Source organism: Amycolatopsis dendrobii (assembly GCF_014145675.1).
Taxonomy (GTDB): Bacteria; Actinomycetota; Actinomycetes; order Mycobacteriales; family Pseudonocardiaceae; genus Amycolatopsis; species Amycolatopsis dendrobii.
In genome coordinates this window covers 57,672-115,120 of the sequence record NZ_JACGZW010000006.1, presented here as the reverse complement: position 1 = coordinate 115,120, position 57,449 = coordinate 57,672, and the positions used below count along the sequence as shown (strand labels likewise).

General features: G+C 69.4%; 51 protein-coding genes, 2 tRNA genes and 1 riboswitch (2 of these 54 cut by a window edge). Of the genes, 31 read left to right on the top strand and 22 right to left on the bottom strand.

The annotated features are described in order from the left end of the window. A protein-coding gene (locus tag H4281_RS18660; protein ID WP_182892218.1) for a TIGR03620 family F420-dependent LLM class oxidoreductase crosses the window boundary here: on the bottom strand, positions 1-232 show its beginning. It extends 602 nt beyond the left edge of the window; only the first 232 of its 834 coding nucleotides appear in the window; it begins with the start codon at positions 230-232; its stop codon lies off the left edge, out of view. 207 nt (positions 233-439) lie between these two features. On the opposite strand from H4281_RS18660, the gene H4281_RS18655 reads away from it, so the two are divergent. The 9 genes from H4281_RS18655 (at position 440) to H4281_RS18615 (ending at position 14,205) form a co-directional block, all read left to right on the top strand. After that, positions 440-1,039 (top strand): TetR/AcrR family transcriptional regulator, encoded by a 600-nt coding sequence (locus tag H4281_RS18655; RefSeq protein WP_182892217.1) that lies wholly within the window; start codon positions 440-442, stop codon positions 1,037-1,039. A gap of 80 nt (positions 1,040-1,119) precedes the next feature. After that, complete coding sequence (serA, locus tag H4281_RS18650; RefSeq protein WP_182892216.1) at positions 1,120-2,718, top strand: phosphoglycerate dehydrogenase; 1,599 nt, start codon at positions 1,120-1,122, stop codon at positions 2,716-2,718. Between the two features lie 250 nt (positions 2,719-2,968). Beyond that, the gene (locus H4281_RS18645) at positions 2,969-6,301 is read left to right on the top strand and encodes a S8 family peptidase (protein ID WP_182892215.1); all 3,333 of its coding nucleotides are present in this window, start codon (positions 2,969-2,971) and stop codon (positions 6,299-6,301) included. A 263-nt stretch (positions 6,302-6,564) separates the two neighbouring features. After that, positions 6,565-7,605: a 3-isopropylmalate dehydrogenase gene (locus H4281_RS18640; protein ID WP_182892214.1), complete on the top strand. Its 1,041-nt coding sequence runs from the start codon at positions 6,565-6,567 to the stop codon at positions 7,603-7,605. Between the two features lie 7 nt (positions 7,606-7,612). Beyond that, a riboswitch (cobalamin riboswitch) is annotated at positions 7,613-7,740 on the top strand. A gap of 747 nt (positions 7,741-8,487) precedes the next feature. Then, a complete protein-coding gene (locus H4281_RS18635) occupies positions 8,488-9,501 on the top strand; it encodes a FecCD family ABC transporter permease (RefSeq protein ID WP_370648156.1) in 1,014 nt (337 codons plus the stop codon). Further along, complete coding sequence (locus H4281_RS18630; RefSeq protein ID WP_182892213.1) at positions 9,502-10,290, top strand: ABC transporter ATP-binding protein; 789 nt, start codon at positions 9,502-9,504, stop codon at positions 10,288-10,290. A 184-nt stretch (positions 10,291-10,474) separates the two neighbouring features. After that, positions 10,475-11,287 (top strand): ABC transporter substrate-binding protein, encoded by an 813-nt coding sequence (locus tag H4281_RS18625; RefSeq protein WP_246412055.1) that lies wholly within the window; start codon positions 10,475-10,477, stop codon positions 11,285-11,287. Positions 11,288-11,497: 210 nt separating this feature from the next. Continuing rightward, complete coding sequence (gene cimA / locus H4281_RS18620; RefSeq protein ID WP_182892211.1) at positions 11,498-13,162, top strand: citramalate synthase; 1,665 nt, start codon at positions 11,498-11,500, stop codon at positions 13,160-13,162. A 272-nt stretch (positions 13,163-13,434) separates the two neighbouring features. Beyond that, positions 13,435-14,205 carry a fumarylacetoacetate hydrolase family protein gene (locus H4281_RS18615; RefSeq protein ID WP_182892210.1) on the top strand — a complete coding sequence of 257 codons (771 nt, stop codon included), beginning with the start codon at positions 13,435-13,437 and terminating at the stop codon, positions 14,203-14,205. Positions 14,206-14,895: 690 nt separating this feature from the next. On the opposite strand, the gene H4281_RS18610 is transcribed toward H4281_RS18615, so the two are convergent. Then, positions 14,896-16,134: an FAD-dependent oxidoreductase gene (locus H4281_RS18610; protein WP_182892209.1), complete on the bottom strand. Its 1,239-nt coding sequence runs from the start codon at positions 16,132-16,134 to the stop codon at positions 14,896-14,898. 1,188 nt (positions 16,135-17,322) lie between these two features. On the opposite strand from H4281_RS18610, the gene H4281_RS18605 reads away from it, so the two are divergent. The 3 genes from H4281_RS18605 (at position 17,323) to H4281_RS18595 (ending at position 18,444) form a co-directional block, all read left to right on the top strand. Continuing rightward, positions 17,323-18,159 carry an HAD family hydrolase gene (locus H4281_RS18605; RefSeq protein WP_182892208.1) on the top strand — a complete coding sequence of 279 codons (837 nt, stop codon included), beginning with the start codon at positions 17,323-17,325 and terminating at the stop codon, positions 18,157-18,159. A 49-nt stretch (positions 18,160-18,208) separates the two neighbouring features. Further along, positions 18,209-18,280, top strand: a tRNA-Gln gene (locus tag H4281_RS18600). A 91-nt stretch (positions 18,281-18,371) separates the two neighbouring features. Beyond that, positions 18,372-18,444 (top strand) — tRNA-Glu (locus tag H4281_RS18595). A gap of 71 nt (positions 18,445-18,515) precedes the next feature. Here the strand turns inward: H4281_RS18595 and H4281_RS18590 are convergent. Next, positions 18,516-19,571, bottom strand: a complete 1,056-nt coding sequence (locus H4281_RS18590) for an FAD-dependent monooxygenase (protein ID WP_182892207.1) — start codon at positions 19,569-19,571, stop codon at positions 18,516-18,518. Positions 19,572-19,656: 85 nt separating this feature from the next. On the opposite strand from H4281_RS18590, the gene H4281_RS18585 reads away from it, so the two are divergent. After that, complete coding sequence (locus H4281_RS18585) at positions 19,657-20,145, top strand: TetR family transcriptional regulator (protein ID WP_182892206.1); 489 nt, start codon at positions 19,657-19,659, stop codon at positions 20,143-20,145. Here the strand turns inward: H4281_RS18585 and H4281_RS18580 are convergent. The 6 genes from H4281_RS18580 to H4281_RS18555 form a co-directional block, all read right to left on the bottom strand. Continuing rightward, complete coding sequence (locus H4281_RS18580) at positions 20,142-20,642, bottom strand: MarR family winged helix-turn-helix transcriptional regulator (protein ID WP_220507452.1); 501 nt, start codon at positions 20,640-20,642, stop codon at positions 20,142-20,144. The two genes, H4281_RS18585 and H4281_RS18580, sit on opposite strands and share 4 nt — an antisense overlap. 155 nt (positions 20,643-20,797) lie before the next feature. After that, a complete protein-coding gene (locus tag H4281_RS18575) occupies positions 20,798-21,706 on the bottom strand; it encodes a glycine betaine ABC transporter substrate-binding protein (RefSeq protein ID WP_182892204.1) in 909 nt (302 codons plus the stop codon). 33 nt (positions 21,707-21,739) lie between these two features. Then, positions 21,740-22,624: an ABC transporter permease gene (locus H4281_RS18570; protein ID WP_037811739.1), complete on the bottom strand. Its 885-nt coding sequence runs from the start codon at positions 22,622-22,624 to the stop codon at positions 21,740-21,742. Next, positions 22,617-23,843: a quaternary amine ABC transporter ATP-binding protein gene (locus H4281_RS18565; protein WP_182892203.1), complete on the bottom strand. Its 1,227-nt coding sequence runs from the start codon at positions 23,841-23,843 to the stop codon at positions 22,617-22,619. The genes H4281_RS18570 and H4281_RS18565 overlap by 8 nt, the downstream gene beginning before the upstream one ends. Before the next feature lie 740 nt (positions 23,844-24,583). Beyond that, the gene (locus H4281_RS18560) at positions 24,584-25,207 is read right to left on the bottom strand and encodes an HU family DNA-binding protein (RefSeq protein WP_116206583.1); all 624 of its coding nucleotides are present in this window, start codon (positions 25,205-25,207) and stop codon (positions 24,584-24,586) included. 956 nt (positions 25,208-26,163) lie between these two features. Further along, complete coding sequence (locus H4281_RS18555) at positions 26,164-26,865, bottom strand: IclR family transcriptional regulator (RefSeq protein WP_009074079.1); 702 nt, start codon at positions 26,863-26,865, stop codon at positions 26,164-26,166. A 145-nt stretch (positions 26,866-27,010) separates the two neighbouring features. On the opposite strand from H4281_RS18555, the gene leuC reads away from it, so the two are divergent. The 3 genes from leuC (at position 27,011) to H4281_RS18540 (ending at position 29,945) form a co-directional block, all read left to right on the top strand. Beyond that, a complete protein-coding gene (leuC, locus tag H4281_RS18550) occupies positions 27,011-28,435 on the top strand; it encodes a 3-isopropylmalate dehydratase large subunit (protein WP_182892202.1) in 1,425 nt (474 codons plus the stop codon). Positions 28,436-28,458: 23 nt separating this feature from the next. Beyond that, on the top strand, positions 28,459-29,061 hold the full coding sequence (gene leuD, locus H4281_RS18545; RefSeq protein ID WP_182892201.1) for a 3-isopropylmalate dehydratase small subunit: 603 nt from the start codon (positions 28,459-28,461) through the stop codon (positions 29,059-29,061). A 242-nt stretch (positions 29,062-29,303) separates the two neighbouring features. Next, positions 29,304-29,945 carry an HU family DNA-binding protein gene (locus H4281_RS18540; protein ID WP_182892200.1) on the top strand — a complete coding sequence of 214 codons (642 nt, stop codon included), beginning with the start codon at positions 29,304-29,306 and terminating at the stop codon, positions 29,943-29,945. 897 nt (positions 29,946-30,842) lie between these two features. Here H4281_RS18540 and H4281_RS18535 read toward each other — a convergent pair. From H4281_RS18535 to cofC, 3 genes are read right to left on the bottom strand one after another with little or no spacing between them, the layout of a single operon-like run. After that, complete coding sequence (locus H4281_RS18535) at positions 30,843-31,790, bottom strand: NUDIX hydrolase (RefSeq protein WP_182892199.1); 948 nt, start codon at positions 31,788-31,790, stop codon at positions 30,843-30,845. Then, on the bottom strand, positions 31,787-34,213 hold the full coding sequence (locus H4281_RS18530) for an RNA degradosome polyphosphate kinase (protein ID WP_182892198.1): 2,427 nt from the start codon (positions 34,211-34,213) through the stop codon (positions 31,787-31,789). The genes H4281_RS18535 and H4281_RS18530 overlap by 4 nt, the downstream gene beginning before the upstream one ends. Before the next feature lie 55 nt (positions 34,214-34,268). Continuing rightward, on the bottom strand, positions 34,269-34,901 hold the full coding sequence (gene cofC, locus H4281_RS18525; RefSeq protein WP_182892197.1) for a 2-phospho-L-lactate guanylyltransferase: 633 nt from the start codon (positions 34,899-34,901) through the stop codon (positions 34,269-34,271). A 116-nt stretch (positions 34,902-35,017) separates the two neighbouring features. Here cofC and H4281_RS18520 point away from each other — a divergent pair, with 116 nt between their 5' ends. The 3 genes from H4281_RS18520 to H4281_RS18510 all read left to right on the top strand — a co-directional run bounded on the left by H4281_RS18520 (position 35,018) and on the right by H4281_RS18510 (position 37,719). Further along, the gene (locus H4281_RS18520) at positions 35,018-35,788 is read left to right on the top strand and encodes a lysophospholipid acyltransferase family protein (protein ID WP_182892196.1); all 771 of its coding nucleotides are present in this window, start codon (positions 35,018-35,020) and stop codon (positions 35,786-35,788) included. Then, entirely contained in the window at positions 35,788-36,813 is a 1,026-nt protein-coding gene (locus H4281_RS18515; RefSeq protein ID WP_182892195.1) for an NAD(P)H-dependent glycerol-3-phosphate dehydrogenase, read from the top strand. The genes H4281_RS18520 and H4281_RS18515 overlap by 1 nt, the downstream gene beginning before the upstream one ends. Before the next feature lie 426 nt (positions 36,814-37,239). Then, positions 37,240-37,719 (top strand): cysteine dioxygenase, encoded by a 480-nt coding sequence (locus H4281_RS18510; protein ID WP_182892194.1) that lies wholly within the window; start codon positions 37,240-37,242, stop codon positions 37,717-37,719. Here H4281_RS18510 and H4281_RS18505 read toward each other — a convergent pair whose 3' ends face one another. Genes H4281_RS18505 through H4281_RS18495 form a run of 3 tightly spaced genes read right to left on the bottom strand, consistent with a single transcriptional unit; the run spans position 37,720 to position 39,908 of the window. Then, positions 37,720-38,706: an asparaginase gene (locus H4281_RS18505; RefSeq protein WP_182892193.1), complete on the bottom strand. Its 987-nt coding sequence runs from the start codon at positions 38,704-38,706 to the stop codon at positions 37,720-37,722. A 9-nt stretch (positions 38,707-38,715) separates the two neighbouring features. Beyond that, positions 38,716-39,537, bottom strand: coding sequence for a class I SAM-dependent methyltransferase (locus H4281_RS18500; RefSeq protein ID WP_182892192.1), 822 nt, complete (start codon positions 39,535-39,537; stop codon positions 38,716-38,718). After that, a complete protein-coding gene (locus H4281_RS18495; protein ID WP_182892191.1) occupies positions 39,534-39,908 on the bottom strand; it encodes a VOC family protein in 375 nt (124 codons plus the stop codon). The genes H4281_RS18500 and H4281_RS18495 overlap by 4 nt, the downstream gene beginning before the upstream one ends. A 138-nt stretch (positions 39,909-40,046) precedes the next feature. On the opposite strand from H4281_RS18495, the gene H4281_RS18490 reads away from it, so the two are divergent. Continuing rightward, a complete protein-coding gene (locus tag H4281_RS18490; RefSeq protein WP_182892190.1) occupies positions 40,047-40,748 on the top strand; it encodes a response regulator transcription factor in 702 nt (233 codons plus the stop codon). Next, complete coding sequence (locus H4281_RS18485; RefSeq protein WP_182892189.1) at positions 40,745-42,196, top strand: sensor histidine kinase; 1,452 nt, start codon at positions 40,745-40,747, stop codon at positions 42,194-42,196. The genes H4281_RS18490 and H4281_RS18485 overlap by 4 nt, the downstream gene beginning before the upstream one ends. Here H4281_RS18485 and H4281_RS18480 read toward each other — a convergent pair. Then, positions 42,168-42,842 carry a pyridoxamine 5'-phosphate oxidase family protein gene (locus tag H4281_RS18480; RefSeq protein WP_182892188.1) on the bottom strand — a complete coding sequence of 225 codons (675 nt, stop codon included), beginning with the start codon at positions 42,840-42,842 and terminating at the stop codon, positions 42,168-42,170. The two genes, H4281_RS18485 and H4281_RS18480, sit on opposite strands and share 29 nt — an antisense overlap. An 89-nt stretch (positions 42,843-42,931) precedes the next feature. On the opposite strand from H4281_RS18480, the gene pdxR reads away from it, so the two are divergent. Then, positions 42,932-44,302 carry a MocR-like pyridoxine biosynthesis transcription factor PdxR gene (gene pdxR, locus H4281_RS18475; protein ID WP_182892187.1) on the top strand — a complete coding sequence of 457 codons (1,371 nt, stop codon included), beginning with the start codon at positions 42,932-42,934 and terminating at the stop codon, positions 44,300-44,302. A 167-nt stretch (positions 44,303-44,469) separates the two neighbouring features. Beyond that, positions 44,470-45,567: a D-alanine--D-alanine ligase family protein gene (locus H4281_RS18470; protein ID WP_182892186.1), complete on the top strand. Its 1,098-nt coding sequence runs from the start codon at positions 44,470-44,472 to the stop codon at positions 45,565-45,567. An 8-nt stretch (positions 45,568-45,575) separates the two neighbouring features. On the opposite strand, the gene H4281_RS18465 is transcribed toward H4281_RS18470, so the two are convergent. The 3 genes from H4281_RS18465 to H4281_RS18455 form a co-directional block, all read right to left on the bottom strand. After that, the gene (locus H4281_RS18465; RefSeq protein ID WP_182892185.1) at positions 45,576-45,974 is read right to left on the bottom strand and encodes a hypothetical protein; all 399 of its coding nucleotides are present in this window, start codon (positions 45,972-45,974) and stop codon (positions 45,576-45,578) included. Beyond that, entirely contained in the window at positions 45,971-46,618 is a 648-nt protein-coding gene (locus tag H4281_RS18460; RefSeq protein ID WP_312872152.1) for an SDR family oxidoreductase, read from the bottom strand. The genes H4281_RS18465 and H4281_RS18460 overlap by 4 nt, the downstream gene beginning before the upstream one ends. Before the next feature lie 128 nt (positions 46,619-46,746). Further along, a complete protein-coding gene (locus tag H4281_RS18455) occupies positions 46,747-47,634 on the bottom strand; it encodes an RNA polymerase sigma-70 factor (protein WP_182892581.1) in 888 nt (295 codons plus the stop codon). 84 nt (positions 47,635-47,718) lie between these two features. On the opposite strand from H4281_RS18455, the gene H4281_RS18450 reads away from it, so the two are divergent. After that, a complete protein-coding gene (locus H4281_RS18450; protein ID WP_182892184.1) occupies positions 47,719-49,059 on the top strand; it encodes an MFS transporter in 1,341 nt (446 codons plus the stop codon). Here the strand turns inward: H4281_RS18450 and H4281_RS18445 are convergent. Both H4281_RS18445 and H4281_RS18440 read right to left on the bottom strand, forming a co-directional pair. Beyond that, on the bottom strand, positions 49,040-49,579 hold the full coding sequence (locus H4281_RS18445) for a DUF3515 domain-containing protein (protein WP_182892183.1): 540 nt from the start codon (positions 49,577-49,579) through the stop codon (positions 49,040-49,042). The genes H4281_RS18450 and H4281_RS18445 overlap by 20 nt on opposite strands. 19 nt (positions 49,580-49,598) lie before the next feature. After that, the gene (locus tag H4281_RS18440; protein WP_009074118.1) at positions 49,599-49,832 is read right to left on the bottom strand and encodes an Lrp/AsnC ligand binding domain-containing protein; all 234 of its coding nucleotides are present in this window, start codon (positions 49,830-49,832) and stop codon (positions 49,599-49,601) included. Positions 49,833-49,978: 146 nt separating this feature from the next. Between H4281_RS18440 and H4281_RS18435 the strand changes: the two genes are divergently transcribed. From H4281_RS18435 to H4281_RS18415, 5 genes are all read left to right on the top strand, one after another. Further along, a complete protein-coding gene (locus tag H4281_RS18435) occupies positions 49,979-50,938 on the top strand; it encodes a thiamine-phosphate kinase (RefSeq protein WP_182892182.1) in 960 nt (319 codons plus the stop codon). Positions 50,939-50,958: 20 nt separating this feature from the next. Beyond that, positions 50,959-51,441 carry a GNAT family N-acetyltransferase gene (locus H4281_RS18430; RefSeq protein ID WP_182892181.1) on the top strand — a complete coding sequence of 161 codons (483 nt, stop codon included), beginning with the start codon at positions 50,959-50,961 and terminating at the stop codon, positions 51,439-51,441. Positions 51,442-51,463: 22 nt separating this feature from the next. Then, positions 51,464-51,994 (top strand): gamma carbonic anhydrase family protein, encoded by a 531-nt coding sequence (locus H4281_RS18425; protein WP_182892180.1) that lies wholly within the window; start codon positions 51,464-51,466, stop codon positions 51,992-51,994. Positions 51,995-52,025: 31 nt separating this feature from the next. Beyond that, entirely contained in the window at positions 52,026-52,703 is a 678-nt protein-coding gene (locus tag H4281_RS18420; protein ID WP_182892179.1) for a uracil-DNA glycosylase, read from the top strand. A gap of 73 nt (positions 52,704-52,776) precedes the next feature. Beyond that, positions 52,777-53,565 carry an alpha/beta fold hydrolase gene (locus tag H4281_RS18415; protein WP_182892178.1) on the top strand — a complete coding sequence of 263 codons (789 nt, stop codon included), beginning with the start codon at positions 52,777-52,779 and terminating at the stop codon, positions 53,563-53,565. Positions 53,566-53,740: 175 nt separating this feature from the next. Here H4281_RS18415 and rpmB read toward each other — a convergent pair whose 3' ends face one another. Then, the gene (gene rpmB, locus H4281_RS18410; protein WP_009074135.1) at positions 53,741-53,932 is read right to left on the bottom strand and encodes a 50S ribosomal protein L28; all 192 of its coding nucleotides are present in this window, start codon (positions 53,930-53,932) and stop codon (positions 53,741-53,743) included. A gap of 134 nt (positions 53,933-54,066) precedes the next feature. Here rpmB and H4281_RS18405 point away from each other — a divergent pair, with 134 nt between their 5' ends. After that, positions 54,067-55,653: a fatty acid kinase ATP-binding subunit FakA gene (locus H4281_RS18405; RefSeq protein WP_182892177.1), complete on the top strand. Its 1,587-nt coding sequence runs from the start codon at positions 54,067-54,069 to the stop codon at positions 55,651-55,653. A gap of 2 nt (positions 55,654-55,655) precedes the next feature. After that, positions 55,656-57,449, top strand: the 5' portion of a protein-coding gene (gene recG, locus H4281_RS18400) for an ATP-dependent DNA helicase RecG (RefSeq protein ID WP_182892176.1). The gene runs 360 nt beyond the window's last position; 1,794 of the gene's 2,154 nt are visible here — the first part of the coding sequence; its start codon is at positions 55,656-55,658; the stop codon falls past the right edge of the window.

The window sequence follows — 57,449 nt, the reverse complement described above, 5'->3', positions numbered from 1 at the left end:
CAGCTGCTTCAGCGGCTGCCGCTGACCGTTCGGAAAATCGTGCGATCCCAGTCGCCACAGTCAACGTCGTGGTCGCCTCGAGCAGCAGTGCGGCCTGTGTGAGCGCCTCCCGGCCGCGATACTCGCCGAACCACAGCGCGGTGAAACCCAGCGACTCGACCTCTCGGGCGGCCGTGCGTACTTCGCCGATTTCCCTGCCGTCAAAGGCAAATGTCCAGATTCCGATCGTCATCGTGTCCCGCCTTCCGCGGAGGCGGCAAGGTTCGCGAACAGATTCACAACAGACTCCAAGAAGTTCCCCGGCCGCAGGAGCGCGGCAGTGATTCCGGCGCAGCCAAGGCCGATACGTCCTCCGCGGACGCACCCAGAACCAGAGGCTGCCTCCGGTTACTATACGGAGGGGCCCTCCGATTTGTCACGGGATAAACTCGGACCCGACATGACCGACGCCAAGCCGATGCGAGCGGACGCCCGCCGCAACTACGAGCGCCTGCTCGCCGAAGCGAGGCGCGCCTTCGCCGAACGCGGCGTCGACGCCTCGCTCGAAGACGTCGCCCGCAGTGCCGGTGTCGGGATCGGCACCCTCTATCGCCACTTTCCGACCAGGGAAGATCTGATCGAGACGCTCCTGCGGGACCGGTTCGACTCCCAGGCGGAAAAGGCGCGCGAGCTGCTGCTCGCCGACGACCCGCTCGACGGGCTGTACACCTGGCTGATCGGCTTCGGCGAGACCTCCGGCGTTTACCGCGGGCTTGCCGAAATGCTGGCCGACGCGTTCGACGATCCGGAATCGCGGCTGCACGCGTCCTGTGAGGCGATGCGGGAAGCCGCGTCCCATCTAGTGGACAGGGCGCAAGCGGCTGGCGTTTTCCGCGCCGACGTGACGGTCCGAGAGCTGCTTTTGTTGCTGCACGGCGCTTCCTGGGCCGGATCCCACCTTCCGGGAGAAGGCGGTACAGAGCGCCTGATGGGGCTTGTCTTCACCGGATTACGAACAAGTGAACAGCGGGGGCAGCGGGCTGTCAGTGCCCCGCGTTAAACTCCCGCGAGTCCGGGCACAACGACGTGCGCCGCGAGAGAGCGTCCTCGATTTCGTGACCAGATAGTGGGAGCCGCATCGTGACCAAGCCCAGCAAACCCGTAGTCCTCATCGCGGAGAAGCTCGCGCCCTCCGTGCTGAGTGTGTTCGGTGAAGAGGTAGAGGTCCGGCACGTGGACGGCACCGACCGTCCCGCTCTGCTCGAGGCGGTGAAGAGCGCCGACGCGCTCTTGGTCCGATCCGCCACCAAGGTCGACGCCGAGGTGCTCGGGGCGACTACGCAGCTGAAGGTCGTCGCCCGCGCGGGTGTCGGCCTGGACAACGTCGAGGTCCCGGCGGCCACCGAGCGCGGCGTGCTCGTGGTGAACGCGCCGACTTCGAACATCGTCTCCGCCGCCGAGCACGCGGTCGCGCTGCTGCTCGCGGTCGCCCGCCGCGTTCCCGCCGCCGACCAGAGCCTGCGCGGCGGCGAGTGGAAGCGCAGTTCGTTCTCCGGCGTCGAGATCAACGGCAAGACGGTCGGCGTCGTCGGGCTCGGCAAGATCGGCCAGCTGTTCGCCCAGCGGCTCGCCGCCTTCGGGGCCAAGCTCATCGCGTACGACCCCTACGTCTCGGCCGCGCGCGCCGGCCAGCTGGGCATCGAGCTGGTCACCCTCGACGAACTGCTGGAACGCGCCGACGCGATCTCCATCCACCTGCCGAAGACGCCGGAGACCAAGGGTCTCATCGACGCCGAGGCCCTCAAGAAGACCAAGCCCGGCGTGATCATCGTCAATGCCGCGCGCGGCGGCCTGATCGTCGAGGAAGCGCTGGCCGACGCGGTGCGCAGCGGGCACGTGGGCGGCGCGGGCATCGACGTGTTCGTCACCGAGCCGACCACCGAGAGCCCGCTGTTCAACCTGCCGAACGTCGTCGTCACGCCGCACCTCGGCGCGTCCACCGCCGAAGCGCAGGACCGCGCGGGCACGGACGTGGCGCGTTCGGTGCTGCTGGCGCTGCGCGGCGACTTCGTGCCGGACGCGGTGAACGTGTCCGGCGGCGGCGCGGTCGGCGAGCACGTGCGGCCGTACCTGTCGCTCACCCAGAAGCTCGGCCAGGTGCTGACCGCGCTGAACCCGAAGGCCCCGACGTCGCTGACCGTCGAGGTCAAGGGCGAGATCTCCAGCGAAGACACCGCGGTGCTGAAGCTGGCGGCGCTGCGCGGGCTGTTCTCGGGCGTGGTCGAGGACCAGGTCACCTTCGTCAACGCGCCGCGGCTGGCCGAGGAGCTCGGCGTGCAGGCGGAGCTGGTTTCCGAGTCGGAGAGCCCGAAGTTCCGCAGCCTGGTCACCCTCCGCGCAGTGCACGGAGACGGCGCGACGCTCACCGTGTCCGGTTCGGTCACCGGCAAGGACGAGGTCGAGAAGATCGTCGAGGTCAAGGGAAGGCACTTCGACCTCCGCGCCGAGGGCGACGTGCTCGTGATCGAGTACCCGGACCGCCCGGGCGTCATGGGCCGCGTCGGCACGTTGCTCGGCGAGGCGGGCATCAACATCGAGGCCGCGCAGATCAGCCAGAGCACGGACGGTTCCGACTCGATCATGCTGCTGCGCGTCGACCGGCACGTGGACGCCAACGTGCTCGAGCCGATCGGAGCCACCGTCGGCGCGCACACCATCCGCGCGGTCGACTTCAGCTAGTCCCGATTTCGCCGAACGGCCCCTTTCCCGGACTCCCGGGGAAGGGGCCGTTCTGTCGTTCACCCGCACCGGCAACATTCGGGTAACGGAGCTTTTTCCGCACGAAAGTAGGGGTTTCGGACAGCTAGGTTCTTGCCGCGAGGCTGAACCACGCGCCGTGAGAGCACGGTGCGGCGCCGGTGCTCACCGTCGGGGGTGCGAATGGGAGCGCGGGCAGGTTCGTGATCCGGGCCTCGAGAAGGGGTTACTCATGAGCAGAACCCGGTTGCCCGGGTGGGCTGCCCGCTCGGTGGTCGTGGGTTCCGCGGTGGTGCTGGCGGCGGCCGTCGCCGTGCCCGCGGCGTCCGCGCAGGGCGCGCCGCTGGCCGAGCCGGTCGCTCCGGCGAAGGTCGACGCGAGCAAGGTCCAGGGCAAGCTTTCGCCCCGGCTGAGCGCGGCGCAGGGGCAGATCACCGCGTTCGTCGAGCTGGCCAAGAAACCCGCGGTGGACGCGTTCAAGGAGGAGCAGGGCAAGGGCAAGGAGAAGGCCAAGCAGGCGGCGAAGGCGGCCAAGGCCGACGTCGCCGCGGCGGTCAGCTCCGTCGTGGGACAGCTGCGGTCCGCGGACGCGGGCACGCAGCTGGTCACTCAGACGGCCAACGCGGTTCCCGGCGCGGTCGTCACCGCGGACGCGGCCAAGATCCGCCAGCTCGCGGAACGGCCGGACGTCGTCTCGGTGCGCACGGTCGTGCCGAAGAACCGCACGAACGCCAGCGCCGAACAGCTCACCAACACGCTTGCCAGCTGGCAGAAAACCGGCAAGTTCGGCGACAACATCCGCGTCGGCGTGATCGACGACGGCATCGACTACACCCACGCCGACTTCGGCGGCCCGGGCACGCCCGAGGCGTACAAGGCGGTCGACCGCGCCAAGCCGTCGCCGCTGTTCCCGAGCGCCAAGGTGGTCGGCGGCACCGACCTCGTCGGCGACGACTACGACTCGGCGGGCAAGACCGGTTCGCCGACGCCGAAACCGGACCCCAACCCGATCGCGTGCGGCGAGCACGGCACGCACGTCGCGGGCACGATCGGCGGCTTCGGCGTCAACGCCGACGGCAGCACGTTCACCGGCGATTACAAGAAGCTGAACAAAAAGACGCTCGACGCCATGCGGATCGGGCCGGGCACCGCGCCGAAGGCGCTGCTCTACGCGATCAAGGTGTTCGGCTGCAAGGGGTCCACGAACGTCACCTCGCAGGCGCTGGACTGGGCGCTCGACCCGGACGGCGACGGCGACTTCACCGACCACCTCGACGTCGTGAACCTCTCGCTGGGCAGCGACTTCGGCGCGCCGGACGACCCGGACTCGCTGTTCGTGCGCAAGCTCGCGCAGAACAACGTGCTGCCGGTGATCTCGGCGGGCAACGGCGGCGACATCAACGACATCGCCGGTTCGCCGGGCAACACCCCGGAAGCGCTCACCGTGGCCAGCAGCCGCGACGCGGGCGAACTGCGGGACGCGATCGAGGTCAAGGCCCCGACCGCCGGGCAGCAGCCTGGTCAGTACAGCCAGGAGTACACCGGCTACGACACCCTCGACCTCACCGCTCCGGTGGTGCCGATTTCGGCGGGCAACAACGCCGGTTGCGCCGCCTATTCCGCTGAGGACAAGGCAAAGGTCGCGGGCAAGATCGCGTGGCTGGAGTGGGACGACAACGACGCCACCCGTCCATGCGGTTCGGCGGCGCGGGCCAACAACGCGCAGGCCGCGGGTGCCAAGGGCGTGCTGCTTTCGTCCACTGTGGAGCATTTCGGCGCGGGCATCGCGGGCAACGCGGCCGTTCCGATGTTCCAGCTCACCGGCAAGGCCACCCAGGCTGTGCGGGCGGGCCTGACCGCGGGCACGCTGACCGTGCGGCTCTACGGAGCGGGCCGGACCACGCTGCAGACGTATGACCAGTCCATCGTGGACACTCCCAGCTCGTTCACCTCGCGCGGCGGACGCGGTCCGTCGGTGAAACCGGACATCGCCGCTCCTGGCGACACGATCACGTCGGCGTTCCGCGGCAGCGGCAACGAACGGCTGGTCATCTCGGGCACGTCGATGGCCGCGCCGCACACGTCGGGCATCACGGCGCTGGTCCGCCAGGCACACCCGGACTGGAGCGTCGAAGAGGTCAAGGCCGACGTCGTGGGCACCGCGGTGCACGACATCACCGACGGGGCCGGCCACACCTACGGCCCGCAGCGGGTCGGGGCAGGCCGGATCGACGCGAAAGCCGCGCTGGACAACCAGGTTCTCGCGTATGTGCAGGACGACCCTGGCGCGGTGAGCGTCACGTTCGGCACCGTCGAGGCGGCTGGGCCGGTCACCTTGAGCAAGACGATCAAGGTGGTCAACAAGGGCGTCAAGGCGGCTGAGTACTCGGTGGGCTACGAGGCGGTCAACAGCCTGCCCGGCGTCGAGTACACAGTGGACAAGAGCTCGGTGAAGCTGAACCCGCGCGGGGTCGCGACGGTGAAGGTGACGCTGAAGATCGCCGACCCGAAGGCGCTGCGCAAGGTGCTTGACCCGACCATGGCGGCTTCGCAGGCCGGGCTCGCCCGGCAGTTCGTGGCCGACGCCTCGGGCCGCGTCGCGTTCACCCCGAAGAACGGTGCGACCGTTCCGCTGCGGGTGGCCGTGTACTCGGCGCCGAAGCCGGTTTCGGCGATCACCACCCCGGGCGGCGTGCGCTTCGGCGCGAACGCCGACCAGGCCGTGCTGAACCTCGGCGGCAAGGGCATCGACCAGGGCAGCGGTTCCCAGCGGTACCGCTCGCTGATCAGCGTCCTCGAACTGCAGGCCGAATCGCCGCAGCTGCCGGAATGCGACTCGCACGTCACGTCCGACTGCACCCTCAACCGCACCGCGAAGGGCGGCGACCTGCGCTACATCGGCGCGGCGTCGACAGCCCCGCTCGCCAAGGCGCAGGGAGAGCCGGAGAACGCGACGCTGGCGTTCGGCATCACGACCTGGAGCGATTTCGCGAACCTCGGCAGCAACACGGTGCCGTTCGTGGACATCGACACCAACGGTGACGGAAAGCCGGACTTCGAAACCTTCGTGACGAAGGCGACGGGGTCGGACGTGCTGCTCGTCAACACGGTGTCGCTGACCAAGCCGGGCAACCCGTCGGTCGACCTGCAAGCGATCAACGGGCAGCTCGGCGACGTCGACACCAACGTGTTCGACTCGAACGTGATGGTGCTGCCGGTCAGCATCGCCGCGCTCGGCATCGACCCGAAGGAGGCGTCGCACCGGATCAGCTACACGGTGGGCACCGCCGGGTACTACGTCGCGCCGGGTACCTCGAACGGGTTGATCGACCAGGTCAGCACTCCGCTGTCGTTCGACGTGCTCGCACCGGCGTTCTCGGCGCAGGGCGGCGGCGACGCGGCGCTGGGCTACGTCGCCAAGCCGGGCACGGCTCTGGTGGTCAACCGCAACAAGGCCGCCGTCGCCGGGGACAAGGCGAAGGGCCTGCTGGCGATTGAGCACCACAACGCGACCGGGCAGCGCGCCTCGGTCGTGCGGATCGAATCGGAGGTTCCGCGCGGCTGACCCTGGTTCACCCTTTGAGGGGAACTTGAGGGATGCCGCGGAAGCGGCCGCATAGCGAGACGCGGGGGCTTGCCAAGGCTGTCCGGCCTGGGCAAGCCCCCGTTTCCGTTCGCCCGAACGGGTGTCTCACCCTGTGGGAGGATGCGGCATAAGGGTGGTGCGGCTACGGCACCTTGTCTACGGCCGGTAACCTTCCGCTGCTGGCGTTTTTGTGCGAATGGGCCATCGGTGCGCCCGGTGGCCTGGGCTACGGAGGTGTGTGGATGCGGCTCGCGGTGATCCCAGGGGACGGGATCGGGCCCGAGGTGGTCTCCGAGGCGCTCAAGGTGCTCGGTGAGGTAGCACCGGCGGCGGAGATCACGAACTACGACCTCGGCGCCTCGCGGTGGCACGCCACCGGGGAGCTGCTCCCGGAGTCGGTGCTCGGCGAACTGCGCCAGCACGACGCGATCCTGCTCGGCGCGGTCGGCGACCCGACGGTGCCCAGCGGCATCCTCGAGCGCGGCCTGCTGCTGCGGCTGCGGTTCGAACTGGACCACCACGTGAACCTGCGCCCGGCGCGGCTGTACCCCGGAGTGCGCGGCCCGCTGGCCGACGCCGGGGACGTCGACATGGTCGTGGTGCGCGAAGGAACCGAAGGCCCGTACGCGGGCAACGGCGGCCTGCTGCGCAAGGACACCGAGCACGAGATCGCCACCGAGGTCAGCGTCAACACGGCCTTCGGCGTGCGGCGCGTGGTCGCGGACGCGTTCAACCGTGCCGAAGAGCGGCCGCGCAAGCACCTCACTCTCGTGCACAAGACCAACGTGCTGGAGCACGCCGGTTCGCTGTGGTCGCGGATCGTCGAAGAGGTTTCGCTGGAGCACCCGGACGTCACCGTCGCGTACTCGCACGTGGACGCCGCCACGATCCACCTGGTCACCGACCCGTCGCGGTTCGACGTGATCGTCACCGACAACCTCTTCGGCGACATCATCACCGACCTCGCGGCCGCGGTGACCGGCGGCATCGGCCTCGCGGCCAGCGGGAACCTCGACATCACGCGCCGCAACCCGAGCATGTTCGAGCCGGTGCACGGCAGTGCGCCGGACATCGCCGGCCAGGGCCTCGCGGACCCGACCGCCGCGGTGCTGTCGGTGTCGCTCCTGCTGGACCACCTCGGCCAGAAGGAAGCGGCGCGGCGGATCGAGGCCTCGGTGGCGTTCGACCTCGCCACGCGCGACCAGTCGTCCCCCGGCGCGACCCAGGCGATCGGCGACCGCCTCGCGGCGCTCGTCTCGTCCAACGCGCGTCAGGCCGGCTGACCCCGTCCTGAGTTTTTCGGACCCCCGCCGCGGAAGCCGGTCGAAATCCGGCGCTGACCCGCAACGGTAGGCCTTCGGCTCCCTCTCTCGGGAGCCGAAGGCGAGCCCGATACCGGCGGAGGTTCCTCGAACCTCGTCCCCTCCCGTCGTGGTCTGCGGGAGACGACACTCCCGCCGTCGGCGGCTGCCGTCTTTTGCGGGCCCAATGTCTCGATTGGGTCGTCGCCGGTGTCTTCGTCTTCGCCTCCTTCTGAAGGACGTTCTGTATTTCCCGGACCCGTGGGCGGGGGCGGGGGTTCGCCGGTTTCTGGCGATAGTGGTTCTGGTGTTTCGCCATCCGACAGCGATGGCGGGACCCGAGGCTCGAGCCTCCACGGTGGTTCTGCTGCGGCGGCGGATTCGCCGCTTCGCGGCAACTCGGGGCATCGCGGCGAGCCGCCGGCCGACGAGTTGCAGGCCGACGACTCGGTTAGCCGTGATTTGACTGGCTCCGGTGCTCGTGTTGTCTCGCCGTTGGATGATCCGGCGGGTGAGGGGCAGGTTTCGCCGCGGATTGGCGAATCCCAGAGCCAGCAGGTTGTGTCGTCGCCGATTGGCGAATCGCAGGGCCAGTGGCCCGCGTCGCCGTTGAGCGGCGAATCCGCGAACGAGCGAGTTGTGTCGCTGCGGATCGGCGAGCCCGAGAGCCAGCGGGCTGTATCGTCGTCGATTGGCGAATCGCAGAGTCTGCGGGCTGTTTCGCCGCGAATCGGCGAATCCCCGGGCGAGTGGGTTGCGTCGTCGCGGGTCGGCGCACCTCGAAGCCAGCAGGTTGCGTCGCCGTTGAGTGGCGAACCCCAGGTCGGGGCCGTTGCCGTTCAGCGGCGACGGTCTCTGACGCCGGTGCTGCTGGGGCTTGCAGTGGCGTTGCTCGGGTCGATCGTCGTCGCGGTCGGGATCGGGACGGTGGCGGTTCCGGTCACTCACACGTGGGCCTTTCTCCGCGCAGGGCTGTTCGGCGGGACGATCAGCGCGGACGAGGTCGGGGAGTACCGGATCATCTGGGACCTTCGGCTTCCCCGCGTCCTGCTGGCAGTGGTCGTCGGTGCTGGGTTGTCGACTGTCGGCGTCGCGATTCAAGCGATGGTTCGCAACGCGCTCGCCGAGCCGTACGTGCTGGGCATTTCTTCGGGCGCGTCCGTTGGCGCGACAGCGGTGACGTTGTTCGGCGTCTTCGCATCGCTCGGGATCTACGCGTTGTCGGTCGGAGCGTTCGCGGCCGCGCTCGCCGCGACTTTGATCGTTTATCTCGTCGCCCGTACGCGGCAAGGACTTACACCACTGCGTCTGGTGCTCACCGGAACGACGTTGTCGTATGGGTTCTTCGCGATCACCACGGTCATCGTTTTCCAAGCGCCGAACGGCGAGGCCGCGCGGTCGGCGCTGTTTTGGCTTCTCGGCAGTCTCGCCGGGGCGAACTGGGGCACGCTGCCGATCGCCGCGATCGTGGTGGTCGGCGGGGTCTTGTTGTTGCTGGCGCTGTCCGGGCGGCTCAACGCGCTCGCCATGGGCGACGAGGCGGCGACGACTCTCGGCGTCGACGTCGGGAAACTGCGGGTCCTTCTCTTCGTCGTTTGCGCTGCCATGACCGGGGTCCTGGTCGCGGTGAGCGGGGCGATCGGATTCGTCGGGCTGATCCTTCCCCATCTGGTGCGGCTGGTCGTCGGTGCCGATCATCGCCGGGTGCTGGCCGTGGCACCGCTTGCCGGCGCGGTTTTCCTGGTGTGGGTGGACGTCGCGGCGCGGGTGCTCGCCGCACCCGAGGAGCTGCCGATCGGGGTGCTGACCGCGGCGGTCGGGGTGCCGGCCTTCCTGCTCTTGATGCGTCGTCGCGCCTACGTATTCGGGGGTGCGTGAATGGACCTCTCGCTCAATGGCGTCAGCGTGACCGCGGCCGGTCGCAAGCTGGTCGACGACGTGACCCTCGAAGCTCGGCAAGGCCAGTTCGTCGGACTGCTCGGCCCGAACGGCAGCGGAAAGTCGACGACTTTGCGCGCTGTGTACCAAGTGCTCAAGCCGTCCGCCGGGGCTGTTCTGGCCGACGGCCAGCCGGTGGACGGCATGGCACCGCGAAAGCGGGCGCGCGCGATCGCCGCGGTCGCGCAGGAATCGCACGCGGAGTTCGACTTCACCGTCGCCGAAGTGGTGGCGATGGGCCGGATGCCGCATCACGGCCTGCTCGACCGCATGAGCGCGGCCGACCGCCGGGTGTGCGCCGGCGCGCTGGCTCAAGTGGGCCTGGCGCACCTGGCCGAGCGAGGCGTGCTCACTTTGTCCGGCGGCGAACGGCAGCGTGTGCTGATCGCGCGCGCACTCGCGCAGCAGCCCCGGATCCTGGTGCTCGACGAGCCGACCAACCACCTCGACATCCGGCACCAGCTCGAAGTCCTCGCGCTCGCTCGCACCAGCGGACCGACGGTGCTGGCCGCGCTGCACGACTTGAACCTGGCTGCCGCCGTGTGCGACATGGTGCATGTGCTCGACCACGGCCGCCTCGTCGCGAGCGGAACCCCGGCCGAGGTGCTCACGCCTGCTCTGCTCGCCGATGTGTTCGGGGTGCGCGGGCATGTGGTGCCGCACCCCGCCACGGGCCGTCCGCAGTTGTTGTTCGACCTGCTCGAGTCTCCGGAGGACAGTCATGCGTAAGGCAGTCGCGTTGATCGTGACGGTCGCCCTCGTCGCCACTGGATGTGGCGCTCAGGTGTCCGAAGGGGACGGTGGAGCCGCCCCGGCCGGGTTTCCCGTGACGGTGACCAACTGCGGTTCGTCGTTGACCGTGTCCAAACCTCCTTCGCGGGTCGTGACGAATGACATCGGCATCACCGAGCTGATGTTCGCGCTCGGCCTGGGCGACCGGATGGCCGGTTACGTGGTCGACAAAGGACAGTCCGGCGGCGTGGCCTCGTCGCCGTGGAAAGCCGATTTCGCCAAGGTGCCCAAGCTCGCGGAGAAGATCAACCGTGAGGTGGTGCAGGGGGCAGGAGCGGACCTCGTGTTCGCGGGCTGGAACTACGGCTTCTCCGAAGCAACCGGGTTCACCCCGGACTCCCTCGCGAAGCTGGGCATCTCCAGCTACTTGCTCACCGAGGCGTGCCGCAACGGCAATGGCAAGCAACGGGGCATTATGCGACCGCTCGACGCGCTGTACACAGATGTGCGCAATCTGGGGAAAATCTTTGGGATCAGTGATCGTGCAGAACGTTTGATCGAAGAGTACCGCGCACGGGTCGCGGCTGTCACGAACGCGGTGCAGACCGGACGGCCGAAACCCCAGGTGTTCCTCTACGACGACGGCCGTGACCAGCCATTCACCTCCGGACGCAACGCGGGTCCGGACGAAATCATCACCAAATCGGGTGGTGCCAACATCTTCGCGGACCTCAACGACAGCTGGACCAGCGTCAGCTGGGAAGCCGTGATCCAGCGCGCGCCGGACGTCATCCTCATCAACGACTACAGCGGCGAAGTCGGCAGTGTGGCCGACAAGGAGAACTTCCTTCGTTCACGTCCTGGCCTGCGGGACATCCCGGCGGTGAAGAAAGGACGCTTCTTCGCGCTGCCGTATGCGGCTTTGGTGGAGGGGCCGCGAAATGCGGCCGCGGTCGAGGAATTCGGCCGCTACCTGGCGAATCTGCCCGGCTGACGGCTCTCAGAAGGTGGGATGCTTCGCCCGGAGCTTGGAAGCCGGGCGAAGCTGTGGCATGATGGCCGACATGACCGCCATCTCCGTCATTATTGCCTTGCGCGCCGGATAGAAGCTCCACAAGAGCTACCGGCGCGCAACCTCTCGCACCCATGCGGGAGGTTTTTTTGTTGCCTGGACCAGGTTCTGCCCCGCCACAAGGAGAACACCGTGACCCGCACGGAACCCGCCGGCACGCCGCTCGGCGATGCCTTCCACCTCTACGACACGACTTTGCGCGACGGTGCTCAGCGCGAAGGGATCACCTACTCCGTCACGGACAAGCTGGCCGTCGCGCGGCTGTTGGACGAGTTGGGTGTCGGGTTCATCGAGGGCGGCTGGCCGGGTGCGTTGCCGAAGGACACGGAGTTCTTTTCCCGCGCGGCACAGGGGGAATTGCCGCTCAAGCACGCCGCGCTCGTAGCGTTCGGTTCCACGCGCAAGGCGGGAACCGCGGCGGACAAGGATCCGCAGGTCCGCGCGCTTTTGGACTCGGCGGCTCCGGTCATCACCCTGGTGGCCAAATCGGACCTTCGGCACATCGAGCGGGCCCTGCGGGTCGACGTCGACGAGGCGTGCGCGATGGTGCGGGACACGGTCGCGTTCCTCGTCGGTGAAGGGCGTCGCGTTTTCCTTGACGCAGAACACTTTTTCGACGGATATGCCTTCTCTCCCGAAACCTCGCTGCGAGTGCTCGACGCGGCGGCGCACGCTGGTGCGGACGTTCTCGTGCTGTGCGATACCAACGGTGGGCAGTTGCCGCTAGGACTTGCCGAAACCGTAGGCGGGATCAAGGAAAAGACCGGATTCCGGCTCGGAATCCATTGCCAGGATGACACTTCCTGTGCCGTAGCGAATTCTGTCGCTGCGGTGCAGGCCGGCGCGACGCACGTGCAGTGCACCGCGAACGGCTACGGGGAACGGGCGGGCAACGCCGACCTGTTCGCCGTGGCGGGAAACCTCGTGACCAAGCTCGGAATGGAGGTCCTCCCGACCGGAGGGGCCGCCGAGCTCACTCGCGTCTCCCATGCTTTGGCCGAAATCGCCAACCTCGCACCCGACACCCACCAGGCTTACGTCGGGTCGTCCGCTTTCGCCCACAAGGCGGGGCTGCACGCGAGCGCGATCAAGGTGGATCCGTTGTTGTACAACCACATCGATCCGTCTTCCGTCGGCAACGGCATGCGAGTACTGGTCACTGAGATGGCCGGCAGGGCCAGTCTCGAGCTCAAGGGACGTGAACTCGGGGTCGACCTTGCCGGCCGGCCCGACGCATTGACGAACGCGGTGCGGAAGGTGAAGGAACTCGAATCGGAAGGCTGGTCGTTCGAAGCGGCCGACGCGTCGCTGGGGCTGTTGCTGCGTCGCGAGGTCGAGGAGGTTTCCGGCGAAAAGTCGGATCCGCCGCCGTTCGATCTCGAGTCGTACCGGGTGGTGCTGGACCACCGCCCGGACGGCGAAGTCGTTTCCGAGGCGACAGTGAAGGTGCATGTCGCGGGCGAGCGAGTCATCGCGACCGCGGAGGGGAACGGCCCGGTGCACGCCCTCGACGCCGCGTTGCGCCAGGCGTTGACGCCGTATCTGTCCTGGTTGGACAGCATTGAGCTGGCTGACTACAAGGTACGGATTCTGCCGTCGAATCCAGGTACGGACGCCGTCACGCGGGTGCTTCTCGAAACGAGTGACGGCGAACACGAATGGACGACGGTGGGCGTGCACGGCAACATCGTCGAGGCGAGCTGGCTGGCGTTGTGCGACGCGTTGGTCCACAAGAGCCTGGCGGTCGCGTCGGTGCAGTCGGCGCCTGAGCTGGGGGTGGCTGCTGTGGGCGGGTGATACCGGTTTGCTGGGCGCGTTGATGCTTTCGTGTCCGGCCTTCGTGTGGTGCGTATTGCGGCTCACAGTCGAAGTCGCTGGTGGCCGTTCGCGTTGGTGCTGAGGCTGGTTGTTCGGGTGGTCGTTTCTGGCGGGTGCGGAGGGTCTTTTCGCGCCAGTTTCGTCACGGTGGGTCAGCTGGTGCGAGGGGTCCGGTCGTGCGGAATGGAGCGAGGGGACCTGTCGCGCGCTCGGGGTGCGCGACAGTCGGTGGGGGTACGTAGACTGGTGCCGTGCGTCTAGCTCGTATTGCTCATCCCAGTGGTGTCGCGTTCGCTTCGATCGAGGGGGACGGCGACGATGCTCAGGTCCTGGAGATCGCGGAACATCCGTTCGGCCAGCCGAACTTCACCGGCAAGCGCTGGCCGCTGGCCGACGTCCGGCTGCTCGCGCCGATCCTGCCGTCGAAGGTGATCGCGGTCGGCAGGAACTACGCGAAGCACGCGGCGGAGTTCGGCAACGAGTTGCCGTCCGAGCCGATGCTGTTCATCAAGCCGTCCACGACGGTGGTGGGGCCGAACGCTCCGATCCGCCGTCCGTCGGACGTCGGACGCGTCGACTTCGAGGGCGAACTCGCGGTCGTCATCGGACAGCCGGTCAAGAACGTGCCCGCGGCCCGCGCGGCCAGTGCGATCCTCGGCTACACGGTTGCGAACGACGTGAGCGCGCGCGACCTGCAGAAGTCGGACGGCCAGTGGGGCCGGGCGAAGGGGTTCGACACGTTCTGCCCGCTCGGTCCGTGGATCGACACGTCGATCGACCCGTCCGACCTGGCGCTCCGCAGCGAGGTCGACGGCGAGCTGAAGCAGGACGGCCGGACTTCGGACCTCGTGCACAAGGTGCCCGAACTGGTCGAGTTCGTGTCGCGGGTGATGACGCTTCTTCCCGGCGACGTGATCCTGACCGGCACGCCGGAGGGGGTCGGTCCGATCGTCAACGGGCAGTCGGTGTCCATCACGATCGACGGCATCGGGACTCTGACGAACCCGGTTCAGGACCTCTGAACTGGCTGTCGTCGTTTTGTGGCGACAGTGGTTTGGAGGGGCGGGCTCGGACGTTGCCGCCCAGCAGCGACAGCGGCTCGGTGGAGTGGGTTCGGGCGTTGCCGTTTAGTGGCGAATCCCTGGTCGGGGTCGGTTTTGGCCGTCGGGGTGAGGCTGCGGTGGCTTGGGCTGTTGCCGCTCGGTGGCGAGCGGGTGGCTCGTGCCAGGGGTGGTGGCAGCCGTTGCCGTTGAGCGGCGACAGGCGATCGTTGCTTGAGCGGTGGGCGGCGGGTGCTGTTGCCATTGAGCGGCGAATGGCGGCTGGTGCCTCACTTGGTGAGTGGTAGGCGTTGTTGCCGCACGGCGGCGAGAGGCGATCGCTGCTCGGAAAGGGGAGCGGCGGGGGCTGTTGCCGATGAGTGGCGACATGGTGGTTGGCGCTTCGCTTGGTGAGCAGTCGGCGCTGTTGCCTCGGAGCGGCGAAAGACGGTCGGTGCTTGAGCTGCCTAGTGGTCGGCGTTGTTGCCGGTAGGTGGCGAGAGCGCGGCTGATGGTCGGGTGGCGAGTCTGCGGCGCTGTTGCCGCTGGGCGGCGAAAGTGCGTTGCCGTCGTCTGGCCCTGGCCCACCGGCGGGTGCTGCCGGTGGGCGGGTGCGTCGGCGCAGGCGAGAGGTGCTCGGCGTTGCCAGTTGGTGGCGAACCCGGTCGCGGGTTAGCGGCTGGCTGGTTCTGCTGGACGGCGGGCGAAGGCTGGGGCGGATTCGCGGCGGATGCCTACGCCGATGAGGTACGCCGGAACTCGAGAGAGTTTCGGAAAGCGCTTGAGCAGGGCGATCAACTGGGGCGGGGGACCGTCGGCGTGGCCGGTCATGACGGGACCCATCACGCGGCGGTGGAGCAGGCGCTGCAGTCCTTGAACGGCAACGGTCGGCAGGAGGCGACGGCGGCGGACGGCGGTGAGGTCCTTTTCGGTTGGCTTGCCTCGGAGGAGCGGGTCGGCCAGCAGCCTCGCGGTGGCGACGGCGTCTTGGACTGCCAGGTTGATTCCGACACCGCCGACTGGCGACATCGCATGGGCGGCGTCTCCTATGCAGAGCAGGCCGTCGACGTGCCAGCGGCGCAGGCGGTTGAGGCGGACGTTGAGGAACTTGACGTCGTCCATGGACTTGAGTTCGTGCACGCGGTCGGCGAATTCCGGGCAGACCTCGGTGACGTCGCGGCGGAAGCTTTCGATGCCGGCGGCCTTCAGGTCTTTGCCCTTCGGCGTGAGGTAGGCGATCTGGTAGTAGCCCTTGCGCGGCAACGGCACCGCGAAGCGGTGGTTGCGCATCCTCGGCACCAGCGCGGCTTCCTGTTCTTCGGCCTTCCGGGAGAGACGGAACCACCAGGCGTCGAACGGGGTGTAGTACTCGCGCGGGGTGAGGCTGGCTGAGCGGCGGGCCAGTGACCAGCGTCCGTCGGCGGCGATGACCAGGTTGGCTTTCAGTTCGCCTTCGGTGCCGTCGGCGGTGCGGTAGCGGACGCCGGTGACTCGGCGGCCCGAGCGGAGCAGGCCGGTCATTTCGGTTTCGAGCCGCAGGGTGAAGGTCGGCTCTTTTTGCGCTGTCTCGGCGAGCAGGTCCAGGAAATCCCATTGGGGGACCATCGCTACGTAGGGGCGGGGGACGTTCAGCAGCGACATGTCGGCGATGGTCAGGGCGCCGCCGTCGGGAGTGGGGAGTCCGACCGCGGTCACCTTGGTGTGCGGCAGCGCTTCGAATTTCTCGCCCAGGCCCAGTTCGTCCAGGAGCCTGAGCGTCGACGGGTGGACGGTGTCGCCGCGGAAATCGCGGAGGAAGTCCGCGTGCTTTTCCAGCACGGTTACCGCTACGCCTGCTCGGGCCAGGAGCAATCCCGCCACCATGCCCGCCGGTCCGCCGCCGACTATGACGCAGCCCGTGTGCTCAGTCATCGTCCCCAGCTCCCCTCTTATTCATCATCTGTTGAATAAGTTGAGGATGCACCTTGGGCGGAGGGTGCGTCAAGTCGGCCGATGGGGTGGGCCGGGTGCTGGCGGGGAGTTGGGGAGTGGCAGTCGAGGGGAGGGCGATGCGAGAGGGGTGAGGTGCGGGAAGGGGGCGGACAGGAAGGGGGCGGACAGGAAGGGGGCAAGGCTAGGTGGACCGGGGGGGGCGGGCAGGTGAAGCAAGGCGAGGCAAGGAGGGTGGAGCGAAGGCGAGGCGGGGTCAGGAGGGCGGAGCCAAGGCGAGGCAGGCAGGGAGAGGCGAAGGGGGCGGGGAGAGGCGAAGGGAGCGGGGAGAGGCGAAGGGAGCGGGGAGAAGCGAAGGAAGCAGGGAATCGGGAAGCAACGGAGGAAGGAGCAGGCGGCGGATGGCTGCGGGCGGGATTGAGGGGCTTCAAGCGGGTGGGGATTGCTTCATAGGAGACGGGCAGCGAAGGCGGGACCGTGGGCATGTTTGCCCACCGGGGATCGTGGTGAGGATCGGCTGTTGTGGTGCCCTCGGGAAGTGAGGGAGGCGAGGGGAGGAGGCGGGAAGCGAGGGGCGCGACGGGAACTGGCGGGAAGCGAGGGGAAGACGCGGGAGGCGGGGGAAGAGGGGAGGCAAGAGGACGGGGCGGGAAGCGCCACTGGCTGGTGCCGACAGTGCAGTTGATGTACTCCGCAGGGGGCCAGAATGTGGGGAGTTTGCGTAATGGCCTGTGGTTCACGTATGTGGATCTCCGGCGGGATGGGGACGCCGCCATCTGGTCGGAATGAGCGGGGCGGGGATATTTCCGGAAAGAATTTCGGGTGGTTGGTTCGGTCGCGGAACTTATGCGTGGTTGTTGTTGCTTTGAGGACGGTCAAGGCTGAGGGGTGCCGACTCCGGGGCGGCGAAAGGGTTATGGCTACAGGGTTTCTCGGCGCGGACGCGAGGGGCTGTGGTGGCGACCGCGGGGGAGAGCGTTCGGAATTGGTAAGTTTTCGAGGGGAGCGTGGAGTAAGCGTCTTTCACTCGCTCGGCCCTCTGGGGTGGTGGTGAACGTCACCGGGCGGACACTTTGCGCACCGGGGGTAGAGCCGGTCAGCGGCAACAGCTCTGGGGTAATCACCTTTTTGGCCGCGTTGCGAACGCGGCGAGTGCCCTAGCCTCACGGGGTGGATTTCGCCCCGGCCGCTCTGTCGCGCGCTCGTACTGCCCCGCCGGCCGCTGCCGGTCGCGAACCGTGGGCGCCTCCTGAGTTGAGCCTGGTTTGCCTCGACATCGATGACACGTTGATCGACTGCACCGCCGCGATCCGGCGCACGCTGCACGCGCTCACGGGGCGCGACGATCTTTGGCCGCTGTGGGATTTGATCACCGAGGAGCACGTCGCGCTCGTTGTCGCGGGGAAACTCGGTTACGACGTCATGCATCACCGGCGTACTGAATGTTTCCTCGCCGAGTTGGGGATCTTCGGCGACTCCGCGCAAGTGAGCGCGTTCGAGGCGCGCCGGAGGGAGATTTTGGCGCGGTCCTGGCGGTTATTCGACGACGTTCTTCCTTGTCTTGAATGGCTGCGGGCCGCGGGGCTTCAACTGGCCGCCGTGACGAACGCCTCAGGGGTTCATCAGCGGCAGAAAATCGCGGAACTGGGGCTGGCGCCGTTTTTCGACCATGTCGCGATCGCGGGCGAGGTCGGGGTCGCGAAACCCGATCCGGTGATGTTCGGTTCGGTCTGCCTGGCGCTGGACTGCCCGCCGGAGCGCACGGTGCACGTCGGGGACAAGCTCGACACCGACGCGATCGGCGCGTTCGGCGCGGGACTCGGCGCGGTCTGGCTCGATCGCGACGGGACCAGTCGCACCGGCGAGCGGGCTCCGGAGGGGGTGCACACCGTGAGCGGGCTCGACGAGCTTCCTGAGCTGCTGGTTTCGGAGTACGCGACGGTCGGCGTGCCCGCCCCGCGGGCGGCGGGGACCCCCGCTGCGACGGTCCGCGGCGGGATGTTCTAGTATTTCTTCTCGTGCGGCACTGACCTGGGCAACCGGGAAAGTACCTCACTGGGGTATGGTGTAATTGGCAGCACGACTGGTTCTGGTCCAGTTAGTCTAGGTTCGAGTCCTGGTACCCCAGCTGCAAGAGAGGACCCCCTCTCGGAAGTGCGAAATCGCTTCTGGTAAGTTCTCTCTCGCAAGAAAAGCCCCGGAAACGGGGAAGTTCCTAAGCCCCCGTCGTCTAGCGGCCTAGGACGCCGGCCTCTCACGCCGGTAGCGTGGGTTCGAATCCCATCGGGGGTACAGTCAGCCCGGTTGATCAGTACAGATCAACCGGGCTTTGTTGTCTGTGCCGGGATCGGGGAAAGCAAAGATCAATCCGGTGCGCCGCCGAACATCGCGGCCGCTGAGCGGCCATTCGCCTGGTTTTCGGTCACATACGGCCGGAGTTCGGCCTCGTACCGAGCGAAGGCCTCCGGGTATGCCGCGGCCGTCAGGTGCCGGGCCAGTGAACGGGCGCCGAGCAGGGCTTGCGAGGTGCCCATGCCCGCCGTGGGCGCGGCGCAGTATCCGGCGTCTCCCACCAGGGCGATGCGGCCGGTCGACCAGTGGTCCAGGTGCACCTGGGTGCTCGAGCTGAAGTAGAAATCCGAAGCCTCCGACATCGCCTCGAGCAGGCGAGGCGTGTGCCAAGCGTCACCGGCGAAGGCGGCGCGTGTCGCTGCTTCCTGCTCGGAGCGGGGGAGGCGGTCGAGGGCTCCCGAGGTCGTTCCGAAGGACAGGCTCACGGTGAGACGGTCTGGATCTGCTGAGCTGAACAGGTAGACCGCGGTGCCGTCGGCGGTGCGGAGGAGGCCGCTGTGGTCCAAGTCCAGGAAGTTCGGCATGGTGAAGCCCGCGCCGGAGAGGCCAAGGTGCTGCAACACCGCTGAGTGCGGGGCGAAGGCCAGCTGGCGGACCTTCGAGTACACGCCGTCCGCGCCGAAAACGAGGTCGTAGGTCTCCGTGGAGCCGTCGGTCAGTTCCGCGGTCACGGCGGCCTCAGTTTGCGTCAGCGCCGTGATCGAGGTGCCGAAGCGGTACTCGACATGATCGACAGTCAGGTCGTACAGCAGCTCGTTCAGGACGTGCTTCGGCACCTCCAGTTCGCCCGCGAAAGCTTCGGCGGGCAGCAGGTCCACCTGGGTGCCGTCGCGGTCGACGATGGCGGTGCCGGTCATTTTCGTGTCGTGCTGGCGGACGTCGTCGAGGATGCCCAGTTCGGACAGGACATCGAAGGCGGCACCGCGGAAATCCACGGCGTAACCGGTGCGCCGGAGGGCGGGGGCGCGTTCGACGATCGTCACGCGGTGGCCGGAGCGGGTGAGGAGTTCGGCGAGGGTGGCGCCGGCCACGCCGGCACCGGAGATCAGGACGTTCGAGGAGGCCATGGGAGAGACCGTAGCCGGTGCTTGACCATTTGGTCAAACCATCTGGATAAACCATCTGGGCAAGAATTCGGCTAGGCTGTGCGCCATGGGCAATCGCGAGGATCTGCTGGCCGGGGCGAAGCGCTGCTTGATCGAGCGGGGCTGGGGCAACACGACGGTGCGCGACATCGCGGCCGCGGCGGGGGTCAGTCACGCGGCGATCGGCTACCACTTCGGGTCGCGGGACGCGTTGCTGACGCAGGCGCTGGTGGCGGCGGTCGACGAACTGGGCGGGCAGGTCGCGGATTCGTCGTTCGATCTTTCCGAGCAGGGACTGCAACGGCTGATCGACAGCTTCGGCGAGCACCGCGCGTTGTGGGTCGCGCAGCTTGAAGCGCTCGTGCAGGCCGAGCGGTCACCGGACGTGCGCGGGCATCTCGTGCAGGGGCTGCGGGAGGCGCGCGCCGGGGTCGGCGGAGCGGTGCAGAGCGCGTTGGTGATCGGGCTGATGGTGCAGTGGCTGCTCGATCCGGAGGAAGCTCCGTCGGCGAAAGAAGTGACCGACGGAATTCGCGCGGTGGCGGCGGAAATTTAGACCCAGACGGCGTCGGCCGGATTTCCGGCGGGCGGTTCGCCGCCGGCTTCGGCGAACGCGGTCAGCGCGTCGACCAGGCCGCGGCGGGCCGATTCGGGCATTTTCGCCACGATGGCGGCGATTTCGCGACGCCGTCGCTGCGTGACGGCGCGCACGATTCGGTCGCCTTCCCGGGTGAGTTCGATGACGACCTCGCGCCGGGACGACGGATTGCCCAGCCGGGCGACCAGCGCGACGGCGACCAGGCGGTCGATCATCCGGCTCGCGGTGGACGGCGTGACGCCGAGATGTTCGGCGAGCGTGGCCTGTTTCAGCGGGCCGCGGGAGTGCAGCACCACCAGCAGCCGGAATTGCGGCACCGTGACGAGGTCGCCGACGGAGGCGATGGACCGCGCGGACACCGCGACGAGCAGCCGGGAAGCGGTGAGCACGGCTTCGGTGACCGCGTCGACGTCGTCGGGTACGTCGGTGCGGGCAGAAATCGGCGCGCGAGACATGTGCCCAGTGTGCCGCATCGCGCGGCGGATTCCGCTCGATAACGGTGCTGGGCAACGAATCAGGGGGAATCGGGCCACTTCAACTGCCCCGCAGGTTGAAAAAGAAACGACCCCGCCGTCCCGGCGAACGGGAGGCGGGGTCGTCCGGCGCTGGTTCAGAGACCGGCGAAAGCCTGGTCCACGAACTGCTTGTGCTGATCCGCCCACTGCTTGGCGGCGGTCTTCTCCTGGCCCTTCGGGGCCTTCTGGATCGCGTCCTCGAGCGAACCGAGGTCCGCGTCGGACATCTTCAGCTTCTTGGCCACGCCGGCGAGCGCCGGGAAGTCCTTCTCGAAGCCCTTGCGGCCCAGCGCGTGGATCTGCTCGCCCTTGCCCATCGCGCCCTTCGGGTCCTTGAGATCCTTGAGCTGGTAGCGCGAGTACGCCCAGTGCGGGTGCCACAGCGTCACGACGATCGGCTTCTTCGCCTTGATCGAGCTGTCGAGCGCGGCCAGCATCGCGGTGGTCGACGAGTTCTGCAGGGTCATCGCGCCGTCGAGGCCGTACTGCGGGATCGCGTCCTTCTGCACGATGCCCGTCTCGCCCGCGCTCGCCTCGATGCCGGTGATCTTGCCGCCGAACATGCTCGCCTTGTCCTTGAGGTCGGCGATGCTGTTGACGTCGCTCACGTAGTTCGGCACGGCGAGGTTCAGCGTCGCCTTGTCGTACCAGACGCCCAGGTCTTCGAGCTGGTTGTGGTACTGGTCCCAGTACTGCTTGTGCGTCGCGGGCAGCCACGAGTCGAGGAACAGGTCGACGTCGCCCTTCGCGAGACCCGCGTAGATCGGGCCGACGTCGAGCATCTGCGTCTTGACCTGGTAGCCCTTCTCCTCCAGCACCGCCTGGTACAGGTTGGTGAGGGCGACGTCCTCGTCCCAGTTGATGTAGCCGATGGTGACGCTCTTGGCTTCCTGGCTGTTGCCCGACTGGGACTCCCGGCCGCCGCACGCCGCGGTGAGGCCGACCAGGGCCGTCACGGCGGCGCCGATGGCGATGATCCGGCCGAAGCGTTTCGATGTGCGCACTCGTTCGTCCTTTCTCGTTGCGGTGGAGGTGGATCAGGCCGCGTCGGCCCGGCGGAGGGCGCGGCCCACCGCCGAGCGCGCCCCGAGCGAGGAGGTGAGCCGGTCGAGGTAGATCGCCAGCACGACGACGCTGAGACCGGCTTGGAAACCCAGGTCCAGCTTGAGGCTCGTGACCGCGGCGTACACCTCGGCGCCGAGTCCCGGCGCGCCGACCATGCCGGAGATCACGACCATCGACAGCGACAGCATGATGATCTGGTTGATCCCGGCCATGATCGACGGCATCGCGAGCGGGATCTGGATCTCCCGCAGGATCCGCCGCGGCGGCGAGCCGAACGCCTCGCCCGCCTCGACCATTTCCGGGTCGACCTGGCGGATGCCGAGTTCGGTCAGCCGCACGCCCGGCGGCAGCGAGAACACGACAGTCGCCACCACGCCCGGCACCGCGCCGATCGAGAAGAAGAAGATGACCGGGATCAGGTACACGAACGCGGGCAGCGTCTGCATGAAGTCCAGCACCGGCTTCACGATCCGGCTCACTGTTTCGTTGCGCGCGGCCGCGATCCCGACCGGCACCGCGATCACCACCGCGACCACGCCGGAAATCAGCACCTGCGACAGGGTCTGCATCGCGGACGGGAATTCGCGGAGGCTGTCGATGAGCGCGAACCCGATCGCCGAGCCGAGGCCGAACTTCCAGCCGCGCAGCCACCAGCCGAGCGCCGCGAAAATCACGAGCAGCACGGGCCACGGCACCCAGGTCAGGGCCGAGGAAAGTCCGTTGATCGCGCCGCTGACGACGGTTTCGACGAAATCGAAGAACGGGCCGATGTTGCCCTGCAGCCAGTCGATGATCGCCTTGAACCAGGTGCCGACGGGAATCTGCGGCAGATCGCCGAAGAGGACGCTGTCAGACACGGGCGTTCACCTCCTGTTCGTCGTTTTCTCCTGAGCTCAGCGCGTTCAGCAGCGCCTCGCGGGTCACCGCGCCGAGCAGCACGCCGCCGTCGTCGACCACCGCGAGCGGCGCGGGCGCGGAAGCGGCGTGGCCGAACAGGTCGGCCATCTGGGTTTCCGGGGCGGTGCGCGCGGCGGAACGGTCGACGAGCCCGGCGATGGTTTCCGTGCCGCGGTCGGCGGCTTCGCTCACCGCGCGCCGGTCGACCGCGCCGGCGAACTTGCCGTCCTCGGTCACCAGCACGCCCGAGAGTTCGTTCCGGCGCATCGTTTCCAGCGCTTCGGCGACGGTCGTGGCCGGGGTGAACGAGATGTCCGCGGGCGCCATCACGGCGGACGCGGTGAGCACCCGGGAACGGTCGACATCGCGGACGAACTTCGCGACGTATTCGTCGGCCGGTTCGGTGAGCATCTCCTGCGCGGTCGCGACCTGCACGATCCGGCCGTCGCGCATCATCGCGATCCGGTCGCCGAGGCGCATGGCCTCGTTGAGGTCGTGCGTGATGAACACGATCGTTTTGCCCAGCTGCCGCTGCAGCGTCAGGAGCTGGTCCTGCATCTCCTTGCGGATCAACGGGTCCAGCGCGCTGAACGCCTCGTCCATCAGCAGGATCTCGGTGTCCGCGGCCAGCGCGCGGGCGAGGCCGACGCGCTGGCGCATCCCGCCGGAAAGCTGACCGGGCAACCGGTCCTCCCATCCGGTGAGCCCGACCATCTCCAGCGCTTCGGCGGTGCGTTCGCGCTGCCGCTCGCGCGGAGCGTTCTGCACGCTCAGCCCGTAGGCGACGTTCTCCGCGACCGTGCGGTGCGGGAACAGCGCGAAGTGCTGGAACACCATGCTCATCCGCCGCTGGCGCAGCTCGCGCACCTGTCCCGCGGACTTGTCGGTCAGGTCGATGTCGTCGACCAGCACCCGGCCGGAAGTGGCCGGGAGCAATCCGTTCAGCGTGCGCAGCAGGGTCGACTTGCCCGAACCGGACAGTCCCATCACCACGAAAATTTCGCCGCGCTCCACGGTGAAGGAGGCGTCGATCACCGCCGCGGTCACGCCGGGCAGCTCCAATTCGGCGCGGTCGGCGCCGTTCTCCAGCTTGCCGACCGCTTCTTCCGCCCGGCGGCCGAACACTTTGTACAGCTTCTCCACACGAACTATCGGCACAGTCGTCTCATGTTCTCGCATTCGGGGTCCTTGCCGGGCGACATGATTGCATAGACCAACACTGATCGGAGCCGATCGCGCGACCGGTTCACCGATGACGGCCGGTTTTCGTGGCCCGGCACCCACTTTCGCCGGCGCGGTGCGCGCGCTCGCGAGACACCGGTGCGGCAGCGGGGAAAAGACGGTGTGCGCTGGCGAAACCAGTCCGGATTCGCCTGTTCGCCCGACTGGATTACCTGCGGCCACGGTGTGTGGTTGTCACGTTCGCATAACAACCCGAAAGTCTGTTGTGGACCTTGCGTGGCCTGGGTGATCGCGGACACCCGACGGCCACGCTTGGTGGCGAACCGGGCACAGCAAGGAAACCCCGGCGACCGCTTCGCGCGGGCGTTCGCAGTTGCTTGGGGGAACAGGTGATCGACTGAAGACGGCCGCGAGATGGCCGATGTGATCGGGAAAACGGCGAGCCGTTTCGTCGATTTCCTTCGCGCTGCGCGGATGTGGTCCGGCGGGGACAATGCCCGCCGTCCGGACCCGGTTGTCGTACCGGCTGTCGCTTCGCGGTCCGCGAGATCCGGACGGGCAAGCGCGCCAACGGATCTTGGCGGCGCTCTGCCGCCGCTTCGGAATCGGCGCGGGCTGCGCGGTTTGCTCCGAATGCCGGACAGTGCGCGCAGGGCGGAAAAAAGGGCAGAGATGCGGCAAGCCCCGCCCGGGGAGAAGCCGGGCGGGGCTTGCGGTCAGGTTCCGGGGAACCGGAGTTACTTCTTCTTCGCGGCCGAGGTGCGCTTGGCCGGAGCCTTCTTCGCGGTCGCCGTGGTCTTCTTGGCGGCCGGCTTGGCGGCGGCCTTCGCCCGCGTGGTGGTGGCCTTCGGAGCCGCCTTGGCCGCGGTGGCCTTGGTGGCGGTCGCCTTGGCGCGGGTGGTGGTGGCCTTCGCGGCGGTGGCCTTGGCGGGAGCCTTGGCCGCGGTGGCGCGGGTGCGGGTGGCGGCCGGCTTGGCAGCGGCGGCCTTGGCGCGAGTGGTGGTCGTCGCCGTGGCGCGGGTGGCGGTCGCCTTCGCGGTGCTGGCGGTCGCACGCTTCACGGCAGTCGCCTTCGGCAGCTTCTTGGAGCCGGAGATGACGTCCTTGAACGTGGTGCCCGCGCGGAACGCCGGAACGTTGGTCTTCTTGACCCGCACGGCTTCGCCGGTGCGCGGGTTGCGCGCGGTGCGGGCGGCACGAGCGCGCTTTTCGAAGACACCGAAGCCGGTGATGGTGACCTTTTCGCCCTTGTGGACGGTGCGGATGATGATGTCGACGAGACCGTCGACGGCTTCCGCGGCTGCCTTCTTGTCGCCGATGCGCTCCGACAGAGCTTCGATCAGCTGGGCCTTGTTGGCCATTCCAGTTCCTCCAACCAGAACTTGTTTTATACGGCCATACAGGCCGAACGCAGTCATTATCACCCATAGACTTCGCAAGTCCAATCGGGACCTGCCTTTTTCGTTGCCGTGTCGGGTAACCGGACGGCGGGCGGGAGGCTCGAAGCACCGGATTCTTTCACTGGCCGGAAGACCCGCCAGAGTGCTTGCGGCACCGGCAAAGTCGCATGTAGACACCCGCTGTCCTGCGGTTTTGCCTTTTCTTGCGGGTTCGCGGCCGGCTGCCGCGCGGCCGCTCGGACGACCTCCGAAGGGGCCGGACGGTCTACTGAGGACGATCGAAAACCGCGCGAAAAAGACTGCCTCGCACGGGCGTGGCGGAGCGGCGGGCCGGGCGGCGGAGGCGTTCCCGGGGGCGGGTCGCCGGCGGCGGGGAGCTCTGTCGGGCGGGCTTGCGGGGCGGTGCGTTCGGCCGGGTCGCTGCCGCGGTGATGGCTGTGCCGGAGGAATCGCGCGCCGGGCGAAGACGTTCGCGGTGCCGGGTTCGCGTTCGGCGGTGCTTTGGGTTCGATCGCGGGGTGCGTTGAGCGGCGGGTTCTCGATGGGCCGCATCGGTGGGGATCGTTTGTGCGAAAGGCGGCCTCGCGCAGGGGCGGCTGGAGCCGGCTGCGGCGTGCGTTGAGGGGAGTGCGTTCGTGTCGAGGGAGGGGTGCCGGTGCGAAAAGGCTGTCTCATGCCGGTGTGGTGACGAGGCAACTGGAGCCAGTTGCGGCGTGCGTTGAGGAGAGTGCGTTCGCGTCAGGGCGAGAGGCGTCGGTGCGAAAGGCCGCCTCCCGGCGGAGGGGCGACGAGGCGGCTGAGGGCAGTCGCGGCAATGCGTTGCGGAGAGGACGTTCGTCTCAAGGGCGAGAAAAGGCCGCCTCCCGCCGGGGTGGCGGAGAGGCGGCCTGGGGTTGGCGCGTGGTGGGAGCCGGGCGTCAGAGGCGTTCCTGGAGCGCGTCGGCGGCGGCGAGGAGATCCGCCGCCCACCGGGCGCCGGGCTTGCGCCCTATGCGTTCGATCGGGCCGGAGACCGACACCGCGGCGACGACCGTGCCGGAGGAATCGCGCACCGGGGCCGAAACGCTCGCGACGCCGGGCTCGCGTTCGGCGACGCTTTGCGCCCAGCCGCGGCGGCGCACCTCGAGCAGAGTGCGTTCGCCGTAAACCGCGTCGGCGAGGATCGTCCGCTGCGTGTGCGGATCCGACCACGCGGCAAGGACCTTCGCGCCCGAGCCCGCCGTCATCGGCAGGCGCGAACCGATCGGAACCGTGTCGCGCAAACCGCTCGGCGGTTCCGCGGTCGAAACGCACACGCGCTGCACGCCGTCGCGCCGGTAAAGCTGAACGCTTTCGCCGGTGATGTCCCGAAGCTTCGGCAGCACCGAACTCGCCGCGTCGAGCAACGGGTCGGTCGAACCGCCCGCGAGTTCGGCGAGCGCGGTGCCCGGCCGCCAGCGCCCGTCCGGCCCTCGCCGCAACAGGCGATGCACTTCGAGCCCGACCGCGAGCCGGTGCGCCGTCGCACGAGGAAGCCCGGTGCGCGTGCACAGTTCCGCCAGCCCGCACGGGTCCTCGGCGACGGCCTGCAGCACGGCCACGGCTTTGTCCAGTACTCCGATACCGCTATGCTGTCCCACGACGCGATACTATCTTCCCGAAGTGTGGGAAGTCCAGAATCTGGGAAAAACGAAACCCGGGCCCGCGGCCAGCCGCGGCTCGCCCCTCCTCACCGGCTCTGTCCGGGTTCCGTGCTCCCGGCCGATCCCGTGGAAGGAGCCGGAGATGACCAGCCCCACCGGCAAGGCTCGTACGCTGGCGGAGAAGGTGTGGGACAGCCACCTCGTGCGCCGAGGCGAAGGCGCCGAACCGGATCTGCTCTACATCGACCTCCACCTGGTGCACGAAGTGACCAGCCCGCAGGCGTTCGACGGACTGCGGCTGGCCGGGCGGCAGGTGCGCCGCCCCGACCTCACCATCGCCACCGAGGACCACAACGTCCCCACGGTGGACATCGACCTCCCGATCGCCGACCCGGTGTCCCGCACCCAGGTCGACACGCTTCGCCGCAACTGCAAGGAGTTCGGCGTCCGGCTGCACCCGATGGGCGACGCCGAACAGGGCATCGTGCACGTGATCGGACCGCAGCTCGGGCTGACCCAGCCGGGCACCACCGTGGTGTGCGGCGACAGTCACACCTCGACGCACGGCGCGTTCGGCGCGATGGCCTTCGGCATCGGCACTTCCGAGGTCGAGCACGTGCTCGCCACCCAGACGCTGCCGCTGCGGCCGTTCAAGACGATGGCGATCAACGTCGACGGCACGCTGCAGCCGGGCGTCACCGCGAAGGACGTGATCCTCGCGGTGATCGCCCAGATCGGCACCGGCGGCGGGCAGGGCTACGTCCTCGAGTACCGCGGCAAGGCCATCGAAGACCTGTCGATGGAAGCCCGGATGACCATCTGCAACATGTCGATCGAGGCGGGCGCGCGCGCCGGCATGATCGCGCCGGACGAGACGACCTTCGCCTACCTCAAGGGCCGTCCGCACGCTCCGAAGGGCGAGGAGTGGGACGCCGCCGTCGCCGCCTGGCGCGAGCTGCGCACCGACGAGGGCGCGGAATTCGACGCCGAAGTCCACCTCGACGCGGACCAGCTGACGCCGTTCGTGACGTGGGGCACCAACCCCGGACAGGGTCTGCCGCTGGGCGATTCGGTGCCGGATCCGGCCGCGATCCCGGACGAGAACGCGCGCTTCGCCGCCGAGAAGGCGCTGTCCTATATGGATCTGAAGCCGGGCACCCCGCTGCGCGAGATCGCGGTGGACACCGTGTTCCTCGGCTCCTGCACCAACGGCCGGATCGAGGACCTGCGCGCCGCGGCCGAGGTGCTGCGCGGGCGCAAGGTGGCCGATTCGGTCCGGATGCTCGTGGTGCCCGGTTCGATGCGGGTGCGCAAGACCGCCGAAGAGGAAGGCCTGGACAAGATCTTCGCCGAGGCGGGAGCCGAATGGCGGCAGGCCGGTTGCTCCATGTGTCTCGGGATGAACCCGGACCAGCTCGCCCCCGGCGAGCGGAGCGCGTCCACCTCCAACCGCAACTTCGAGGGACGGCAGGGCAAGGGCGGCCGCACGCACCTCGTCTCGCCGCTCGTGGCCGCCGCCACCGCCGTGCGCGGGACGCTGTCCTCGCCCGCCGACCTGCCCGCCTGACCGCCCCGAGAGGAGCTCCCACCATGGAACCGTTCACCCAGCACACCGGGATCGGGGTCCCGCTGCGCAGGTCCAACGTGGACACTGACCAGATCATCCCGGCCGTCTACCTCAAGCGCGTGACCCGCACCGGATTCGAGGACGGGCTGTTCGCCGCCTGGCGCGCGCAGGAGGACTTCATCCTCAATCAGGAACCGTTCAAGAATGGCTCGGTGCTCGTCGCCGGACCCGACTTCGGCACCGGTTCGTCGCGCGAGCACGCCGTGTGGGCCTTGATGGACTACGGCTTCAAGGTCGTCATCTCGTCCCGTTTCGCGGACATCTTCCGCGGCAACTCCGGCAAGGGCGGCCTCGTCGCCGCGCAGTGCGAGCAGTCGGATGTCGAACTGCTCTGGAAGCTGCTGGAGAACGAGCCCGGCACGGAGGTGTCGGTGGACCTCGAAGCCAAGACCGTGCGGGCCAAGGACTTCACCGCGCCCTTCCAGATCGACGACTACGTCCGCTGGCGGCTGCTCGAAGGACTCGACGACATCGCGCTGACTCTGCGCCACGCGGGGGACATCGACGCGTTCGAGTCCCAGCGCCCTTCCTGGAAGCCCGCGACGCTGCCCGCCGCGACCTCCTGACCTGCGTCGCCGGGTCCGGATTCCCTGCTCGGAAAGGGAATCCGGCCCCGGCCGGCCCCCCGCACGCCCACGCCAAACGGAGCCTCCCGGACCCGGAAACGGGTCCTTCGGGAGGGCGGAACCGTTCCCGCCGCAAGGGAAAATTTCGCGTGCCGTTTGGAATTTGTGCTGTCTTGGTAATACCGTGTGCGTTAGCCGGCCGACCTGGCCGTGGACGAAGAGTTCTTCTTGGAGGGACTGGAATGGCCAACAAGGCCCAGCTGATCGAGGCGCTGTCGGAGCGTCTGGGCGACAAAAAGGTTGCTTCGGAGGCCGTCGACGGTCTCGTCGACATCATCATCCGGACGGTCAACAAGGGCGAAAAGGTGAACATCACCGGCTTCGGGGTGTTCGAGAAGCGCGCTCGTGCCGCCCGCACCGCGCGCAACCCGCGCACCGGCGAAGCCGTGCGGGTCAAGAAGACCAACGTTCCGGCGTTCCGCGCGGGCACCACGTTCAAGGACGTGATTTCCGGTTCGAAGAAGCTGCCGAAGGCCACGGCGGCGAAGCGGGCCACCGGCACCACCGCGCGCGCCACGACCACCCGCGCCGCCTCGACGACCGCCACCCGCAGCACCCGTGCCACGGCGGCGAAGCCCGCTGCCACGCGCACTCGCGCCACCGCGGCCAAGGCTCCCGCCAAGGCCACCGCCGCCAAGACGACGACGCGCGCGACGGCCGCGAAGTCGACCACCACCCGCGCCAAGGCGGCCCCGAAGGCCACCACCACGCGGGCGAAGGCCGCCGCCAAGCCTGCCGCCAAGACCACTGCGGCAGCGAAGAAGACCACGGCCGCGGCCAAGAAGGCCCCGGCGAAGCGCACCTCGGCGGCCAAGAAGAAGTAGCCCCGGTATTCGTTGCTTCGCGGCAGGGCCCCGACCTCGGGCGAGGTCGGGGCCCTGCCGCGTTTCCGGGGTTGAGCGGATGAATATTCCGGAGTCAGTGCGGTGAGAAGCGGGTTGCGGGGCGAGGCGTTGTGCGGGCTCGGGTTTCGGGTTGACGGGGCGCTCGGGTCGGTGAGCCGGAGCGCCGGCCGTCGTAGGGGCGCGGTGGGTTCCGGGTGGCTGAGGGGCGCCCGGATCAGCGGACAGGCTGGGTTTCCGGGCTGGTGCTGCGCGGCGATTGCGGCGTCGACCTGCTGAGCGGCGACGGTCGAGCTGTTGTGGCGGGCGGGTTTCGAGGCCGGGTGAGCGGGGACGTCGGCCGGGGCTGGCGAGGCGAGGCAGCAGCATGGCTCGGACGGCTGAGCGGCCGACCCCGTTGCGATCGCAGGGTTTCCGCGTGAGCCGAGACAACGGGGGCTGGCGAGTCGGTGTGGGGAGCCGCTCCGGAGGTCGCGAATTCCCTGCCCCATCGGGGTTGCCGGAGCACTGGACCAGAGGGTGCCAGCGCAGCGGGACGACAGCGTTTCCCGAGGTAGGCGGGCTGTTCGGACTCCGGAAGAAGCCGCCGGATTGCTGATAAGACAACAGATCCGGAGCCGTCCGGGAAGGCAATCGGATTCCCCGAGGAGGGCTTCCCGGCGGGTCCCGGAGGGCTAATCCGACGCCCGGAGATAAATCCCCGCCGGGGGGTAAATAAACCCCGCGGCACTGTCTCGGACGTCCCTTATGCCGGGGCCCGCGATAACTGCTTAGCGCCGCTGAGCACTATCGGTCTCTATAGAATCCGAAGCCAGCCGAATGGCGGAAGAGCGCATAAGAGAAGGGGCCCGGCGCGGACGCCGGGCCCCGTGCAAAAGATCAGCCCGCCGAAGGCACCGGAGCGGGGAGCGGGCTCGGATAGTAATCCGCGCCCGCCAGAACCGGTCCGTCGTCGCCGGGGCAGAACGACAGGACCCACAGCGAGCCCTTTTTGCTCGGCACGACACCGTCGCGGGCGGCGGGCAGTTCCAGGCCGTCCCGGTCCGCCAGTGCGCTCACCAGGTCCGGGATCACCCCGCCCTGGCTGCTGATCAGCGGCGTGCCCCCGTCGGCCGCGATCTCCAGCAGGCGGCGGATTCCCAGCAGCGGGTCGGGCCAGTAGCCCTCTTCCGACAGCAACGGCTCGTGCTGCACCTCGACTCCGAGTGCGTCCGCGACGCCGCCGACGGTCTGCACGCACCGCAGCCGCGGCGCGGAGAAGACCCGGTCAGGGCCGAAGAGCGGCAGCAGGTCTCGCAGTGCGGCGGCTTGGCGTTGGCCGGCTTCCGACAACGGGCGGAGGTCGTCGTCGCCGGTCCAGTCTTCGCGTTTGCCCGCCTTGGCGTGCCGCACCAGCAATACCGTCGTCGGCGCGGGCGGGAGGGCGCAGAACTCGCGCAGCACCCGGACATCCGCCGGCCGGGTGAGCAGCTGCTCGGCCGCGATCGGGTCCAGCCAGCGGAGTTCGTCGACTTCTTCGTTGGGCTCGAAGGCTCCCTCGACGGCTTCGCCGCTGAAGTAGTCGACGCTCTTGCGCAGCAGCCGCCCGTTGTTCTTCGCGGGCACCTCGTACCTCGTCTGCGCGACATAGCGGCCCAGCACAGCGCGGAACCCGGTCTCCTCGGCGATCTCGCGCACCGCGGTGGCCGCGATCGTCTCGCCCGGGTCGACCTTTCCCTTCGGCAGCGACCAATCGTCGTAGCGGGGCCGGTGCACGAGGGCGACCTCGATGCCCGCCCCGGCGCGGCGCCAGAGCACCGCGCCCGCGGCCCGGACGTCCACGCTCATCCGACGGCCCCGTGCAGCTTCGCGAGTTCGAGCTGGTGGTCGCGCACCTGCGAACCGGCGGCAGGGAACGGCTGCCATTCGCCCGAGGAACTGAGCACCCAGCAGCGCGTGTGCGGATCGAGCGCCGAATCGAACACCTCGTCCAGCTGCCGCGTCAGCCTCGGGTCCTTGACCCGCACCAGCGCCTCGATCCGGCGGTCGAGGTTGCGGTGCATCATGTCCGCGCTGCCGATCCAGTGCGTGCCGCCCGCCCGGAAGTTGAACACCCGCGAATGCTCCAGGAACCGGCCGAGGATCGAGCGGACGCGGATGTTCTCGCTCAAGCCTTCGACGCCCGGCTTCAGCGAGCAGATCCCGCGCACCACCACGTCGACCGGAACGCCCGCCTGCGAAGCGTGGTACAGCGCGTCGATCACCTGCTCGTCCACGAGCGAGTTGCACTTGATCCGGATGCCCGCGTCGAGCCCGGCGCGCGCGAGTTCGATCTCCTCGCCGATCGCGCGCACGATGCCGCGGCGGATGCCGTGCGGCGACGTGAGGATCGTGCGGTAGGTGTCCTGGCGCGAGTAGCCGGTGAGGACGTTGAACAGGTCGGTGATGTCCGCGCCGATGCTCGGGTCCGCGGTGAGCAGGCCGAGGTCTTCGTACAGCCGCGCGGTCTTCGGGTTGTAGTTGCCGGTCCCGATGTGGCAGTAGCGGCGGATGGTCGAACCCTCCTGCCGCACCACCATCGACACCTTGCAGTGCGTTTTGAGGCCCACCAAGCCGTACACGACGTGCACGCCCGCGCGTTCCAGCGTGCGCGCCCAGGTGATGTTGGCCTGCTCGTCGAACCGCGCCTTGATCTCCACCAGCGCCACGACCTGCTTGCCCGCCTCGGCGGCGTCGATCAGCGCGTCCACGATCGGCGAATCGCCGGACGTCCGGTACAGCGTCTGCTTGATCGCCAGCACTTTCGAGTCGGCCGCGGCCTGTTCGATGAAGCGCTGCACGCTCGTGGAGAACGAGTCGTACGGGTGGTGCACCAGGACGTCGCCCTCGCGCAGCGTCGCGAACACGCTCTTGGGCGTCTCGCGTTCGCCGAACGCCGGATGCGTCGCGGGCACGAACGGCCGGTCCTTCAGCTCCTTGCGGTCGACCGCGGACAGCTGGAACAGGCAGGTGAGGTCGAGCAGCCCGGGCACCTCGACGACGTCCTCGGGATCGACTTCCAGCTCGCGCAGCAGCAGTTCGAGCATGTGCTCGCTCATGTCCTGCGCGACCTCGAGCCGCACCGGAGGGCCGAACCGGCGCTGCGCCAGCTCGCGTTCCAATGCCTGCAACAGGTCCTCGTCGCGGTCTTCCTCGACCTCGAAGTCGGCGTTGCGGGTGACGCGGAAGACGTGGTGCTCGGTGACCTCCATGCCGGTGAACAGATCGCTCAGGTGCGCGGAGATCAGTTCCTCGAGCGGAAGGAAGGTCGCGGACCGGTTGCCGCGTTCGGTTTCCACGCGCATCAGCCGCGGCACGTTGCTCGGCACCTTCACGCGCGCGAACCGTTCGAGCCCGCCCTGCGGGTCCCGCACCGTCACCGCGAGGTTGAGCGACAGCCCCGAGATGTACGGGAACGGGTGCGCCGGGTCGACCGCGAGCGGCGTGAGCACCGGGAAGATCTGCTCGGAGAAGTAGCTCGACAGCCGGAGCTGGTCGGCCCCGGACAGGTCGGCCCAGCCGACGATCCGGATGTCCTGCTCGGCCAGTTGCGGGCGCAGGTGCTCCTTGAACGCGGCGGTGTGCCGTTCGACCAGGTCCTGGTTGCGCTTGGCGATGTAGTCCAGCTGTTCGCGCGGCGTGAGCCCGTCCGCGCTGCGCACCGAGAGGCCGGTGCCGTCGCGCCGTTTCAGCCCGGCGACCCGGACCATGTAGAACTCGTCCAAATTGGACGCGAAAATGGCGAGGAACTTGGCTCGTTCGAGCAGCGGCTGCGATTCGTCCTCGGCCAGCGCGAGCACGCGGGCGTTGAAGTCCAGCCAGGACAGCTCCCGGTTGAAATAACGGTCGTCGGGAAGCGACTCGACGGCGGTGGGCGCGGACGTGACGGCGGGCGGGGCCGAGGGAACGGAGCGGAATTCCTCGCCGCTCTCGGTCGTGGTCCGGCGCGGCCGAACGGCGGCCTTGGAGACGGCGGGCGGTGCGGCGGGTTTCTTCGCCGTGGTGCGCAGCGCGCTCGAAGCGGCGGTTTTGCGCTTGGCCGGTTTGGCGTTGTCTTCCGCCGGAGCCGCCTTGGGTTTCGCCCGACGGGCCGCCGCGGAGTCGGCGTTCCCGCGCGAGGTCGCCTTCCTGCCCGCGGTGCGCGGAGCCGGGGACGAGGGGGTCGCGCTGCTGCCGCTCTTCACGCGCCGCCGGGCCGGAGTGCTGCCGTCTTCTGTGCTCACGCTGCCCATTGTTCACTACGAAGCCGCGGTTTGCGCAGGCCGCGATGAAGGTCGAGTGAACACGTCAGCGCAATTGCGCCCGTTCGGCCGGGAGCAATGCCGCGGTGCGCTTGCCGAGACCGAGTTTCGCGGCGTGGCGGAGATCATCTTCGGTGTCCACGTCGCTGCGCAGCGACGGCAATGCCTGGGTGAGCGGAATCGCACCCGACGCCCGATGCAGTTCCGCGGAACCGGCGCCGAAGCGCGGGTCGAGCGGTTTCCCGGGCGCGGACAGCAGCAGCGTGGTCCCGGTGCCCTGCCGGTCGAACACCACCGCGCGGCGGCCGGCGGCTTCGGTGAGCGCCTGCTCGAGATCCACCGCGCGCAATGCCGGGAGATCCGCTTGGAGCGCGCCGACTACTCCGTCCGGCGCGTCCGCGCGCAGCAGCTCCGCGCCGTGCCGCAGCGCTTCGTTGAGCCCGCCGCCCGCCGGCTCGGCGACCAGTTCGACGCCGAGACCGGCCAATTCGGACAGCGCGGCCGGATCGGAGGTGACGACGAGCACGCGCCGGACCCTGGCGACCGACGTGACCGCGGCCAGCGTGTCGCAGGCCAGCGCCAGCACCAGTTCGGCGTGCCGGTGCGCGGCGACCGCGCCGCGCAGCCGGGACTTGCCCGCGCCCGGCGGTTTCAGCGGCATGACCAGGTCTGCGTCCACCTGTCCATCTTTACCCGAAACCGCTCGCGCGCGTGCGTGAGCGCACCCTCCCTGGACTGCGCGAACCGGCGCGCGGCAGGATCACCCGGAGCAGAGGCGACCCGAGGAGGAGAACTGTGGCACGGCGTGAGAAGGGCGGATTCTGGGTGGGGCTGGCCGCCGCCGCGTTCTACCCGCTGACCGCGATCGGCAAGCGGGTGTACCTCGGCGCGGAGAAAATCCCCCGGCAAGGGCCCGCGGTGCTGGTGATGAACCACATCTCGCACCTCGACCCGGCGGTCGACGCGGTGTTCGTGCACCGGCAGAAGCGGGTGCCTCGGTTCTTCCTCAAGGCGAGCCTGAAAGACGTGCCGATCTTCGGCCGGATCGTGACCGGGTCCGGGCAGATCCCGGTGGCGCGCGGGTCGAGCGCCGCGGGCGACAGCCTCAAGGCCGCGCACCAGGCGCTCGAAGAGGGCAAGGTCATCGTGATCTACCCGGAGGGCACCATCACGAAGGACCCGCTGGGCTGGCCGAAGGAGGCCTACAGCGGCGCGGCGCGGCTGGCGCTGCAGAACGACGTGCCGGTGATCCCGATCGCGCGCTGGGGCACGAACCAGATCTTCAACGGCTACACCAAGAAGTTCACCCCGTTCCCGCGCAAGACGGTGACGCACCTGGTCGGCGACCCGATCGACCTGTCCGCGTACCGGGGCGGGAATCCGCGCAGCGCCTCGATGCTGCGCGAGGTCACCGCGGTGCTGATGGACGAGGTGACCCGGCTGCTGGCCGAGATCCGGCAGGAGGAACCGCCGGTGAAGAAGCCGGAAACCGACGCGGCGGCAGAGACCAAGGCAGAGGCCAAGACTGAGACCGAGGCGGCCGAGCAGCCGGAGGACGGTGCCTGATGGCGGGTTTCGCCGCCGACGTGCAGCGGGTCACCGTGCTCGGCGCGGGTTCGTGGGGCACCGCGTTCGCGAAGGTGCTCGGCGACGCGGGCCGGGACGTGACGATGTGGGCACGCCGGGAAAGCGTCGCCGAAGAGATCCGGGAGCGGCACACCAACGAGTCGTACCTGCCGGGAACGACGCTGCCGGACCGGATCACCGCGACGGCCGACGCGGCCGAGGCGCTGGACGGCGCGCAGGCTGTCGTGCTCGGGGTGCCGAGCCAGAGCCTGCGCGCGAACCTCTCCGGCTGGCGGCCGCTGCTGCCGTCCGAGGCGATCCTGGTCAGCCTGGCCAAGGGCGTGGAACTGGGCACGCTCAAGCGGATGAGCGAGGTGATCGCCGAACTGGCCGACGTCGATCCGGGCGAGATCGTGGTGGTGTCCGGGCCGAACCTGGCCCGCGAGATCGCCGACGGGCAGCCCGCCGCCGCGGTGCTCGCGTGCGCCGATCACGAGCGGGCGAAAGCGGTGCAGCAGGCGACTTCGAACCAGTATTTCCGGCCCTACACCAACACCGACGTGGTCGGCTGCGAGCTGGGCGGCGCGTGCAAGAACGTGATCGCGCTCAGCTGCGGGATGGCCGCCGGGATGGGCTTGGGCGCGAACACGATGGCGACGCTCATCACGCGCGGTCTCGCCGAAATGGCGCGGCTCGGCGCGAAACTCGGTGCGGACCCGCTGACCTTCGCCGGGCTCGCCGGGCTCGGCGACCTGGTGGCGACGTGCTCGTCGCCGTTGTCGCGCAACCGCACCTTCGGCGAACGGCTCGGCCGCGGCGAAACGCTGGCCGAGGCACAGGCGGCGACCGGCGGCCAGGTCGCGGAGGGCGTCGCGTCGTGCTCGTCGATCCGCGAACTGGCGCAGCGGCACGGGGCCGACATGCCGATCACGGACGCGATGTACCGGGTGTGCCACGAGGGCGTCGACCCGCGGCAGGCGGGCGCGGAGCTGCTCGGCCGGTCGCGGAAGCCGGAGTGGCGCTGAGCCCGTCGTGAGCGGCGGCTGAGCAGTGGGGAGCGTCGTGAGTGGCGATCCCGGTTAGAACCGGCATAAACACTCACGAGGTCGCGCGGCGGCCCGGCACCGCCTCGCCGCCCGTGCTGCTGCCTGCTGTCGCGCATGGGGAGCGTCGTGCGTGGCGATCCCGGTTAGAACCGGGATTGCCACTCACGAGCGGCGCGGCGGGTCCGGGCGTGTGAACCCGCCCTCACCAGCGTGGTCCAGGGGGTGAGACGGGTTGACCGGGCGGTCCGGGGCTGGTTCTCTGTGCGGCATGCTGACGTGCGAGATGACGATGCGGCCGGGGTCTGCTGACCTCCGCCCCGTCATGGGCATGTCGTGTCGCTGTTGTCGGTGAACCCAGCCCGGCCCAGTTCGACACCCATCTTCTTCCCGTGAGGACTTCTCTTCATGTTCGCCGTTCCGGACAACACCCTGCTGCGTCCCGAGAACCCCGCCCTGCGCCACCCGGTCCGCGTCGCCGTCGACGTGGCCGCCGACCGGGAACGCTGGGGCGGCCTGCTGCGCTACGACCCCGACGAGCGGTTCTCCGCCCTTGTCGAGCGCACCGAGGACCAGGAGATCTGGCTGCTCAGCTGGCTTCCCGGCCAGCACACCGACCTGCACGACCACGCCTTCTCGACCGGCGCGTTCACCGTCGTGTCCGGGCGGCTGACCGAAACCGTCGCGCGGCGCGCCCCCGGCGGACGCGCGGTGACCGAGGTGCACGGGCTGTCCGCCGGGCAGTCGCGCGTGTTCGGGCCCGGCTACGTGCACGAGGTGCGCAACGACGGCCCGGACCCGGCGATCAGCGTGCACGTCTACCGCCAGGGCGGCCGGCAGATGCGGTCGTACCAGGCGAATCCGGTCGACGGGCCGTTCCGGGCGTGATCAGCGGTCGAGGTCGCCGCGCAGCCTGAACTGCCGTTCGATCTCCTCCCGGCCGGCGCCCGCCGCGAGCAGGACCTGCAGCAGGATCCGCGATTTGCGCGGGCACAGCCAGCCGGCCATCGTCGCGCCCATCCGGATCAGGCTCGATTCGGAACCGTGAAAACCGTAGGCGCCGCGGAAAGTCGGGCCCGCGCCGGTCCGGGACGCGACGACGACCGGCACCTGTGCGGCCGCGATCACGTCCGCCGTCCCGGTCGACACGTGGCCGACGCCGTTGGCGGCCACCACCACGCCGCGTGCGCCGCCCTTGAGGACCAGCGACAGCAATTCGCCTGAATCCTCGAGGCCCGATTCCAGCAGCGGAACGAGATCGACGGTTTCGGCTCCCGGCAGCACCGGCAGCCGCGGCGGCGACGGGTGGAAGTAGTGCACCGCTCCCTCGGCGACCATGCCGAGCGGGCCCGCCGGCCGCGACGAGAAGGTTTCGACGTGGCTGGAATGCGTCTTCCGGACCCACCGAGCCGCGTGCACGTCGTCGTTGAACGCCACCAGCGCGCCCCGGCCGCGGCTGCGCGGATCGGCGGCGACGGCGAGCGCGGCGAGGATGTTCGCCTGCCCGTCCGGACTGGGCAGGCTCGGGTTCCGCATCGCGCCGGTGATCACGACCGGCGCGTCGGACGGCCACGTGAGATCGAACAGGTACGCCGTTTCCTCCAGCGTGTCCGTGCCCTGCACCACCACGAGACCGTCCGCGCCCGCCTCGATCTGCTCGACGCCCCACTGCCGGGTGCGCGCGAGCGTCGCGTAGTCCATCGACGAACTCGACAGCCCGGCGAGCGTCGCCGCGGTGATCTCCATCGGCAGCCGGGAACCCAGTTCTCCCAGCAGGTCCTCGGCGCTCAGCCGCGGCACGACGCCGTCTTCGATCGAACGTCCGGGAGCCATCGAGATGGTGCCGCCCAGCGCGGCGACGGCGATGCGAGTCATGCCCGCACTCTATGCGGGGCGGCGCGCCTGGAGGGTGTAGCTCGCGGCGATCCGGCGCGGGTTGTCCCGCAGTCGCCATTCGCCGCCCCCGGCCTCTTCCATCTCGTGCGGCAACGCGTTCCACGCGGCGGTGTCGTGCTCGGTCAGCCCGGTCAGGATCAGGCCCTGGTCGAGCAATGCGGTCACGATCTCGCCGAGCGAATGGTTCCAGCTGTGCGTGGTCGTCGTGCGCACCGGTTCGTCGGTGTCGACGTAGGTGGTGTCGTCGCTGAACACGAGCGGTTCGTCGTGCTCGAAGTAGTCGTACTTCGGCCACGCGCGCTCGGATTCGTCGTCGAGCGTCCACAGCATCGGATGGCCTTCGCGCAGGAACAGCCGTCCGCCGGGGCGCAGCAGCCGCGCGACGACTTCGGCCCACCGCGCGATCTTCGGCAGCCAGCACAGCGCGCCGATCCCGGTGTACACCAGGTCGAACGCGTTTTCGCCGAAGACTTCCACCGCGGCGTAGACGTTCGCCTCGTGGTAGTCGATGTCCGCGCCGGTGGCCTCGGCGAGCTTGCGCGCCTCGGCGAGCGACGCCGGGGAAAGGTCCAGACCAGAGATCTTGGCCCCGAGCCGGTGCAGCGACAGCGTGTCCGTGCCGATGTGGCATTGCAGGTGCACGGCGCGCAGCCCGGAAATGTCGCCGAGCCGCGGCTGGTCGAAGCGCACGATCTGGCTCAGGTGCGCGGGATCGGCCTTGAACTTGTCGAACTCGTAGTACGCCGAGCGCGCGTGGATCGGCGCCCGGTCGTCCCAGTTGGCGCGGTTGATCTCGAACGAATCGGTCACGCCGTCTCCGCCGTGCCGCGCTGCACGCAGAACTCGTTGCCTTCCGGATCCAGCAGCACGACCCAGCCGCTGCCGTTCTCGCGGCGGTGGTCGGAATGCAGTGTCGCGCCCAGTTCGAGCAGCCGTTTCACCTCCTCGTCGCGGGTCCCGTCGTCCGGTTTCAGGCAGACGTGCACCCGGTTCTTGATCGTCTTGGGTTCGGGAACGGCGATGAACAGGAGGGTGACGCCGGAGTCGAGGGTGATGCCGATCTCCTCCTCGCCCGGTTTGTCGTCCTCGCCGACCGGGCGGCCGGTCACCTTGGTCCAGAACTGGGCCAGTTCCCACGGATCGGCGCAGTCGACGGTGATGTTGTCCACGTAAGCAGTCATCGGGCTCCTCGGGCCAGGGTCGCTGTCGGTCCGGAGTCTGCCCGGAATGCCCGATGCGCGCGACGGGTTTCCTGTCGACTCGCTGTCAGCCGGGGGTTCGGCTCGCGCGCCCGAGCGGACGTCGCGGAGGATGGCGGGGTGGAGAACCCGAGCCCGGTGCGGCTGCTCGTCGTGGACGACGAGCCGCATATCGCCGACCTGGTCGCGACCGTCGCCCGTTACGAGGGCTGGCAGGCCGTGACGGCAGGCTGCGGTGCGGACGCGCTCGCGCGCGCCGCGGAGTTCGCTCCCGACATCGTCGTCCTCGACCTCATGCTGCCCGATTTCGACGGGTTCACCGTGCTCGACAAGCTGCGCGAGAAGCACGACGCGGTGCCGGTGGTTTTCCTGACCGCAAAGGACGCGACCGCCGACCGCATCGCCGGTCTCACCCGCGGGGGTGACGATTACCTTGTCAAGCCGTTCTCCGTCGAGGAGCTGATGGCGCGGCTGCGTGCGGTGCTGCGGCGGACGTCCGAGAAGCCGGACGCCCGCACGGTGGTGTTGCAGGTGGGCGATCTCACTCTGGACGAGGAGACGCACGAAGTCCGCCGCGGCGGTCAGCTCGCCGAGCTGACGCCCACCGAGTACGAGCTGCTGCGTTACCTGATGCGGCGTTCGCCCGCGGTGCTCACGAAGGCGCAGATCCTCGACCACGTGTGGGAGTACGACTTCGGCGGACGGTCCAATGTGGTCGAACTCGCGGTCTCGCGGCTGCGGCGCAAACTCGACACCGAGGCCGAACCGCTGATCCACACCGTGCGCGGCGTCGGGTATTCCGTGCGGCAGGCGGGCCGGTGAACCGGATCGGGCGCTGGGCTCGCCGGTGGTACCGGGCTTGGCGTGCCTCCCGGCTCGGCACGCGGCTGGCGTTCGGGTTGGGCGCGCTGTCGCTGGTGGTGTTCGCGATCGTCGGCGCGCTGACCGTCGAGCTGATGCACGACTACCTCAACCGCCGGCTCGACGAGCAGCTCAAGACCAGCCAGGTCGCGCAGGTGCCGCATCTGCGCGAATCGAAGGACAATCCGGAAGTCGTCTACTCCTGGTATTCCGCGGTTTTCGACGTGCGGGAGGGGCACGCCGTCCCGCAGCCGGGCAGCACATTGCCGAACGATGTGCGGCCGTTGGCGAGGGTCGCCGAAGAAGCGACCAGCGGCGATCTGTTTCGCACGATCGCCCTGCCCGGTCAGGGTTCTTACCGCGTCCGGGCGTGTCCGGTGGAGACGTCGCAGAACGGGAGCGGCACCGTGTTGTTGAGCGCCGCGCCGCAGGCCGATCTCGACAACACCGTGCAGCAGCTGATGTTGATCGAAGTGATCGCGTTCCTGATCGCGCTGGCGATTCTCGTCGTCGCTGGCCGGGTGGTGCTGCGGCGAGGGTTGCGGCCGTTGTCGGACATGGCTGGCACGGCGCACGACATCGCCTCGCACGATCTCACTGCCACTGCGGACTTGCCGGTGCGCGCGTCCGGCACGGGCGGCGGCGCGGAGGTCGAGGAGTTGCGGACGGCGTTCAATGTGATGTTGAGCCACATCGAATCCTCGCTCGCCGCGCGCACCGAGGCGAACGATCGGCTGCGCCGGTTCGTCGCTGATGCTTCGCATGAGCTGCGGACGCCGTTGACGTCGATCCGCGGCTATGCCGACCTTTTCCGTTACGCCGCCGCGAATGAACCCGAGGAACGCGAGGCGCACCTGGAGAAGATCCGAGCCGAAACCGCGCGGATGAGCGTGCTGGTCGACGATTTGCTGCTGCTCGCGCGGCTGGACGCGCGCGATGCGGAACCGCCGGTGCGCCCGCAGCAGATGGACTTCACGGAGATCGCCGCGGCTGCCGCGGACGCGTTCCGGGCCGGTCGGCCAGGACATCCGCTGACGGTCTCGATTCCGGAGGATCCGGTGCTGCTGCACGCGGATCCGGCGCGGCTGCGGCAAGTCCTGGACAACCTGCTCGCCAACGCCGCCGTGCACACCGCGGAGGGAACGCCGGTGGAGCTGGCGGTGACGGTGACCGGCGGGATGGCCGTCGCCGCCGTCACCGATGCCGGGCCGGGGATTTCCGCCGAAGATCAGCAGCGGATTTTCGACCGGTTCTATCGCGTCGACAACTCCCGGACCCGGGCCGCGGGCGGCACCGGGCTGGGGCTGGCGGTGGTGCATTCGCTCGTGGTGGAACACAGCGGGACGGTCTCGCTGGAGAGCCGCCCCGGGCGGACGGTGTTCACCGTGCGGTTGCCGCTGCCTTCGTGACGCGTGCGGTGACGTGTTCGGGCACGGTCCAGCCGGGCGGCAGGTCGGCGGAGGGTTCCGGTTCGCCGAAGACCGTGTGCACCGGCAGCACTCCGGCCCAAGCGGCGTTCGCGGTGACGTCTTCGGGTTCGTCGTCGGGTCCTTCGGCGCGGAGCTTCACGGACGCTTCGGCGAGGTCGAGCGCGATGACCGATACCGCGGCGAATTCCTTCTTGTTCACCGCGCGGGCGTGTTCCCACGAACCAGGGGAGAGGTGGTCGGTGAGCACGTGCAAGCCGCGCATCTTCTCGTCCGGGTCGGTGACCAGCCGGGCCTTGCCGAGGATCACCGCGCTGCGGTAGTTGACCGAGTGGTTGTTCACTGAGCGGCAGTAGACGATGCCGTCGAGCAGAGTGACCGTCACGCAGACGTCGGTTTCCCCGGTCGCGGCTCGCAGACTGGCCGCGCCCGTGGAACCATGCAGGTACAGGGTTTCGCCGTCGCGGCCGTATCCGGTGGGCAGCACCAGCGGGACGCCGTCGCGGACCACGCCGAGGTGGCAGATCAGCGCCTCGTCGAGCACGGCGTGCAGCGCCGCGCGCTCGCTGGCGGCGCGGTGGCGTTTGCGGCCGAGCGTGGTGCGTTCGGTGGGCGAAAGGCTGCTCATGCGTTCAGTGTGCGGCGGGCAAGTGGCTACGTTGAATGTCCACTTCTTCTACACTTGAGAAGTCCACTTCGCTGCAACGGAGGTCCGCCGTGTCCTACGCCGACACCGCCCTGCCGGTCAGTCTCGACCGCGAAGCGGCCACCCCGCTGGCCGTGCAGCTGGCCGACGCGCTGCGCGAAGCCGCGGCTGGCGGACATCTCCGCGGCGGCGACCGGCTGCCGTCCACCCGTGCGCTGGCGGAACGGCTCGGCGTCTCGCGCACGGTCACTTCCGCTGCGTACGAGCAACTTCACGCGGAAGGCTGGATCGCTGGCCGCCACGGCTCCGGCACCTACGTGACCACTCCGCCGACCCGTGCCGCCGCGTCCGTCACGGTGCCCGGTTCGCTGCTCGCCGAGGCCGAACCAGCCCCGTTGCTGGACCTCGCGCCGGGTACGCCGTGGGCTGGCGGCCTCGACCGCGCGGCCTGGCGGCGAGCGTGGCGCGCGGCCGCCGATCCCGAGCCGCTCACGCGCGCGCACCGCGCCGGGCTGCCGGAATACCGCGCGACGGTGTCGGAACACCTGCTGCGCCACCGTGGTCTGGCTGCGGGCTCGGTGCTCGCGACCGGCGGTACTACCGCGGCTGTCGTTGAACTCGCCTCGGCGGTGCTGCGCCGAGGCGCCGTCGTCGCCTTCGAGGAACCGGGTTATCAGCGTGCGGTGCAAGCGTTCCGGCAGGCCGGGCTCACCGTCGTCGGCGTGCCAGTGGACGAGGAAGGCCTGCGTCCGGACGCGATTCCCGCTGGGGCGCGCGCGGTTTACTGCTCGCCCGCGCACCAGTATCCGATGGGCAGCCGGATGAGCGCGGCCCGGCGCGTGCAGCTCGTCGAACGCGCTCGCGCGGAAGGCATGCTGGTCATCGAGGACGACTACGACGGCGAGCTGCGCTTCGACGTCGCCCCGCTGCCGATGCTGGCCGCGCTCGCCCCGGATGTCGTCGTGCACCTCGGGACCACCAGCAAAATCCTCACCCCGACCCTCGGCGCGGGCTGGCTCGTCGCGCCCGCCGCGGTGGCCGATTCCGTTCTGGCGTACCGGGATCTCACCGGCACCCGTCCCTCGCCCGCGGGGCAGCGGGTGCTGGTCGAACTCGCCCGGACCGGCGATCTGGGGCGGCACCTGCGGAAACTGCGCCGGGAAATGGCCGAACGCCGGACTGTGCTGGTGACCGCGCTGTCGAACGCCGGAATCCCGTTCGTCGGCGACGACGCCGGTGCGCATCTGGTGGTGCGGACGGAAAGCGCGGAGGCCGAGGCCGAGCTGATCGCCGCCGCGGAACGGCATTCGATCCGGCTCGACGGGCTGGCGCGGCATTTCGCCGGAACGCCGACGGTGCACGGCATCGCGCTGGGATACGCGGGCTGCTCGCGGGAAGCGTTGATGGCCGCGGTGCCGACGCTGGTCGATCTGCTTCGCTGACGCACTGCCCGCCGGTCTCGCGAACCTTCGCAGCGCGCCGGGCCCACCGGTGCGTCGCACGCACCCGGCGCGGCATGGGGGCGGTCCGGCCTCCGGAAGCGCGTTCACCTGCGCAGACACCCCCGGCGCGCGCTGTCGGCGAGGCTCACCCGGTACGGTGACCGGCTATGAGCGCTGAAAAGATCCGGGTCGCGGTCGTGTTCGGTGGCCGCAGCAGCGAGCACACCATCTCGTGCCTGTCCGCGGGCAGTGTGATCTCGAACCTGGATCCGGACCGCTTCGAGGTGCTCCCGGTCGGCGTCACGCCGAGCGGCGGCTGGGTGCTCGGCACCGGCGACCCGAAGCAGCTCAGCATCCAGGGCCGCGAGCTGCCGTCGGTCGAGTCCGGCCGCGCGCTCGTGCTCGCCGGCGACCCGACCAGCCGCGAACTGCGCACGGTCGACCCGGGCCAGGCCACCGAGGTGCTCGGCACCGTCGACGTCGTCTTCCCGGTGCTGCACGGCGCCTTCGGCGAGGACGGCACCATCCAGGGCCTGCTCGAACTCGCCGACATCCCGTACGTCGGCCCCGGCGTCTTGTCCAGCGCGGCGGCGATGGACAAGGAATACGCGAAGAAGCTGCTCGCCGCGGAGGGCTTGCCGGTCGGCACCTACGCCGCGCTGCGCCGCGGACAGTCCACTTTGGCCGAACCGGACCGCGAACGCCTTGGCCTGCCGGTGTTCGTGAAGCCCTCGCGCGCCGGTTCGTCGGTCGGGATCTCCCGGGTCGCCGACTGGGCGGATCTGGACGCCGCGATCGAACTGGCCCGGCGCACCGACCCGAAGGTGCTCGTCGAGGCCGCGGTGCGCGGGCGCGAGGTCGAATGCGGCGTGCTGGAATTCCCGGACGGCCGCGTCGAGGCGTCGCTCCCGGCGGAGATCCGGGTGCTCGCCGAGGAGGAGGACGCCTGGTACGACTTCGAAACCAAGTACCTCGGCGAGGACGCCGAACTGGACATCCCGGCCAAACTGGACGACGCGCTCACCGACCGGCTGCGCGCGATGGCCGTCGAGGCGTTCCGCGCGCTCGACTGCCAGGGCCTCGCCCGCGTCGACTTCTTCGTGACCGAGGACGGCGACCTGGTGATCAACGAGGTCAACACGATGCCCGGCTTCACCACGAAGTCCGCCTACCCGAAGATGTGGGAGGTGACCGGGGTGGATTACCCGACACTGCTGTCGACGCTGATCGACACCGCGCTTGCCCGGGGCACCGGCCTGCGCTGAGGAGCGGGCTACGTTTTCTCCAGCCGCCCGGTGAGCGGAAGCAGCACCAGCGGGAGCACGACGGCCGCGGCGAGCGCGATCACCAACGGCATGCGTTCGCCGGGCGTGAGATGGTGCAGCAGCCGCAGATGGATCACCAGGTGCGGCGCGGCGAACGTCAGGTACACCGCGAGCGCGGTCCGGGCCAGGTTCCGGCGTGCGGCGAAGAAGCTCACGCCCAGCACCACCGAGGTGGCCAGGCTCATCGCGCCGTAGTCCATCATCAAATGCGCGTTGTAGGGCATGCGCATGCCCACCCACGGAATGTCGAAGAACGAGCGCGGTGACCACAGCGCCCAGTTCCCCACGGCGAACTGCACTGTGGCAAGGAACGCCAAGCCCGTGCGCAGCCAGATGCGGGCGCTCATGCGGCGAGGAACTGGTCGAAGGTGATCCGGCCGTCGGCGTGGCCGGGGGTCAGATGTCCCCCTTCGCGGTAGCCGCGGACGGCCGTCCCGGGCAACGGCACCGACAGCACCGGTCGCCGGAGGGCGCGCGAGCGAGCGTACGCGCGGGCCAGGTCGGCGGCGGGGCGCACCTCGGGTCCGCCTAGATCGGGTGCTCGTCCGGCAGGCGCACCGATCAGCGCGGCCAGGCGGGCGGCCACGTCTCCGGTGTCGACGGGCTGGAAGCTGACTCCGCGGGGCATCAAGATCATCGGCAGCCATCGCTGGCTCGTGCACATCCAGACGACGAGTTCGTGGAACTGCGTCGCCCGCTGGATCGTCCACGGCAGACCGGAGCGTTCCACGAGCTGCTCGCAAGCCAGTTTCGCGCGGTAGTAGGGCAATTCCACCCGGTCGACGCCGACGATCGACACGTACAGCAGATGCGGCCGCCCGGCTCGCGCCGCCGCTTGGACGAGATTGCGGGTGCCGTCGATGTCCGAACGGCCGTTTCCGGTCGCGCAGTGGACGATCGCCTCGACGCCGTCGAGCGCGTCGTCGAGGCCCTCGCCGGTGCGCAGGTCGCCGCGGCGGGTGTGCTCGTTTGCCGGGGGTCTGCGGCTCAGGACGCGGACGGCGTGACCGTCCGCAGCGAGACGCGGAACGAGCGCGGCCGAGCCGGCCGGTGCCGCCTGTCACCAGGATCAGGTTCGTCACGGGTGAATTCCTCCGGGAGAGAGAGCGAGTTTCCCCGTTAAGAACCGGGCAGGGCTCCCGAACGTGACAACGCCCGGAGTTTGTCCGGGTTGGCGACGATGCGAATGCCGGTGACCCGGCTGTCCGACGTCTCCGGCACCAGCACTCCCACCAGCGTCCCGCCCGCACGGGCCAGCAAGCCCGGCGAGCCGTTCACTTCCGCGGCCGACAAGGTCGTCTCCGTACCGGCGAGGCGGAACGATCCCGCCAGGTAGCGCGCCACCTTGCCGATGCCGGAGATAGGCCGCCGGGCGGCGCCGACCTTGCCGCCGCCGTCCACCCACACCGTCACGTCCTCGGCCAGCACCTTCTCCAGTCCCGGCACGTCACCCTGTTCCGCCGCGGCCAGGAACCTTTCCACCAAGTCGCGGCGAGGGGACGTCCGGCAAGCGGAACCCGCGCGGGCCTCGGTCAGGCGCCGGCGGGCTCGGGCGTACAGCTGCCGGGAGTTCGCCTCGGTGGCATTGATGACCTCGGCCGTCTCCCGATGGCTGTAGCCGAAGGCTTCGCGCAGGACGAACACCGCGCGTTCCACGGGGTTGAGGTTTTCCAGCAGCACCAGGAAGGCCAGCGAGACGATCTCCCGCTGCTCGGCGCGGTCGAGCGGGCCCAGCGCGCCGTTCTCGGTGAGGACAGGCTCCGGCAGCCAGAAGCCGACGTAGTTCTCCCGGCGCGCCCGTGCCGACGTCAGCCTGTTCACACACAGATTGGTGGCGACTTTGGCCAGCCACGCCCACGGCGACGCGACCGCCTCGGCCCGATGCCAGCGCAGGAAAGCGTCCTGGACGACGTCTTCGGCCTCCTCTGCGGAACCCAGCATCCGGTACGCCAGTCCGAACAGTTTCGAACGGTGCCGCTCGAACTCCTCAACCGTCACGCCTTCCAGCCTCTCAGAAACCGCGCCGCGAACTCGGTCGCGGGGATTTACGATGATCCCCGCACATCCCCAGCCCGGTAAGGAAAACAGCGCGTGCAGATCGCATCCCGCCTCGACCGGCTCCCGGTCACCCGGCGGCACCGGTACTTCGTGGCAGTGGTCGGCATCGCGACCTTCTTCGACCTCTACGACCTGTTCCTCGCCGCGACCATCAGCACCGTCCTCACCAAGGAGTTCGGCGTCACCCCGACGACGCTGAAGTACGTCCTGGCGTCGGCGTTCGTCGGCGCCTTCGTGGGCGCGGTGTTCCTCGGCAGGCTGGCCGACCGGCTCGGCAGGCGGCGCGCGTTCCTGCTCACCCTGGGCCTGTACTCGGTGTTCACGCTGCTCGGCGCGTTCAGCACGGACGTGTGGATGCTGGTGATCTGCCGTTTCATCGCCGGGATCGGCATCGGCGCGGAACTGCCGGTCGCTGACGCCTACCTCGCCGACCTGCTGCCCGCCCGAGCGCGCGGCCGCGCGACAGCCTGGGCTTACACCATCGGCTTCTGCGGCGTCCCCGCTGCCGGATTCCTCGCCCGCGCGCTCGTCGGCCACGCGCCGCTCGGCATCGACGGCTGGCGCTGGCTGTTCGTGATCGGCGCGCTCGGTGCGGCGGTCGTGTGGGCGCTGCGGTTCACGCTGCCCGAATCACCGCGTTGGCTTGCGGCACAAGGAAGAATCGGCGAAGCGGACGAGATCGTGCGCAAGCTCGAAGCGAGCGCGCCGCGGCCGTTGCCCGAGCCGGAACCGGAACCGCCCGCGCCCGAACCAGTTCGCGCGTCGGCGTTGCTGCGTCCGCCGTGGTTCCGGCGCACCGCGATGCTGTACGTCTTCCAGTTGCTGCAATCATTCGGCTACTACGGTTTCGGCTCGCTGGTGCCGATTGTGCTGGCGGCCAAGGGTTTCGGCCTCGTCACCTCGCTGACCTTCAGCGCGCTCACCTTCCTCGGCTATCCGATCGGCTCCGCGCTGTCCATCCCGGTCATCGAACGGCTGGAACGCAAATGGCTGATCGTCGCGAGCGCGGCGGCGATGGCGGTGTTCGGGCTTGCCTTCGGCTACGCCACTTCCGGAGTGCTGATCGCGGTATTCGGGTTCTGCTACACCGCCGTCAGCAACGTCTTCTCCAACGCCTTCCACACCTACCAGGGCGAGCTGTTCCCGACGTCGCTGCGCGGCACCGCCGCCGGATCGGCCTACGCGCTGTCCCGGCTGGCGACGGCCGCGATGCCGTTCGTACTGCTGCCGATCCTGCATTCGGCGGGCGCGACGACGATGTTCGCCGTGGTCGCGGGCGCGATGGTGCTGCTGATGATCGACGTCGCCGTGCTCGGCCCGCGCACCACCGGCGAATCGCTGGAAACGATCGCGGCTAGAACTTCAAGGGCTTGACCGGCAGCTTCGCCGCGATCGCGTCCGAAACCGCCTGAAGCGGACCCGTTCCCGCGCTCTCCGGGACGGTCAGCGCGAGGTAGACCGGCCGGTCGACCGCGTACCAGGTGGCCGAACCGCCCTGCTCGATCTGCAGCCACTGCACCTTGTTGACCACGCGCAGTTGCGCGGTCGGGGTGAGCTCGGGCGGACGTTCGAGGCCGCAGCGCAGCACGACCGGGTCCGGTTCGCCCCACGCGACGGTGGCCTTCGGCGCGGGCTCGGCGAGCGTGCGCGGCGACAGTTCCTTGCCGTTCGACGTGAGCGTGGCCGGGACCCCGGCGATCAGCTTCGCGCAGTCGGGCGACCCGGCCTGCGGCGCGGGAACGGACACGAGCGCGAGCGGCTGGTTCGGATCGGGCTGTCCGGAGGAGCTCTTCGTCAGCGCGACGACCGCGACCGCGACCGCCAGCGCGGCCACGAGCAACGACGCGGTGACGAGGACGACCTTCGGCGGAGCCCCGGTGTCGGTGTCTGCCACCGCCTCAGTGGACCACGGCTCAGAGATGCACGACCGGGCAGGTCAGCGTGCGCGTGATCCCTTCCACGTTCTGCACGCGGGCGACGACGAGCTGGCCGAGCTGGTCCACTGTGTCCGCGGCGGCGCGCACGATCACGTCGTACGGGCCGGTGACGTCCTCGGAGCTGGTCACGCCCGGGACCCCGGCGATCTCCGCAGCCACCGCGGCCGCCTTGCCGACCTCGGTCTGGATGAGGATGTATGCGTGGACCACGGCGTGCCCTTTCGTCGGTTGCGAGTGAGTCGAGGTAGGAACGGTGTAGACGGTGTAGGAAACGTAGCGCCAGCCCTGGGAAAAACCTAGGGGATCCGATAGTCGGTGGCCGATCCGACACAGGCGAGGGAAACAGGAGGTGACCGGTGTCACCGGACGAGCACTCGGTGGCCGCGACAGGCGAGTTCGGCCTGATCCGGCGGGTCACCGAAGGACGCGCGCAGCCGCCTTCGACACTGCTGGGCCCGGGCGACGACGCGGCGGTTCTCGCCGCGCCGGACGGCCGCGTGGTCGTGACGACCGACGTGCTGGTCCACGGCGTGCATTTCCGGCTCGACTGGTCGAGCCCGGAGCAGGTCGGGCGCAAAGCGGTCGCGGTGAATCTGTCCGACGTCGCGGCGATGGGAGCGAAGCCGACGTCGGTGGTCGTCGGGATCGCGTGCCCGGCGGACACTCCCGCGCAGGTCGTGACCGAGATCATGGACGGCATGTGGACCGAGGCGGGCGCGGCAGGGATCGGGGTGTCCGGCGGCGATCTGGTGAGCGCGGACCAGCTCGTGATCAGCGTCACCGCATTGGGCGACCTCGAAGACCGCGAACCGGTGACCCGGTCCGGTGCGCGCCCCGGCGACGTGCTCGCGGTGTGCGGGCGGCTCGGCTGGGCCGCGGCCGGGCTCGCGGTGCTGCGCCGCGGATTCCGGTCGCCGGTCGGCGTGGTGAACGCGCAGCGCTGCCCGGAACCGCCCTACGCGGCCGGTCCGCAGGCCGCGCTCGCCGGCGCGACGGCGATGATGGACATCTCCGACGGGCTCTTGGCCGACCTCGCGCACTTGGCCGCGGCGTCCGAGGTCGGGCTCGACGTGCAGACCGCGCAGCTCGAGGTGTCGACGCGGCTGAAGGAGGTCGGCAGCGCGCTCGGCGCGGACCCGTTGCAGTGGGTGCTGACCGGCGGCGAGGACCACGCGCTGGTCGCGACGTTCCCGCCGTTCGACGACCTTCCCGAGGGCTGGCGCAAGATCGGCGTGGTCACCATGCCCGGCTCCGGGGTCACAGTGGACGGACGCGAGTACGACCAGCAGGGCGGCTGGGAGCACTGGCAGCAGTGATCCTTCATTAGGCTGGCGCCGTGGACATCCGTGTCGTGGCCTTCGACCATCCCGACGCCGCCAAGCTGATGGCCGAGGTGCAGCTGGAATACGTGCGCCGCTACGGCTCCGAGGACGTGACCCCGATGGACCCCGCGGAGTTCGCGCCGCCTCGGGGCCTGTTCCTGGTCGGATACCTGGACAACGTGCCGGTGGCGTCCGGCGCGTGGCGCGCGCACGACGGTCCCGAGCCGACGTTCCGGCCCGGCGACGTCGAGCTGAAACGGATGTACGTGATCGAATCCGCGCGGGGCCGCGGTTTCGCCCGCGCGATGCTCGCCGAACTGGAGCGCACCGCGGTCGCCGCCGGACGCCGCCGCGTCGTGCTGGAGACGGGCACCGAACAGCCGGAAGCGATCGCCCTCTACCGTTCGTCGGGCTACGCCGAGGTCCCGGCTTTCGGCTATTACGGCGATATGCCCGAAAGCCGGTATTACGGCAAGGATCTCGACCGACCACTCTGACGACTTCGACCCGGAGGCGGCTTTGGCCATCTACGCGCTCGGCGACCTGGTCCCGACCATCCACCCGGACGCCTACGTCCATCCCGACGCCACCGTGATCGGCGACGTCCGGATCGGCGCGCGCGCCTCGGTCTGGCCGCAGACGGTGCTGCGCGGCGACCACGGGTACATCGAGATCGGCGAACGCTCGAACGTGCAGGACGGCTGCGTCGTCCACTGCACCGCGCGGCATCCGACGATCGTGGGCCCGTCCTCGGCGGTCGGGCACGCGGTGCACATCGAGGGCGCGACGATCGGCACCGGCTGCCTGATCGCGTCGGGTTCGGTGGTGCTGAACGGAAGCGTGATCGAGGACGGCGGCATGGTCGGCGCGGGCGCGGTGCTGTCGTACGAATCGACGGTCGGCACCGGCGAGATCGCGCTGGGAGTTCCGGCGAAAACGCGGCCGAACAAGTCGTTTTCCGAAGACCAGATCGCCGCGGTCGTGGATTCCTACGTCCGCCGCGGCGCCCGGTTCCGGGCCGAGTTGCGCAGGCTGGACCCGCCACAGTGACGCCGCGCACGTGGCGCTAGGCTCGCGGGCCGTGACTGGACGACCGCTGGACGAAATCGTCGAAGCCGGCTGGGCGAAAGCCCTTGAACCAGTGGCCCCGCAGGTCGCCGCGATGGGGGAGTTCCTCCGCGCCGAGATCGCCGCGGGCCGCACCTATCTTCCCGCGGGCGAGCACGTGCTGCGCGCGTTCAAGCAGCCGTTCGACGACGTCCGCGTGCTGATCGTGGGCCAGGACCCGTACCCGACGCCGGGGCACGCGGTCGGCCTGAGCTTTTCGGTGGCCCCGGACGTGCGGCCGATCCCGAAGAGCCTGATCAACATCTACCAGGAGTACTGCGAGGATCTCGGCCATCCGACGCCGTCCAACGGCGACCTGACCCCGTGGGCGGAGCAGGGCGTGCTGCTGCTGAACCGGTCGCTCACCGTGCAGCCGCACAAGTCGAACTCGCATCAGGGCAAGGGCTGGGAACAGGTCACCGAGCAGGCGATCAAGGCGCTCGCCGCGCGCGGCGGACCGCTGGTGGCGATCCTGTGGGGCCGCAACGCGCGGAACCTGCGGCCGATGCTCGGCGACGTGCCGTGCATCGAATCGGCGCATCCGAGCCCGCTGTCGGCGCGCAACGGTTTCTTCGGATCGCGCCCGTTCAGCCGCGCGAACCAGCTGCTGGTCCAGCAGGGCGCGGAACCGCTCGACTGGAAACTTCCCTGACGCGGCGTGTCCGGTTCCGGCGATCGGCGCCGACCACCAGGGTAAGCAGCGACTGAAACCCTGGAGGAAAGCCATGACCGCCACCGTCACGTCCGCCGACGGCACCCCGATCGCCTTCGACACCTACGGCTCGGGTTCGCCGGTGCTGCTGGCCGGCGGCGCGGTGAACGACCGCACGACCGTCGCCAGGCTCGCCGCGGTGCTGGCCGACGCCGGTTTCACCGCGATCGCCTACGACCGGAGAGGCCGCGGCGACAGCGGAGACGCGCCGGTCTACGCGGTCGAGCGCGAGATCGACGACCTGGAAGTGCTGATCGAGGCCGTCGGCGGCTCGGCCGCGGTGTTCGGCCACTCCTCCGGCGCGATCCTGTCCTTGGAAGCGGCGGCGCGCGGCCTGCCGATCACGAAGGTCGCGGTGTACGAACCGCCGTTCATCGGCGACGACCGGCCGCGTCCAGCGGAAGATCTGGTGGACCGGGTCAGCGCCCGCCTCGCCGACGGCGACCGGGACGGCGCGGTCGAACTGTTCCTGGTGGAGGGCACCGGGACCCCTTCGGAGATCGTGGACTCGATGAAGGCCGCGCCGGTGTGGGGCTGGTTCGTCGGCCTGGCGCACACGCTGCCCTACGACCTGACCGTCTGCGGCCGCGGCAACCACCTGCCGACGGACCGGCTGGCCGCGATCACAGTGCCGGTGCTGTCGCTGTCCGGCGGCGCGGGGGAGGCGTGGATGACGTCGTCCGCCAAGGCCGTCGCGGCCGCGGTCGCGCACGGGCGGTACGAGGAGATCCCGGGGCAGGACCACGGGGTGCTGAACGCGCCGGAATCCCTGCGGGAGGTGCTGACCGGCTTCCTGAGGTGACGAAAAAGGGGCGGGTGCCGAAGCACTCGCCCCTTCAATCCCAAGGTGACTCACGCGGGGGGTCCAGGGGGCTTGCCCCCTGGCGGGGGCCCGGGGGTTCGACCCCCGGAAGACACCTGAACGCAGAAAAATGGCGAGCGCTCTCCGCGAGCACTCGCCACCTTCACAACTGCGTTCAGCCTCGGACGACCTTGCCGGCCTTGATGCACGAGGTGCAGGCGTTCAGGCGCTTGCGCTGGGACACGCCGACCTTCGCGTGCACAACCTGGATGTTCGGGTTCCACCGGCGGTTGGTACGCCGGTGGGAGTGCGAGACCGACTTGCCGAAGCCGGGTCCCTTGCCACAGACGTCGCACACGGCAGCCACGTCGAACTCCTCTGGATATGGGACAAAGAATGCGCGCCCGAACGTGCCGGGCAACTCGACCATAGTAACGAGTGGTCTCGGGGGCCTTGCCGCGGGGTCGTTACCCTCGCGGGGACCGGCTAGGAGGTTACGGGGTGCGGGTGCTGGACGCGGCGGCGGTGTCGGGCTGGGCGGCGGCCTCTGTGCGCAGCTTGGACAGGCTGCGCACGGCCATCGACGGCATCAACGTCTACCCGGTCGCGGACTCCGACACCGGCTCCAACCTGCTGTACACGATGACCGGCGCGCACGAGGCGCTCGACGGCGCGGAACCGGCCGGCGCGGCGGAGGCGCTGGCGGTACTGGCGCGCGGGGCGGTGGCGCACGCGCGGGGCAACTCGGGCGTGATCCTGTCCCAGGTCGTGCGGGGGATGGCCGACTGGGCGGCCACCGGCGGCGAGCTCGACGGATCGGGTCTCGCCGCGGCACTCGGGCACGCGGACCAGGTCGCCACGGGCGCGGTCAGCAGGCCGGTCGCCGGGACGATGCTGACCGTGCTGCACGCCGTGGCCGCTGCTGTTCGAGGCACGGCACGGACGTTGCCCGAGGTCGCGCGCGAGGTCGTCACCGTGGCCGCAGCGGCCTTGGAGGAGACGCCCAAGCAGCTGCCCGCGCTGGCCAAGGCGGGAGTCGTCGACGCCGGGGGCCGCGGGCTGGTCGCGGTGCTCGACGCGCTGGCGGGCGTGATCACCGGCGAAACCGAGGAGCCCGGGCATGACCTGAAGGCGGTCGCTTCGCTGCCGGAGCAGGTGCCGTACGCGTGGGAGGTCATGTACCTGCTGGACGAGGTCGACGAGGCCCGGCTGCCGGCGTTGCGGAAGGAACTGAGCGGGTTCGGCGACAGCGTGACCGTGGCGGGCGACGGTTCGGGCAGCCACGCGGTGCACGTCCATTGCGCGGACATCGGCGCGGCCATCGAAGCCGGGCTGCAGCTGGGCAGGCCGCGAAAGATCCGGGTCGAACCGCTGATCACGCCGACGCCGATCGAACCGGGTGGCGGCATCGACCGGTCCGTGGTCGCGGTGGTGCGCGGCGGCGGGCTCGCCGAACTGCTGCGGGCCGAGGGCGTCGCGGTGCTGGCGGTGCCCGAGGGCGAGACTCCCAGCGTCGAGGACATGATCGGGCTGTTCAACGAGGCGGCCGGACAGCACCTGAGCGTGCTGCCGGGCGGACCGGATCTCACCGCGGCCGCCGACGCCGCTGCCGGGCATCCGATGGCGGGCGAGCGCGATGTCGTGGTGATCCCGTGCGTGTCGCCGGTGCAGGTGCTGGCCGCGCTCGCGGTGCACGACAGCGAACGCCGGGTCAACGACGACGTGGTCGCGATGGCCGAGGCGGCGGGCGCGACGAGGCGTGGCGAGCTGCGGATCGCGCACGAGGAGTCGCTAACCTGGGTGGGCCGGGCCCAGTCCGGCGACGTGATCGGCCTTGTCGACGACGAGGTGGTGCTGATCGAGCCCGCCCCGGCGTCGGCGACGAATCTCGTCGCGGCCGCGGTCAGCGTGCTGAACCGGATGCTGGCGCTCGGCGGCGAGCTGGTCACCGTCCTGAGCGGGGCGGACGCTCCGCCGAGGGTGGCCGCCGAGCTCGCCGAACAACTGCGGCTGGAGCACCCCGAGGTGGAGTTGACGAGTTACGCCGGCGGTCAAAGCGACGCTGTGCTGCTGATGGGGGTCGAATAATCATGGCCGGGCTTCGCGACAAGCTCCCGCTGCTGCTGGGCGCGAAAACGGCGAAGGCGCTCTCGAGCGCGCTCGACATCGAGACGGTTTCGGATCTGCTGCGCCACTATCCGCGCCGCTACGCCGAACGCGGCGAGCTGACCGACATCGCCGGGCTGGAGCTCGGCGAGCACGCGACCGTGCTGGCGCGGATCGAGAAGATCAGCAAGCGGCGGATGAAATCCCGCAACGGCACCATCCTCGACATGGTGATCACCGACGGCAAGCGGCGGCTCGCGTGCGCGTTCTTCAACCAGGCGTGGCGCGAGAAGGAGCTGGCCCCCGGCAAGACCGGGCTGTTCGCGGGCAAGGTCACCGCGTTCCGGGACACGCTGCAGCTGGCCAACCCGGAGTACGAACTGCTCGACGCCGAACGCGAGGCCGAGGCGGTCGACAACTTCCTCGCCGAGATCATCCCGGTTTACCCGGCGGCGCAAGGCATGCCGACCTGGTCGATCGCCAAATGCGTGCGGCAGGTGCTGGACGTGCTGGAGGTCGGCGAGGACCCGATGCCCGAGGAGCTGCGCAAACGGCACGGACTGCCCGGCCTCGAGCGCGCGCTGCGCGGCATCCACCGCCCGGAGGACTGGGCGCACCTGGAGACGTCGCGGCATCGGCTCAAGTGGGACGAAGCGATGGCCGTGCAGCTGATTTTCGCGCAGCGACGGCATTCCGCGGTGTCGCGTCCGGCGAAGGCGAGCCCGCACGTCGACGGCGGCCTGCTGGACGCGTTCGACAAGCGGCTGCCGTTCGACCTCACCGCGGGCCAGCGCGCGATCGGCGACGAGATCGCGGCCGACCTGTCGACCGAGCATCCGATGAACCGGCTGCTGCAGGGCGAGGTCGGTTCCGGCAAGACCGTGGTCGCGCTGCGGGCGATGCTCCAGGTCGTCGACTCCGGGCGCCAGGCGGCGATGCTCGCGCCCACCGAGGTACTCGCCGCGCAGCACGCGCGCTCGCTGCGCGAAATGCTCGGCGACATCGGCATGGCGGGCGAACTCGGCGCGGCCGAGAACTCGACCCGGATCACGCTGCTCACCGGGTCGATGGGCGCGAAGGAACGCAAGAAAGCGTTGCTGGAGACGGTAAGCGGCGAGGCGGGCATCGTCGTCGGCACGCACGCGCTGATCCAGGACACCGTGCAGTTCGCCGACCTCGGGCTCGTGGTCGTGGACGAACAGCACCGGTTCGGCGTCGAGCAACGGGACGCGTTGCGTTCGCGCGGAGCCGATTCGACGAGCCCGCACGTGCTGGTCATGACGGCGACGCCGATCCCGCGCACGGTCGCCATGACGGTCTACGGCGACTTGGAAATCTCCGCGCTGCGCGAAATGCCGGTCGGCCGTTCGCCGATCAAGACGACGGTCGTGCCGGTCGCGGAGAAGCCCGCGTGGTTCGACCGGGTGTGGCAGCGGGTCAGCGAGGAAGTCGGCAAGGGGCACCAGGCCTACGTCGTGTGCCCGCGGATCGGCGACGAACCGCCGTCGGACAAGAGCGACAAGCGGCCGCCGCTCGCGGTGCTGGACGTCGCGCCGGACCTCGCCAACGGCGCGTTGAAGGGCTTGAAGATCGCCGCCCTGCACGGCCGGATGCCGACGGACGAGAAGGACGCCGTCATGCAGGCGTTCGGCGCCGGGAAGGTCGAGGTGCTGGTCGCGACGACCGTGGTCGAGGTCGGCGTGAACGTCCCCAACGCGACGGCGATGGTCATCCTCGACGCCGACCGCTTCGGCGTGAGCCAGCTGCATCAGCTGCGC

Bases quoted from the DNA above. Each gene is read 5' to 3' on its own strand.
- H4281_RS18585 (WP_182892206.1), top strand. From the start codon at position 19,657: ATGGGCAATCGCGAGGATCTGCTGGCCGGGGCGAAGCGCTGCTTGATC.
- H4281_RS18565 (WP_182892203.1), bottom strand. From the start codon at position 23,843: ATGCGAGAACATGAGACGACTGTGCCGATAGTTCGTGTGGAGAAGCTG.
- H4281_RS18470 (WP_182892186.1), top strand. From the start codon at position 44,470: ATGAGCGCTGAAAAGATCCGGGTCGCGGTCGTGTTCGGTGGCCGCAGC.
- H4281_RS18530 (WP_182892198.1), bottom strand. From the start codon at position 34,213: ATGGGCAGCGTGAGCACAGAAGACGGCAGCACTCCGGCCCGGCGGCGC.
- leuC (WP_182892202.1), top strand. From the start codon at position 27,011: ATGACCAGCCCCACCGGCAAGGCTCGTACGCTGGCGGAGAAGGTGTGG.
- H4281_RS18610 (WP_182892209.1), bottom strand. From the start codon at position 16,134: ATGACTGAGCACACGGGCTGCGTCATAGTCGGCGGCGGACCGGCGGGC.
- H4281_RS18515 (WP_182892195.1), top strand. From the start codon at position 35,788: ATGGCGGGTTTCGCCGCCGACGTGCAGCGGGTCACCGTGCTCGGCGCG.
- H4281_RS18655 (WP_182892217.1), top strand. From the start codon at position 440: ATGACCGACGCCAAGCCGATGCGAGCGGACGCCCGCCGCAACTACGAG.
- H4281_RS18505 (WP_182892193.1), bottom strand. From the start codon at position 38,706: ATGACTCGCATCGCCGTCGCCGCGCTGGGCGGCACCATCTCGATGGCT.
- H4281_RS18560 (WP_116206583.1), bottom strand. From the start codon at position 25,207: ATGGCCAACAAGGCCCAGCTGATCGAAGCTCTGTCGGAGCGCATCGGC.
- H4281_RS18480 (WP_182892188.1), bottom strand. From the start codon at position 42,842: ATGAGCAGCCTTTCGCCCACCGAACGCACCACGCTCGGCCGCAAACGC.
- H4281_RS18590 (WP_182892207.1), bottom strand. From the start codon at position 19,571: ATGGCCTCCTCGAACGTCCTGATCTCCGGTGCCGGCGTGGCCGGCGCC.
- H4281_RS18510 (WP_182892194.1), top strand. From the start codon at position 37,240: ATGTTCGCCGTTCCGGACAACACCCTGCTGCGTCCCGAGAACCCCGCC.
- H4281_RS18640 (WP_182892214.1), top strand. From the start codon at position 6,565: ATGCGGCTCGCGGTGATCCCAGGGGACGGGATCGGGCCCGAGGTGGTC.
- leuD (WP_182892201.1), top strand. From the start codon at position 28,459: ATGGAACCGTTCACCCAGCACACCGGGATCGGGGTCCCGCTGCGCAGG.
- H4281_RS18465 (WP_182892185.1), bottom strand. From the start codon at position 45,974: ATGAGCGCCCGCATCTGGCTGCGCACGGGCTTGGCGTTCCTTGCCACA.
- H4281_RS18630 (WP_182892213.1), top strand. From the start codon at position 9,502: ATGGACCTCTCGCTCAATGGCGTCAGCGTGACCGCGGCCGGTCGCAAG.
- H4281_RS18495 (WP_182892191.1), bottom strand. From the start codon at position 39,908: ATGACTGCTTACGTGGACAACATCACCGTCGACTGCGCCGATCCGTGG.
- H4281_RS18580 (WP_220507452.1), bottom strand. From the start codon at position 20,642: ATGTCTCGCGCGCCGATTTCTGCCCGCACCGACGTACCCGACGACGTC.
- H4281_RS18625 (WP_246412055.1), top strand. From the start codon at position 10,475: ATGTTCGCGCTCGGCCTGGGCGACCGGATGGCCGGTTACGTGGTCGAC.
- H4281_RS18535 (WP_182892199.1), bottom strand. From the start codon at position 31,790: ATGAGCGTGGACGTCCGGGCCGCGGGCGCGGTGCTCTGGCGCCGCGCC.
- H4281_RS18540 (WP_182892200.1), top strand. From the start codon at position 29,304: ATGGCCAACAAGGCCCAGCTGATCGAGGCGCTGTCGGAGCGTCTGGGC.
- H4281_RS18415 (WP_182892178.1), top strand. From the start codon at position 52,777: ATGACCGCCACCGTCACGTCCGCCGACGGCACCCCGATCGCCTTCGAC.
- H4281_RS18645 (WP_182892215.1), top strand. From the start codon at position 2,969: ATGAGCAGAACCCGGTTGCCCGGGTGGGCTGCCCGCTCGGTGGTCGTG.